This window comes from Achromobacter sp. JD-1 (genome assembly GCF_038594925.1).
GTDB classification, from domain to species: domain Bacteria; phylum Pseudomonadota; class Gammaproteobacteria; order Burkholderiales; family Burkholderiaceae_B; genus Achromobacter; species Achromobacter spanius_C.
The window spans coordinates 182,020-238,583 of sequence record NZ_JBCGCS010000003.1 but is presented as its reverse complement, the minus strand read 5'-3'; the positions used below and the strand labels follow the sequence as shown (position 1 = coordinate 238,583).

The 56,564-nt window shown below is 62.6% G+C and carries 57 protein-coding genes (2 of these 57 only partly in view); 40 read left to right on the top strand and 17 right to left on the bottom strand.

The window, feature by feature from the left end:
• The 3 genes in view from WBR68_RS06775 to WBR68_RS06765 are tightly spaced (at most 19 nt apart) and all read right to left on the bottom strand, a layout consistent with a single transcriptional unit that may run on beyond the window.
• Positions 1-351 carry the start of a metal ABC transporter substrate-binding protein gene (locus WBR68_RS06775; RefSeq protein WP_127186103.1) on the bottom strand. Its footprint begins 642 nt before the window's first position, so the window shows 351 of its 993 coding nt (coding positions 1-351); it begins with the start codon at positions 349-351; its stop codon lies off the left edge, out of view.
• A gap of 19 nt (positions 352-370) precedes the next feature.
• The gene (locus WBR68_RS06770) at positions 371-1,237 is read right to left on the bottom strand and encodes a metal ABC transporter permease (RefSeq protein ID WP_127186498.1); all 867 of its coding nucleotides are present in this window, start codon (positions 1,235-1,237) and stop codon (positions 371-373) included.
• A complete protein-coding gene (locus tag WBR68_RS06765; protein ID WP_127186104.1) occupies positions 1,234-1,956 on the bottom strand; it encodes a metal ABC transporter ATP-binding protein in 723 nt (240 codons plus the stop codon). Before WBR68_RS06765 ends, WBR68_RS06770 begins: the two co-directional genes overlap by 4 nt.
• A gap of 416 nt (positions 1,957-2,372) precedes the next feature.
• Here WBR68_RS06765 and WBR68_RS06760 point away from each other — a divergent pair, with 416 nt between their 5' ends.
• The 5 genes from WBR68_RS06760 to hslU all read left to right on the top strand — a co-directional run bounded on the left by WBR68_RS06760 (position 2,373) and on the right by hslU (position 7,006).
• Positions 2,373-2,876: a Fur family transcriptional regulator gene (locus WBR68_RS06760; protein WP_050446145.1), complete on the top strand. Its 504-nt coding sequence runs from the start codon at positions 2,373-2,375 to the stop codon at positions 2,874-2,876.
• Between the two features lie 323 nt (positions 2,877-3,199).
• Positions 3,200-4,324, top strand: coding sequence for a CobW family GTP-binding protein (locus WBR68_RS06755; protein ID WP_127186105.1), 1,125 nt, complete (start codon positions 3,200-3,202; stop codon positions 4,322-4,324).
• Between the two features lie 126 nt (positions 4,325-4,450).
• Positions 4,451-4,915 carry an RNA polymerase-binding protein DksA gene (dksA, locus tag WBR68_RS06750; protein ID WP_006216410.1) on the top strand — a complete coding sequence of 155 codons (465 nt, stop codon included), beginning with the start codon at positions 4,451-4,453 and terminating at the stop codon, positions 4,913-4,915.
• 132 nt (positions 4,916-5,047) lie between these two features.
• On the top strand, positions 5,048-5,587 hold the full coding sequence (hslV, locus tag WBR68_RS06745; protein ID WP_006216412.1) for an ATP-dependent protease subunit HslV: 540 nt from the start codon (positions 5,048-5,050) through the stop codon (positions 5,585-5,587).
• An 84-nt stretch (positions 5,588-5,671) separates the two neighbouring features.
• The gene (hslU, locus tag WBR68_RS06740; protein WP_127186106.1) at positions 5,672-7,006 is read left to right on the top strand and encodes an ATP-dependent protease ATPase subunit HslU; all 1,335 of its coding nucleotides are present in this window, start codon (positions 5,672-5,674) and stop codon (positions 7,004-7,006) included.
• Positions 7,007-7,113: 107 nt separating this feature from the next.
• Here hslU and WBR68_RS06735 read toward each other — a convergent pair whose 3' ends face one another.
• Complete coding sequence (locus WBR68_RS06735) at positions 7,114-7,419, bottom strand: copper-binding protein (RefSeq protein WP_006216414.1); 306 nt, start codon at positions 7,417-7,419, stop codon at positions 7,114-7,116.
• 206 nt (positions 7,420-7,625) lie between these two features.
• Between WBR68_RS06735 and WBR68_RS06730 the strand changes: the two genes are divergently transcribed.
• From WBR68_RS06730 to rfbC, 5 genes are read left to right on the top strand one after another with little or no spacing between them, the layout of a single operon-like run.
• The gene (locus tag WBR68_RS06730) at positions 7,626-8,180 is read left to right on the top strand and encodes a cob(I)yrinic acid a,c-diamide adenosyltransferase (protein WP_127186107.1); all 555 of its coding nucleotides are present in this window, start codon (positions 7,626-7,628) and stop codon (positions 8,178-8,180) included.
• A 48-nt stretch (positions 8,181-8,228) separates the two neighbouring features.
• Complete coding sequence (rfbB, locus tag WBR68_RS06725) at positions 8,229-9,293, top strand: dTDP-glucose 4,6-dehydratase (protein WP_127186108.1); 1,065 nt, start codon at positions 8,229-8,231, stop codon at positions 9,291-9,293.
• The gene (rfbD, locus tag WBR68_RS06720; RefSeq protein WP_127186109.1) at positions 9,290-10,198 is read left to right on the top strand and encodes a dTDP-4-dehydrorhamnose reductase; all 909 of its coding nucleotides are present in this window, start codon (positions 9,290-9,292) and stop codon (positions 10,196-10,198) included. The genes rfbB and rfbD overlap by 4 nt, the downstream gene beginning before the upstream one ends.
• A complete protein-coding gene (gene rfbA / locus WBR68_RS06715) occupies positions 10,195-11,076 on the top strand; it encodes a glucose-1-phosphate thymidylyltransferase RfbA (protein WP_127186110.1) in 882 nt (293 codons plus the stop codon). The genes rfbD and rfbA overlap by 4 nt, the downstream gene beginning before the upstream one ends.
• The gene (gene rfbC / locus WBR68_RS06710) at positions 11,076-11,618 is read left to right on the top strand and encodes a dTDP-4-dehydrorhamnose 3,5-epimerase (RefSeq protein WP_127186111.1); all 543 of its coding nucleotides are present in this window, start codon (positions 11,076-11,078) and stop codon (positions 11,616-11,618) included. Before rfbA ends, rfbC begins: the two co-directional genes overlap by 1 nt.
• Here rfbC and lipA read toward each other — a convergent pair whose 3' ends face one another.
• Positions 11,619-12,629: a lipoyl synthase gene (lipA, locus tag WBR68_RS06705; protein ID WP_127186112.1), complete on the bottom strand. Its 1,011-nt coding sequence runs from the start codon at positions 12,627-12,629 to the stop codon at positions 11,619-11,621.
• A 198-nt stretch (positions 12,630-12,827) separates the two neighbouring features.
• On the opposite strand from lipA, the gene WBR68_RS06700 reads away from it, so the two are divergent.
• Complete coding sequence (locus WBR68_RS06700; RefSeq protein WP_127186113.1) at positions 12,828-13,640, top strand: substrate-binding domain-containing protein; 813 nt, start codon at positions 12,828-12,830, stop codon at positions 13,638-13,640.
• Positions 13,641-13,917: 277 nt separating this feature from the next.
• Here the strand turns inward: WBR68_RS06700 and WBR68_RS06695 are convergent, their stop codons facing one another.
• The 10 genes from WBR68_RS06695 to WBR68_RS06650 all read right to left on the bottom strand — a co-directional run bounded on the left by WBR68_RS06695 (position 13,918) and on the right by WBR68_RS06650 (position 22,398).
• Positions 13,918-14,640 (bottom strand): tetratricopeptide repeat protein, encoded by a 723-nt coding sequence (locus WBR68_RS06695; RefSeq protein ID WP_050446246.1) that lies wholly within the window; start codon positions 14,638-14,640, stop codon positions 13,918-13,920.
• Positions 14,641-14,660: 20 nt separating this feature from the next.
• Positions 14,661-15,311, bottom strand: a complete 651-nt coding sequence (gene lipB / locus WBR68_RS06690; RefSeq protein WP_050446136.1) for a lipoyl(octanoyl) transferase LipB — start codon at positions 15,309-15,311, stop codon at positions 14,661-14,663.
• 12 nt (positions 15,312-15,323) lie between these two features.
• Positions 15,324-15,596, bottom strand: coding sequence for a YbeD family protein (locus tag WBR68_RS06685; protein ID WP_006216435.1), 273 nt, complete (start codon positions 15,594-15,596; stop codon positions 15,324-15,326).
• Positions 15,597-15,710: 114 nt separating this feature from the next.
• Complete coding sequence (locus WBR68_RS06680) at positions 15,711-16,577, bottom strand: D-amino acid aminotransferase (protein WP_164741320.1); 867 nt, start codon at positions 16,575-16,577, stop codon at positions 15,711-15,713.
• 129 nt (positions 16,578-16,706) lie between these two features.
• Positions 16,707-17,969: a D-alanyl-D-alanine carboxypeptidase family protein gene (locus WBR68_RS06675; protein WP_127186115.1), complete on the bottom strand. Its 1,263-nt coding sequence runs from the start codon at positions 17,967-17,969 to the stop codon at positions 16,707-16,709.
• 170 nt (positions 17,970-18,139) lie between these two features.
• Positions 18,140-18,793: an alpha/beta hydrolase gene (locus tag WBR68_RS06670; protein ID WP_050446133.1), complete on the bottom strand. Its 654-nt coding sequence runs from the start codon at positions 18,791-18,793 to the stop codon at positions 18,140-18,142.
• Positions 18,794-18,841: 48 nt separating this feature from the next.
• A complete protein-coding gene (locus WBR68_RS06665) occupies positions 18,842-19,489 on the bottom strand; it encodes an ABC-type transport auxiliary lipoprotein family protein (RefSeq protein WP_370641204.1) in 648 nt (215 codons plus the stop codon).
• Complete coding sequence (locus tag WBR68_RS06660) at positions 19,486-20,442, bottom strand: MlaD family protein (RefSeq protein ID WP_050446132.1); 957 nt, start codon at positions 20,440-20,442, stop codon at positions 19,486-19,488. The genes WBR68_RS06665 and WBR68_RS06660 overlap by 4 nt, the downstream gene beginning before the upstream one ends.
• Positions 20,429-21,268 carry an ABC transporter ATP-binding protein gene (locus WBR68_RS06655; protein ID WP_050446131.1) on the bottom strand — a complete coding sequence of 280 codons (840 nt, stop codon included), beginning with the start codon at positions 21,266-21,268 and terminating at the stop codon, positions 20,429-20,431. Before WBR68_RS06655 ends, WBR68_RS06660 begins: the two co-directional genes overlap by 14 nt.
• Positions 21,268-22,398 carry an MlaE family ABC transporter permease gene (locus WBR68_RS06650; RefSeq protein ID WP_050446130.1) on the bottom strand — a complete coding sequence of 377 codons (1,131 nt, stop codon included), beginning with the start codon at positions 22,396-22,398 and terminating at the stop codon, positions 21,268-21,270. Before WBR68_RS06650 ends, WBR68_RS06655 begins: the two co-directional genes overlap by 1 nt.
• Positions 22,399-22,493: 95 nt before the next feature.
• Between WBR68_RS06650 and WBR68_RS06645 the strand changes: the two genes are divergently transcribed.
• From WBR68_RS06645 to WBR68_RS06635, 3 genes are read left to right on the top strand one after another with little or no spacing between them, the layout of a single operon-like run.
• A complete protein-coding gene (locus tag WBR68_RS06645; RefSeq protein ID WP_127186116.1) occupies positions 22,494-23,345 on the top strand; it encodes a biotin--[acetyl-CoA-carboxylase] ligase in 852 nt (283 codons plus the stop codon).
• Positions 23,342-24,148: a type III pantothenate kinase gene (locus WBR68_RS06640; protein ID WP_050446128.1), complete on the top strand. Its 807-nt coding sequence runs from the start codon at positions 23,342-23,344 to the stop codon at positions 24,146-24,148. The genes WBR68_RS06645 and WBR68_RS06640 overlap by 4 nt, the downstream gene beginning before the upstream one ends.
• Positions 24,149-24,163: 15 nt before the next feature.
• Positions 24,164-24,337 carry a hypothetical protein gene (locus tag WBR68_RS06635; protein WP_164741321.1) on the top strand — a complete coding sequence of 58 codons (174 nt, stop codon included), beginning with the start codon at positions 24,164-24,166 and terminating at the stop codon, positions 24,335-24,337.
• 38 nt (positions 24,338-24,375) lie between these two features.
• Here the strand turns inward: WBR68_RS06635 and WBR68_RS06630 are convergent, their stop codons facing one another.
• Both WBR68_RS06630 and waaC read right to left on the bottom strand, forming a co-directional pair.
• Complete coding sequence (locus tag WBR68_RS06630; RefSeq protein ID WP_127186117.1) at positions 24,376-25,710, bottom strand: 3-deoxy-D-manno-octulosonic acid transferase; 1,335 nt, start codon at positions 25,708-25,710, stop codon at positions 24,376-24,378.
• Position 25,711: 1 nt separating this feature from the next.
• Positions 25,712-26,761, bottom strand: coding sequence for a lipopolysaccharide heptosyltransferase I (gene waaC, locus WBR68_RS06625; RefSeq protein ID WP_127186118.1), 1,050 nt, complete (start codon positions 26,759-26,761; stop codon positions 25,712-25,714).
• 126 nt (positions 26,762-26,887) lie between these two features.
• On the opposite strand from waaC, the gene WBR68_RS06620 reads away from it, so the two are divergent.
• From WBR68_RS06620 to WBR68_RS06495, 26 genes are all read left to right on the top strand, one after another.
• Entirely contained in the window at positions 26,888-27,940 is a 1,053-nt protein-coding gene (locus WBR68_RS06620; protein WP_127186119.1) for a Gfo/Idh/MocA family protein, read from the top strand.
• 5 nt (positions 27,941-27,945) lie between these two features.
• Complete coding sequence (locus WBR68_RS06615; protein WP_127186120.1) at positions 27,946-28,515, top strand: acyltransferase; 570 nt, start codon at positions 27,946-27,948, stop codon at positions 28,513-28,515.
• A 5-nt stretch (positions 28,516-28,520) separates the two neighbouring features.
• On the top strand, positions 28,521-29,612 hold the full coding sequence (locus WBR68_RS06610) for a DegT/DnrJ/EryC1/StrS family aminotransferase (protein WP_127186121.1): 1,092 nt from the start codon (positions 28,521-28,523) through the stop codon (positions 29,610-29,612).
• Between the two features lie 75 nt (positions 29,613-29,687).
• Positions 29,688-30,929 (top strand): glycosyltransferase family 4 protein, encoded by a 1,242-nt coding sequence (locus WBR68_RS06605; RefSeq protein ID WP_127186122.1) that lies wholly within the window; start codon positions 29,688-29,690, stop codon positions 30,927-30,929.
• A 170-nt stretch (positions 30,930-31,099) separates the two neighbouring features.
• Positions 31,100-32,272 carry a DegT/DnrJ/EryC1/StrS family aminotransferase gene (locus WBR68_RS06600; protein ID WP_127186123.1) on the top strand — a complete coding sequence of 391 codons (1,173 nt, stop codon included), beginning with the start codon at positions 31,100-31,102 and terminating at the stop codon, positions 32,270-32,272.
• An 8-nt stretch (positions 32,273-32,280) separates the two neighbouring features.
• A complete protein-coding gene (locus WBR68_RS06595) occupies positions 32,281-32,874 on the top strand; it encodes a sugar transferase (protein WP_127186124.1) in 594 nt (197 codons plus the stop codon).
• Between the two features lie 24 nt (positions 32,875-32,898).
• Positions 32,899-34,011, top strand: a complete 1,113-nt coding sequence (locus tag WBR68_RS06590) for a glycosyltransferase (protein ID WP_127186125.1) — start codon at positions 32,899-32,901, stop codon at positions 34,009-34,011.
• Positions 34,008-34,709, top strand: coding sequence for a lipid II flippase family protein (locus WBR68_RS06585; RefSeq protein ID WP_127186126.1), 702 nt, complete (start codon positions 34,008-34,010; stop codon positions 34,707-34,709). The genes WBR68_RS06590 and WBR68_RS06585 overlap by 4 nt, the downstream gene beginning before the upstream one ends.
• The gene (locus tag WBR68_RS06580; RefSeq protein WP_127186127.1) at positions 34,696-36,174 is read left to right on the top strand and encodes a hypothetical protein; all 1,479 of its coding nucleotides are present in this window, start codon (positions 34,696-34,698) and stop codon (positions 36,172-36,174) included. Before WBR68_RS06585 ends, WBR68_RS06580 begins: the two co-directional genes overlap by 14 nt.
• 44 nt (positions 36,175-36,218) lie before the next feature.
• Positions 36,219-38,093 (top strand): polysaccharide biosynthesis protein, encoded by a 1,875-nt coding sequence (locus tag WBR68_RS06575; protein WP_127186128.1) that lies wholly within the window; start codon positions 36,219-36,221, stop codon positions 38,091-38,093.
• A 352-nt stretch (positions 38,094-38,445) separates the two neighbouring features.
• Positions 38,446-39,441, top strand: coding sequence for an NAD-dependent 4,6-dehydratase LegB (locus tag WBR68_RS06570; RefSeq protein WP_205736945.1), 996 nt, complete (start codon positions 38,446-38,448; stop codon positions 39,439-39,441).
• A 10-nt stretch (positions 39,442-39,451) separates the two neighbouring features.
• Positions 39,452-40,639, top strand: a complete 1,188-nt coding sequence (locus WBR68_RS06565; RefSeq protein WP_127186130.1) for a LegC family aminotransferase — start codon at positions 39,452-39,454, stop codon at positions 40,637-40,639.
• A complete protein-coding gene (gene neuC / locus WBR68_RS06560) occupies positions 40,636-41,805 on the top strand; it encodes a UDP-N-acetylglucosamine 2-epimerase (protein WP_127186131.1) in 1,170 nt (389 codons plus the stop codon). The genes WBR68_RS06565 and neuC overlap by 4 nt, the downstream gene beginning before the upstream one ends.
• Before the next feature lies 1 nt (position 41,806).
• The gene (neuB, locus tag WBR68_RS06555; RefSeq protein WP_127186132.1) at positions 41,807-42,874 is read left to right on the top strand and encodes an N-acetylneuraminate synthase; all 1,068 of its coding nucleotides are present in this window, start codon (positions 41,807-41,809) and stop codon (positions 42,872-42,874) included.
• A complete protein-coding gene (locus WBR68_RS06550; RefSeq protein WP_127186133.1) occupies positions 42,867-43,511 on the top strand; it encodes an acetyltransferase in 645 nt (214 codons plus the stop codon). Before neuB ends, WBR68_RS06550 begins: the two co-directional genes overlap by 8 nt.
• Positions 43,508-44,557, top strand: coding sequence for a nucleotidyltransferase family protein (locus tag WBR68_RS06545; protein ID WP_100853827.1), 1,050 nt, complete (start codon positions 43,508-43,510; stop codon positions 44,555-44,557). Before WBR68_RS06550 ends, WBR68_RS06545 begins: the two co-directional genes overlap by 4 nt.
• A gap of 60 nt (positions 44,558-44,617) precedes the next feature.
• Positions 44,618-45,655, top strand: coding sequence for an N-acetylneuraminate synthase family protein (locus tag WBR68_RS06540; RefSeq protein WP_100853826.1), 1,038 nt, complete (start codon positions 44,618-44,620; stop codon positions 45,653-45,655).
• Positions 45,652-46,407, top strand: a complete 756-nt coding sequence (locus WBR68_RS06535) for a cytidylyltransferase domain-containing protein (RefSeq protein WP_100853825.1) — start codon at positions 45,652-45,654, stop codon at positions 46,405-46,407. The genes WBR68_RS06540 and WBR68_RS06535 overlap by 4 nt, the downstream gene beginning before the upstream one ends.
• 15 nt (positions 46,408-46,422) lie before the next feature.
• Positions 46,423-47,427: a Gfo/Idh/MocA family protein gene (locus WBR68_RS06530; protein WP_230693735.1), complete on the top strand. Its 1,005-nt coding sequence runs from the start codon at positions 46,423-46,425 to the stop codon at positions 47,425-47,427.
• Positions 47,428-47,447: 20 nt separating this feature from the next.
• Entirely contained in the window at positions 47,448-48,758 is a 1,311-nt protein-coding gene (locus tag WBR68_RS06525; RefSeq protein ID WP_127186135.1) for a glutamate-1-semialdehyde 2,1-aminomutase, read from the top strand.
• 199 nt (positions 48,759-48,957) lie between these two features.
• The gene (locus WBR68_RS06520) at positions 48,958-49,773 is read left to right on the top strand and encodes an SDR family oxidoreductase (protein ID WP_127186136.1); all 816 of its coding nucleotides are present in this window, start codon (positions 48,958-48,960) and stop codon (positions 49,771-49,773) included.
• A 53-nt stretch (positions 49,774-49,826) separates the two neighbouring features.
• Complete coding sequence (locus WBR68_RS06515; RefSeq protein WP_127186137.1) at positions 49,827-50,705, top strand: ABC transporter permease; 879 nt, start codon at positions 49,827-49,829, stop codon at positions 50,703-50,705.
• Between the two features lie 15 nt (positions 50,706-50,720).
• Positions 50,721-52,520, top strand: a complete 1,800-nt coding sequence (locus WBR68_RS06510) for an ABC transporter ATP-binding protein (protein ID WP_100853821.1) — start codon at positions 50,721-50,723, stop codon at positions 52,518-52,520.
• Entirely contained in the window at positions 52,520-54,481 is a 1,962-nt protein-coding gene (locus WBR68_RS06505; protein ID WP_127186138.1) for a hypothetical protein, read from the top strand. Before WBR68_RS06510 ends, WBR68_RS06505 begins: the two co-directional genes overlap by 1 nt.
• A 17-nt stretch (positions 54,482-54,498) precedes the next feature.
• On the top strand, positions 54,499-56,412 hold the full coding sequence (locus WBR68_RS06500) for a hypothetical protein (RefSeq protein ID WP_230693734.1): 1,914 nt from the start codon (positions 54,499-54,501) through the stop codon (positions 56,410-56,412).
• Positions 56,409-56,564, top strand: the start of a protein-coding gene (locus WBR68_RS06495; protein ID WP_127186141.1) for a hypothetical protein. The gene runs 1,098 nt beyond the window's last position; the window shows 156 of its 1,254 coding nt (coding positions 1-156); its start codon is at positions 56,409-56,411; its stop codon lies beyond the right edge, outside the window. Before WBR68_RS06500 ends, WBR68_RS06495 begins: the two co-directional genes overlap by 4 nt.

Here is a 56,564-nt window from a genome sequence, read left to right as displayed (position 1 = left end):
CGTCACGCCCTTGCTGGCCACCACCGTCTGGCCGGCAAAGCCGGACGCCTTCGTCAGCTTGGGCAACCAGGTCTCGAAGTCCAGGCCGTTCACGAACAGCACTTTCGCGGCGGACAGTTTCTTGGCGTCCCCCGGCGTGGGTTCATATTCGTGGGCGTCGCCGTCCGGCCCGACCAACGTCGTCAGGCTGACATCGTCGCCGCCCACTTCCCGCACGATGTCGCCCAGGATGGAGAAGCTGGCCACGGCCTTCAGCGGTTCGGCGGCATGCGACGCCCCGAACACGGCCGACAGGCACAGCCCGGTCATTGCCAACAAGGCGCGGCGACGCAGCGGCAGAATGGAACGCATAACGAATCTCCTTATGAAGTCAGGCTTGGCGCATGCGGCGCGGCGCCCGCAGCAACCCGCCTTGCGGGCCGCCGACGATGGAAAACAGGTAACAGGCGCCCGCCGCCAGAATGATCGAGGGCGACGCGGGTACGTTGAAGTGGTAGGACACCAGCAGGCCGCTCGCCGAAGCCAGCACGCCGAAGCCAGCCGCCAGCGGAATCTGCCTGGCGGCGGAGCGCACCCAGAAGCGCGCGGCGGCGGCGGGCAGCATCATGATCCCGACGACCATCAAGGTGCCCAGCACCTGGAAGCCCGCCACCAGGTTGACCACCACCAGCACCAGAAACCCCATGTGAACCCAGCCCCCGCCGCCGCCGCTGGCCCGCAGGAAACCCGGGTCCAGGCATTCGGCGACCAGCAAGCGGTAAATGGCGGCCAGCACCAACAAGGTCACGCTGGCCGTGATGGTCACCAGCAGTAGCGCCGCGTCATCCAGACCCAGCACCGTGCCGAACAGCACATGCAGCAGATCCATGTTCGAACCGCGCAAGGACACGAGCAGCACGCCCAGCCCCAGCGATATCAAATAGAAAGCGGCGAAGCTGGCGTCTTCACGCAGCGGCGTCAGCCGCGCCACCACCCCAGCCAGCAAGGCGACCGCCAAGCCGGTGGCGATACCACCCAGCATCATGGCGCCCAGCGACAGCCCGGACAGCAGGAACCCCGCCGCCACCCCGGGCAAGATCGCGTGCGACATCGCGTCGCCCATCAAGCTCATGCGCCGCAGCACCAGAAACACGCCCAACGGCGACGCGCCCAGCGACAAGGCGCAAGCTCCGGCCAGCGCGCGACGCATGAAGCCGTAGTCCAGGAAGGGCGAAACGAACCATTGCGCCAGCGTCATGCGTAGGCCCTCGCGTGCCATTGCCGCGCCACCTGCAGATGCGCGTCGCTCAAGGCGCTGGCGGTATCGCCCCACGCCACGACCGAGCCCGACAGCAGCAGGCATTCGGGAAAGTGGTCGCGCACCAGATCCAGGTCATGCAGCACAGCGATCACCGTGCGACCCTGACCGTGCAGCCCGCACAGCAACGCCATCAAATCATCAGCGGTATGGGTGTCGACCGCGGCAAAGGGCTCGTCCAGCAGCAGCACCGGCGCGTCTTGCACCAGCATCCGCGCAAACAAGGTCCGCTGCATCTGCCCGCCCGACAAGGTGTCCACACCCCGCCCGGCAGCGTCGGCCAGGCCCACGGTTTCCAGCGCATGCATGCAGCGTTCAAGTTCGTCGTTGCGAAAGCGGCGCCAGCCACCAATGCGGCGCCAGGCGCCCATGGCCACCAGGTCCAGCACCGTGACCGGAAACGAACGGTCCAGTTCGGCTGCCTGCGGCAGCCAGGCCAATTCGGAACGCCCCGCGCCGCTGATACGCACGCTGCCCGCCATGGGGCGCAGCACGCCCATGATGCCTTTGATCAAGGTCGACTTGCCCGCCCCATTCGGCCCAACCACTGCCGTCATGCCGCCGGCCGCAAAACGGCCCGACACGGACTTCAGCGCAGGGTGGCCATGCCAGCCAAAGGACGCGTCGGCCAACTCGATGGTGACGGGCGCCTTGCTCATCGCGGCCACCAGTCCAGCGCCCACCCCGTCAGCGCCCACAGCATGGCGGCCGCCACCAAGGCGACGGCCATGCGGCGCCAGGCGGAAACCAGAAAAGCAGAGCGGGGTATGGTGCCTTGCCGAAGCGCGGCGCCGGGCCGCGGGGGCAAAAGCGTGAAGTGAGACATGGAAAGCGGGCAGGCTGAAGACTAAGGATGTAAGGGCGGACGGGGGTGGAATCACGCACCGGCCAATGGCGCTGCAGCGATTCCGAATCACGGAAACCGCCCGAACGTGGCGTGATTGATTTTTACAATGTTATATCATAACTAAACTGACTTGAATCTGGCCGGAGGTGCCCGCATATCTGAGTTTTCTGCTACTTTCCTGGCATCTCGCGCGCGTCGCGCGCGTCTTTCATTCAGATAAAGCCCGCCATGCCCGTTCCGCCCCGTTCCCCCCGCAGCGACACCGTCGGCGCCCAGCTCAGCGTCGCCGAGACGCTGTGCGAACAGCGCGGCCGCCGCCTGACACCCATCCGCCGCAAGGTGCTGGAACTGCTGCTGCGCCACGGGCGTAGCCTGAAGGCGTATGAATTACTGGACGCCATGCGCGAAGTGCATCCCGGCGCAGCGCCCCCCACCGTGTACCGCGCGCTGGACTTCCTGATGGACGAAGGTCTCATCCATCGGCTGGACGCGGTCAACGCCTGGAGCGCCTGCCATGACGCCGGCGGCGCCCCGCATGATTTGTTGGTGGTCTGTACCGGCTGCGGCGCGGTAGCCGAAGTGTCCGACCCCGCCATGAGCCGCCAATTGGCCGAACGGGTCGCCCAAACGGGCTACGCCCTGGCCACGCACGAGACCGAGATCCGCGCGCTCTGTCCCCAATGCCAGAAAAAGCAGCCGGCTGATGCAGCGCATCACCACCACCATCACTGAAACGGCATGTGGCCGGACGCCCGTCATTTCCTGGCGAAAACCGGCCTCACTTGAAATCCGGCAAACCGCCCCAAAATAGTGATATCGCCGGATACCTGCCGGCCTACAGACGCGATCCGGACGGCTTCGGCCCCTGGGTTGATCCGGGGTTTGCCCCCTGCCCCCGACTGTGCTGTAATCCTGCGTCCGGCCGCTGTTGGCGGCCCACGCAGCCTGTGGCAAACATCATCCTGCACAGGGCAAAACACCCTGTCAGGGCCTTGTTGAATGCCAGGGCTTCAGCTTCGACTTCACAGTCTTGACTTCACGCTAGCAGCTTCGCCATGAACACCCCGCGCAGTTTGGACAAAATGGTTCCCGTCACCATCCTCACCGGCTTTCTCGGTGCGGGCAAGACCACCCTGCTCAAACGCATCCTGACTGAATTCCACGGCCGCCGCGTTGCGGTCATCGAAAATGAATTCGGACCGGAAAGCATCGACAACGACCTGCTCGTGCAAGACAGCGATGAAGAAATCATCGAACTGTCCAACGGCTGCGTCTGCTGCACGGTGCGTGGCGACCTCATGCGTACCCTGTCCGAGCTGCGCGCCAAGCGCGAAGCCGGCGAACTGACTTTCGAACGCGTCATCCTGGAAACCACGGGCATGGCCAACCCCGGCCCCGTCTGCCAGACGTTCTTCATGGATGACGACATCGCCGAATACTACCGCCTGGATGCGGTGGTGACCGTGGTCGATGCCAAGCACGGCATGTCCACGCTGGACGAACAACCCGAAGCCCAGAAGCAAGTCGGTTTCGCCGACCGCATCCTGATCTCCAAGCGCGACCTGGTCAATGAAGTTGACTACGAAGCGCTGCGCCACCGCCTGGTTCACATGAACCCGCGCGCGCCGATCACGCCGGTCAATTTTGGCGAAGTCGACCTGAAGTCCATCATCGACATCAGTGGCTTCAACCTGAATTCCATTCTGGACATCGACCCGGAGTTCCTGGCCGATGAGCACCCCGACGCCGCCCACAACCACGCCCACGACCATGGGCATGACCACGGGCACGATCATGGCCACGACCACGATCATGAGCACGAAGGCGAATGCGGGGCGCATTGTGATCACGCCCACCATCACCATCACCACCAGCACGACGACGAAATCGGTGCGTTCGTGTTCCGTTCCAACAAGCCGTTCGATCCCGCGCGCCTTGAAGAATTCCTGGGCGGTGTGGTGCAGGTTTATGGTCCCGACCTGATGCGCTACAAGGGCATCCTGTACATGAAGGGCATCAACCGCCGCATGTTGTTCCAGGGTGTGCACATGATGATGGGCGCCGAACCCGGCAAGCCGTGGACCGCGGCCGAGAAACCGTCCACCAAGATGGTATTCATCGGACGTAAGCTGCCCCAGGAAATTTTCACCCGGGGCTTGGAGCAGTGCCTGGCGGGGTAATCCCCCTTCCCGACGTGACGCAATGCGACGAAGGCAGTACTGTGAGGTACGAACAGCGTAGGCAGCAAGCAACACGAACCGGGAAAGGACGCCCGCGCCAGGATCGATTCATAGTGGAGTGTTTTCATGGCTACCAAGGCAGCAACTAAAAAATCAAGCAAGTCGACGAGCGATACGGCGATTGATCTGCCCAGCGAGAAGGAATTGCTGGCCATGCCCGAGTCCGACTATATGAATGAACGCCAACTGGCTTTCTTCAAGGAACGGCTCAAACAACTCGAACAGGACATCCTGGCCAACGCCGGCGAGACCACTGAGCACCTGCGCGAAACGCAGTTCGTGCCCGACCCCGCCGACCGCGCCACCATCGAGGAAGAACACGCCCTGGAGCTGCGCACCCGTGACCGCGAGCGCAAGCTGCTGAAAAAGGTGCAACAGTCCATCGCCCGCATCGACAGCGGCGAATACGGCTGGTGTGAAGAAACCGGCGAACCCATTGGCGTACCCCGCCTGTTGGCGCGCCCCACGGCCACCTTGTCGCTGGAAGCGCAAGAACGCCGTGAAATGCGCCAAAAGCTGTACGGCGACTGATCCGTCCCGTTTTCACGTCATCCCCTGAAAGGCTATGCTGGTTTCCAGCATGGCCTTTTTTATTGGCCGTCGCGCACCGCGCTTGATTTCCTTGGAACCGCCCCCAGCTAGTCCTTTCAAAGGAAGGAACGCATGGAACAATTTCACGCCACCACCATCGTGTGTGTGCGCCGCGGCAACCGCGTCGCGCTCGGCGGCGATGGCCAGGTCACCCTGGGCAACATCGTCGTCAAGGGCACGGCCCGCAAGATCCGCCGCCTGTACCACGACAAGATCCTCGCTGGCTTTGCCGGCGCCACTGCCGACGCGTTCACGCTGCAGGAACGCTTCGAGGCCAAGCTGGAAAAGCACCAGGGCAACCTGATGCGCGCCGCCGTCGAGCTTACCCGCGACTGGCGCACCGACCGCGTTCTGCGCCGTCTTGAAGCCATGCTGATCGTGGCCGACACCGAGCACACGCTGGTCTTGACCGGCAACGGCGACGTGCTTGAACCCGAGCACGGCCTGGCGGCCATCGGCTCGGGCGGCGCCTACGCGCAGTCCGCCGCGCTGGCCTTGCTGCGCAACACCGAGCTGTCGCCTGAAGCGGTCGTCAAGCAATCGCTGGAAATCGCCGGCGACCTCTGCATCTACACCAACCAGAACCACGTCATCGAAACGCTGGGTGACTGACATCCGCCACGCGGCGCACGGGAAACCTCCCTGCGCCGCGGCCGCTTCCCCAGCCCGCCGCTCTAGCTTTTAGGATTCGCCCTCATGTCCGCATCCAACATGACGCCCGGAGAGATCGTCTCCGAACTCGACAAATACATCGTTGGCCAGAACCGCGCCAAGCGCGCCGTGGCCGTCGCCCTGCGCAACCGCTGGCGCCGCCAGCAGGTTGCCGAGCCCCTGCGCCATGAAATCCACCCCAAGAACATCCTGATGATCGGCCCCACCGGCGTGGGCAAGACGGAAATCGCCCGCCGTCTGGCCAAGCTGGCCAACGCGCCCTTCATCAAGATCGAAGCCACCAAGTTCACGGAAGTGGGCTACGTTGGCCGCGACGTCGACACCATCATCCGCGACCTGACCGAATATTCGATCAAGCAAACCCGCGAACTGGAAATGCGCCGCGTGCGCACCCAGGCCGAAGACGCCGCCGAAGACCGCATCCTGGATGCCCTGGTGCCGCCCGCCCGCGGCGCCTCGGGCGAGCCGGAACGCGGTGAAGACAACAGCGCCCGCCAGACCTTCCGTAAGCGCCTGCGCGAAGGCAAGATCGACGATCTGGAAATCGAGATCGAAGTGTCGCAGGCCGCGCCGCAGATGGACGTCATGACGCCCCCCGGCATGGAAGAAATGGCCGAGCAACTGCGCGGCATGTTCGCCGGCATGGCTCGCGACAAAAAGAAGCCCAAGAAGATGAAGGTGCGCGAAGCCTTCAAGCTGATCGTCGACGAAGAAGCCGCCAAGCGCGTCAACGAAGAAGACCTGCGCACGGTTGCCATCAACAACGTTGAACAAAACGGCATCGTCTTCCTGGACGAAATCGACAAGATCGCCGCGCGCCAGGAATCCGGCGGCGCCGACGTCTCGCGCCAGGGCGTGCAGCGCGACCTGCTGCCGCTGGTGGAAGGCACCACGGTCAACACGCGCTATGGCATGGTCCGCACCGACCACATCCTGTTCATTGCATCAGGCGCATTCCACTTGGCGCGCCCGTCGGATCTGATCCCGGAACTGCAAGGCCGCTTCCCGATCCGTGTCGAACTGGAATCGCTGACCGCCGAAGACTTCGTACGCATTTTGTCCGACACGGACGCGTCCCTGACCAAGCAGTACACGGCACTGATGGCCACCGAAGACGTGCAGTTGGAGTTCACGGACGAAGGCGTGCGCCGCCTGGCCGAGTTGGCTTTCGAGGTCAATGAAACCACCGAGAACATCGGCGCACGCCGCCTGTACACGGTTATGGAGAAGCTGCTGGACGAACTGTCCTTTGACGCCACCTCCAGCCTGGACAAGCACGTGAAGATCGACGCCGCCTACGTCAATTCGCAACTGGCCGAAGCCGCAAGCAGCCAGGATCTGGCTCGCTACGTGCTGTAAGCCGGTGAGTGCAAGGGTGCGACAAGGTCGCGGCCCTTGCACCTGCTTGCACTGCAAAAAAGCCGCTTACCGCGTGATTGCGATAAGCGGCTTTTTCATGCGCGCGGTCAGTTCGTGATCGCCGTCACTACGTATTTGCCATCCTTGCGGGTCGCCGTGAAACGCACCTTGTCGCCCGCCTTGATCTTGGCCAGCAGCGCCGGATCCGCGTCATAGACCAGCGTCATCGCTGGCAAATCCAGCGCCTTGATCTCGTCATGCTTGATCGTCACCTTGCCGGCGGCCGGGTCGACACGACGCACTTCGCCGCTGGCATCGGCCTGCTGCGCAAACGCCAGGGGCGTGGCCAGCGACACAACGGCCATCGCGGTGGCGACGGCCATGGGCATTGCATACTTGCGGTCAAAAGCCATACAGGCATCCTCCATTGACACCGAAAGCCGCCCGGGCAGCACCGCCCGGTCTGCTTTCCACAGTGCTAGGATACCGCCGTTATGAAACAGTTCCTGCGGCAGAACGCAACAATCCTGACGGTTGATTGCGAGAGCACTCCTTCAACGGGGCGCTGGCTTACCGCAAGACGCAAACTATTCCCCTTTATCCCGACTCAGGACCGTCTATGGCCAACCGCTTATCTGTCATTGCCACTCGCACGGGGGACGACGGCACCACCGGCCTGGGGGACGGAACCCGTATCCCCAAGGACGCACCACGGATCGCCGCCCTGGGCGACGTGGATGAGTTGAACAGCGTGATTGGCGTGCTATTGAGCGAAGCATTGCCAGAGGACGTAGCGGCGGACCTCTTGGCAATCCAGCACGATCTTTTCGACATGGGCGCCGAACTCTGCATCCCGGGCCATACCGCGCTCACCGACGAACAAGTGGCACGCCTGGACGCGCAGGTAGCCCATTACAACGCGACGCTGACACCGCTGCGCGAGTTCATACTGCCTGGTGGAACACGCGCGGCGGCGCAAGCGCACGTGGCGCGAACGGTATGCCGAAGGGCCGAACGGGCTGTCGTGGCGCTGGCGGAAACGGAAGCCGTGAACGCTCCGGTCCGGCAGTACCTGAACCGCTTATCGGATTTGATGTTTGTGCTGGCGCGGTGTATCAATCAGCGTGCGGGACAGCAAGATACGTTTTGGGCGGGCGCCCAGGCTCGCCAGTAAGGCGCGGCCGGAACATGCCGGAGGCTAACAGCCGAGGGTGCTAAATACATGAGCATTATTGTGACCGGCGGCGCCGGGTTCATCGGATCGAATTTTGTGCTGGATTGGCTCGCCCAAAGCGATGAGTCGGTGATCACACTGGATAAACTGACCTACGCCGGCAATCTGGACAATCTGGCGCCGCTGGCCGGCGACGCCCGCCATCGGTTCGTACACGGCGATATCGCCGACCAGGCAACCGTGCTCGGCCTGCTTCGCGCGCATCGCCCCCGTGCCCTGGTCAATTTTGCCGCTGAAACCCATGTCGACCGGTCTATAGCCGATCCGGGCGCTTTCATACAGGCCAATGTGCTGGGCACTTACCAGTTGTTGGAAGCCGCTCGCAGCTATTGGGCCGAGCTCGACACGCAAGACAAGGCCGATTTCCGCTTCCTGCATGTGTCGACTGACGAAGTGTATGGGTCTCTGGACGATGGCGGCGCGCCCTTCACCGAGCGCACCCCCTACGCCCCCAACAGCCCCTATTCCGCCAGCAAGGCCGCCAGCGACCATTTTGTTCGCGCGTATCACCAGACCTACGGCCTGCCGGTGCTGACGTCCAACTGCTCCAACAACTACGGTCCTCGGCAGTTCCCGGAAAAACTGATTCCGCTGGTCATTCACCAGGCCTTCGCCGGCAAGCCGCTGCCACTATATGGCGATGGCCAACAGCGGCGCGATTGGTTGTACGTTTCCGACCATTGCGACGCCATCCGCAGGATGCTGGAGGCAGGCGCGCCGGGGGCTACCTACAACGTGGGCGGTTGGAACGAAATTTCCAATCTTTCGCTTGTACGTGGTCTTTGTCAGCAACTGGACCGCCTGCGACCCCGCGCGGATGGCAAATCGTATGCGGAGCAAATCGTCCACGTTCCCGACCGGGCGGGACACGACCGTCGTTATGCCGTCGACGCCTCTCGATTGCAGCGCGAGCTTGGGTGGGTTCCCGCCCATACATTCGAAACAGGCATGCTGAAGACGATTCAGTGGTACTTGCACGAGACCCAGTGGGTGGCAAACGTCGCCAGTGGCGCGTATCGCGTGAACCCAGAGATTCCGCCGGAGCGCGCGTGAAGATCCTCTTATTGGGCAAAACCGGGCAGATTGGCCGCGAATTGCAGCGGACCATGCCTGCCTTGGGCGACGTGATATCTCTTGGCCGCGCAGACGTCGACCTGGGCGATCAGTCCGCGCTATGCGCAGCGCTGTCGGCTCATCAACCCGACGTCATCGTCAATGCGGCGGGCTACACCGCCGTCGACCTGGCAGAATCGCATCCGAAAGCGGCCACCCTGATCAATACGCACGCCGTCGCCACCCTGGCGCGGTACGCCAAGCGGTCACAGGCCTTGCTCGTTCAGTACTCCACCGATTATGTCTTCGACGGGTCAAATCCGTCGCCCTACACTGAAACGGATACGCCAAACCCGCTAAACGTCTACGGCGTCACCAAACTGGCCGGAGAAGCCGCGGTCCTGGACAGCGGCTGCGATGCCTTGATTCTGCGCTGCAGCTGGGTCTACGCGACACATGGCAATAACTTTCCTGCCACCATCCTGCGCTTGGCGCGGACACGCGAGACCCTGAGCGTCGTGGCGGACCAAATCGGCGCGCCCACCGCTGCGGCGCTGATCGCCGATGTCACCATGCAGGCCGTTGCGAAGCGCCGCCAGCAGGACATGGCTGGTGGCATTTATCATGTGGCGGCCAGCGGCGCCACAAGCTGGCATGCCTACGCGCAATATCTGATCGCGGGCGCCGCCAAGCGTGGCATGCCGCTAAGGCTCACGCCTGAACGCATTCAATGCGTCACGTCGGAAGACCATGGTGCCGCCGCCATGCGTCCTAGCAATTCCAGGCTAGACACCTCGCGGCTCGCCGCTGCGCTGGGGATTCGCTTTGCTGACTGGACACGCGACGTCGACGCTCTGTTGGACCAACTTGTAGCGCGCGGCGATCACCGCGGAGACCAACCATGACGCGCAAAGGCATCGTACTGGCCGGCGGGTCCGGCGCCCGGCTGCATCCGGCCACGCTGGCGATCAGCAAGCAGTTGCTTCCCGTCTTCGACAAACCAATGATCTACTACCCGCTCACCACGTTGATGCTGGCCGGGATACGCGACATTCTGGTCATCTCCACGCCCCAGGACATTCCCCGTTTTCAACAGTTGCTACAGGACGGCTCGCAATGGGGGCTCAACCTGGAATACGCCATTCAACCTTCGCCCGACGGTTTGGCGCAGGCCTTTTTAATCGGCGCGCCATTCATTGGCCACAGTGCGACAGCATTGGTGTTGGGCGACAACATTTTCTATGGCCATGAGCTGCCCAGATTGCTGCAGAACGCCAACCAACGCACGGCCGGCGCCACGGTTTTCGCTTATCACGTACAGGACCCGCAACGCTACGGCGTGGCCCAGTTCGACCAGCGCGGGCAGGTGCTGTCGATTGAAGAAAAGCCAGCCGTACCGCTATCCAGCTACGCGGTGACCGGTTTGTACTTCTACGACAACAACGTCATTGAGATTGCCCGCGGTATCAAGCCATCCGCGCGCGGCGAGCTAGAAATTACCGACATCAACCAACGCTATCTTGAGCGGGGCAAGCTTGCCGTGGAAATCATGGGCCGCGGCTATGCCTGGCTGGACACTGGCACGCATGAATCACTATTGGAAGCCAGCCAGTTCATTGCCACGCTAGAGCACCGGCAAGGTCTGAAGGTGGCGTGCCCGGAAGAAATCGCCTACCGCCAGAAGTGGATCACCGCCGAGGAACTGGAAAAGCTGGCAATGCCGTTGTCAAAAAGCGGCTACGGCAAATATCTGCATCGCGTGCTATCGGACACGGTGTTCTGATGAAAGCGCTACCGCAAACTTTGCCCGACGTGTTGCTACTGGAGCCACGCGTGTTCAACGACGCGCGCGGATTTTTCTTCGAAAGCTTCAACGAACGCGTCTTCCAAGCGGTCACGGGGCTACAACGGCATTTTGTACAAGACAATCACTCGTGTTCGGCCAAAGGCGTGCTGCGCGGCCTGCACTATCAGCTTGAACGTCCGCAGGGGAAACTCGTGCGCGTATGCGCAGGCGAAATCTTCGACGTGGCGGTGGACGTGCGCCGCGACTCACCCACGTTCGGGCAGTGGGTGGGCACGCGCTTGAGTGCGGCGAACAAGCTTCAGCTGTGGATTCCCGAAGGGTACGCACATGGCTTTCTGGCGTTATCGGATTCGGCCGAGGTGCTGTATCGGACCACGGACTATTACGCGCCAGACCTTGAGCGATGCATCCGCTGGGACGATCCCGATCTGTCTATCGCATGGCCCTGCAGTCAGGCGCCGGTACTGTCCGAAAAGGACAGCCTGGGCGCCTTCCTGAAAGACGCCCAACTGGGTTGATCAATTCACCCCAGCCGCATGCGCCTGTTCATCCGCGTGATACGAAGACCGCACCATCGCGCCCACCGCCGCATGCGAAAAGCCCATCGCATACGCTTCACGCTCAAACATCGCGAACGTATCCGGGTGCACATAACGCAGCACGGGCAAGTGGTGTTCAGACGGCTGCAGATACTGACCAATCGTCAGCATATCCACGTTGTGCTCGCGCATGTCGCGCATCACTTGCAGGATTTCTTCATCCGTTTCGCCCAGACCCAGCATCAGTCCTGACTTGGTGGGCACTTCGGGGTGCAGCTTCTTGAATTCAGCCAGCAGCTTCAACGAGTGCATGTAGTCCGAACCCGGACGTGCCTGCTTGTACAAGCGCGGCACGGTTTCCAGGTTGTGGTTCATGACGTCCGGGGGGCCGGCGTTCAGGATAGTCAGCGCGCGGTCCAGACGGCCGCGGAAGTCGGGGACCAGCACTTCAATGCGGGTGGTGGGCGACAGTTCGCGGATGTGCGTGATGCAGTCCACGAAGTGGCCCGCGCCGCCGTCGCGCAAGTCATCGCGGTCCACCGAGGTGATGACCACGTAAGACAGCTTCAGCGCGGCAATGGTGCGCGCCAGGTTCTCGGGTTCTTTGGTGTCCAGCGGATCGGGGCGGCCATGGCCCACATCACAGAACGGGCAGCGGCGGGTGCACTTGTCACCCATGATCATGAACGTGGCCGTGCCCTTGCCGAAGCACTCGCCGATATTCGGGCAGGAGGCTTCTTCGCAGACCGTGTGCAAATTGTGTTCGCGCAGGATGCGCTTGATGTCGTAGAAGCGCGAGCCGGGCGCGGCGGCTTTCACGCGGATCCATTCGGGCTTTTTCAGGCGTTCGGCCGGGACGATCTTGATGGGGATGCGTGCCGTCTTGGCTTGCGACTTCTGTTTTTGCGTCGGATCGTAGACGGCTTCCACGGGAGCGGAAGCAGCAGCGGATTCGTTCGGGGGAACAGCGGACTCGGCGAGCGTAGACATTGGGCACCTTCGCAACCGGCGCGCAGAATGGCCCGGTTAGAGACAAAAAAGGCATTTTACCCTCCGCCGCCCCGGTGCGCCGCAGAGGCGCGGACGCCCGCCTGCCCCAACGAATGAGACAAGAGCCGCCGATGCCTGGCGAGCCCCATGGCCGGCTGGGTTATCGTCTTGCCTGATAAATTTGCTGACTTCCTTGTTATGTCCCTCCTTCCCCCGCCACGCCTTGTCGCTTTGATCGCCCCCCGCCTGGATAACGGGCCCGCAAGCCGTGCCATGCAAGCGTGTGCGGAACGCCTGGCGCCCCAGGGCTACTTTCTGACGGCGGGCCCATGGCACGACCCGGCCATGCTGCCGCAACTTGCCGCGCTGCATCCGGCCGCGGCGCTAGTCATCGGCCCGCTGGACGAACCCGCGTTGCGCGCCGGCTTGGCGGCGCTGGAAATACCGGTGGTGGAAACCTGGAGCGCATCGGCGCACCCGCTGGACACCGCCGTGGTCATCGACAATGAAGAGGCCGGCCGAGCGGCGGCGCGTCATCTTGCCGAGAAGCGCCATGCGCTGGTGGCCTGCATCAGCGCCGACAATCCGTGGGAACGCGCGCGCCGCCAAGGTTTCATCAGCGCCGCGGCGGCGTTGGGACTGGATCGGGTGGCGGATATCGTGCAGCCGGAAGTGCTGCGGATGAACGACGGCCGCATGGCATTCTTGCGCTTGCTGGCCACCAACACGATTTTTGATGCGGTATTTTGCACGTCCGACCTGCTGGCCGCGGCGGCGGTGTCGGAAGCCCACAATCGCGACCTGCATGTACCGCAGGATCTGGCGGTATTGGGGTTTACGGACGACGGCAGCGCCGCGCAATGGGCGCAAGGCCTGACCACGTTGGGGATAGATGCCGAAGATTTGGGCCGTCGGGCTGCGCAGGTATTGCTGGACCGCCTACAAGGTGAGCTGGCGGCCGGCCAGCATCAAACGCTGGACGTCACGTTCGAACCCCGCCTAAGCACGTAGGATGGGTGCAGCGCGAAAGATCGGTCAAAAGAACTTCACCGTAGATCGCGCGAAACCCATCAGACGAACGTGGCGCTGTAGCGGAACGTCCCACAACAAGGACGTTACTCAATGCCGCCGCAGCCGAACCTGGCAGCGATTCTGGATTGCTTGATTGCCTTGTGGCGAAACTGGCCAGGACGCTGGCGGTGCTTGATGGGTTGCGCGCGATCAGTGGTGGGGTTCTTGTAGCGGGTTTCTCGCGCTTCACCCATCCTACGGTCCTACGTCCCGCGCTTCATACCTCGTATAGCGCAGGAAAGCCGCTGTCTTGCAACAGCGTATTCGCTTCTTTCAGGAATGCCGGCGTGGCGGTTTCTGGTACCTGGACCAGCCATTGGACTGCTTCCTCTTTCTTGCCGCGCAGCAGCAAGAGTCGGCCCAGATGGAACATGCCGCGAAAATCGCCGCCCTCGGCGCAACGCTGGTAGCAGTCGAAGGCGCGTTCCAGGTCTTGTTCGACCACCTCGCCCGCTTCGTAAAACCGGCCAACCACGCCGATGGATTTCACATGCCCGGCCTGTGCCGCCTGCTGGTAAAGCGCCAGTGCCGCGGCCTTGTTCTGCGTCACACCGCCCCGGCCTGCGCGCAGCATGTGCGCGTAGTTGTACATGCCCCAATCCAGTCCGTGGTCTGCGGCCAGCCTGAACCAATACGCCGCAACGGTATCGTCGGCCGGCACGCCCCAGCCATTTTCGTAGCAGCGCCCCACCATATTGATGGCCATCGGATGATCGGCATTGGCGGCGCGTTTGAACCAGACCAGCGCGGCGTCGGGCTGGCGCGCCACGCCCACGCCGTCCAGCAGCATCTGGCCGTAGATGGTCTGCGCTTCGACCAGCCCAAGCTCAGCCGCCGCCCCGATCCAGGCGGCGTAGGGTTCCGGTGGGCCTTCACGCAATTGGGCCAGTTGTTCTGGCGTGGTCGCGGCGACATCGGCGGCGGTGTAAGCGGTCTTCAAAACGGTCTTCAAATCTGTTTTCAAAGCGTGCTTCTTGCGCGGCGCCAGGCGTCCGCCAGATTCCGCGCCAGCGCGTCGCCCACGTCGGTGGGCAAGCGGCGCACGCCGCAGGCCGCCATGTCGACGGTGCGCAGCCCTTCGTAGCCGCAGGGGTTGATGCCCAGGAAAGGAGCCAGGTCCATATCCACATTGAGCGACACGCCATGATAGGCGCGCCCGTTGCGGATCTTGATGCCCAGCGCCGCGATCTTGGCGAGTTCGCCGCTGCCGGGGCCCAGATCGGGGTCCGGCACGTACACGCCCGGCGCGCCGGGCTTGCGACAGGCGCCATCCACGCCGTGCTGCGTCAGCGTGTCGATAACGGCGCCTTCCAGCAGCGTGACGTATTCCTTCACGTACATATCCACGCGACGCAGGTCGAACAGCGCATACGCCATGACCTGCCCTGGCCCGTGATACGTCACCTGGCCGCCGCGGTCGCAATGCACGATGGGGATGTTGCCGGGGTTCAGCACATGTTGCGGCAGGCCAGCCTGGCCCAAGGTGTAGACCGGCGCATGTTCGCAAAGCCAGATCTCGTCGGGCGTATCGGCGCCGCGCAGCGCGGTATACGCCTGCATGTCCTGCCAGACCGGCAGATAGTCCGCCGGCCGCGCGAGCCACTTGATCACGGCAATTCCGGTTTACAGAACGATGGACACCATCGGATGGCCGTGCAAGGCCTTGTACAGGTTGTCCAATTGCTCGCGCGAGGTGGCGCGCACGATGAACGTCAAGCCCATGTAGTTGCCGCCCTTGCTGGGGCGCATCTCGACCGTGGCGGCGTCAAAGCCGGGGTCGAACTGCAACACGACGTCAGTCAGCGTCTGGGCGAATTCGGGATGCTGCTTGCCCATGACCTTGATGGGAAAGTCGCTGGGATATTCGATAAGCGATTCTTCGGGCGGAATATGCATGAGAGTGACCTAGAGAGGTGGTTGCCCCTGAATGTTTTTATATGGGGGCAAGCTGCGCGCAGGCAAGGCCGGCCGGAAGGTCGGGCGGCTGTGGCAGCCGCCCGGTACTGCGGCTTACAGCGCGGCGATGCGGGCATCATAACCCGCTCGCAACTGCTCAAAAACAGGGCCGGGCTTGCCCGAACCCACCGGCTTTCCGTCCAGCGAAACAATCGCCAGCACTTCCTTGGTAGCCGAAGACAGCATCAGTTCGTCGGCGGATTCCACCTCTTGCTGGCTGATACGGCGCGACTCGAAGGGGATGCCCGCGGCTTCGGCCAATTCGCCCATCAGGCCGTAGCGGATGCCTTCCAGGATCAGGTTGTTCTTGGGCGGCGCCAGCAGCTTGCCACCCGACACGACCCAGATGTTGGTGGACGAGCCTTCGGTCAGGTAGCCATCGCGAAACTGCACGACTTCGTCGGCGTTCGCATCCACCGCCTGCTGCTTGGCCAGCACGTTACCCAACAGCGACACCGACTTGATCTCGCAATGCAGCCAGCGTTCGTCGGGAATGCTGATGGCGGTCAAGCCCTGCGTGCGCTGCGCGGCGGGCGGCGGGGACCACGCCGAAATCATGCCGAACACGGTGGGCGTGACGGGGGTGGCCGGAAACTGGTGGTCGCGCTTGGCCACGCCGCGCGTGACCTGCAAGTAGACAATGCAGGTGTCCAGATTGGTACGCGCCAGCAACTGCTCGATCAGGTCGACCCAGCCCGCGCGGTCCAGCGGCGGCGCGATACGCAAGGCTGCCAGGCTGCGATCCAGGCGGTTAAGGTGCTCCGCCATGCGGAATGCCTTGCCCTGGTACACGGGAACGACTTCGTAAATGCCGTCGCCAAAAATAAAACCGCGGTCCAGGACAGAGACTTTCGCCTCGTCGACACGCAGGAACTCGCCGTTGAGATACACCTGGCTTTCGCCCGGCACGCCCGGAATCATGGGGTACTCCTGAAGGATCAAACGTCGCGGACAAACCCGGTGGGCTTGCCTGAAAATAGAAAACGGGCGTTTCGCACGAAACGCCCGCTGCTAGCTTACACCCGCGCCCGCGCCCGTGGCGCGACGCGCTTACTGGAACCAGCGCTTTACGGTGTCGGCCATGCGGCCGAAGAAGCCCGCGCGTTCAACGGCGTCTTGCACCACCAACGGTTCAGTGCGCAGCACCTTGCCGTCCAGCGTGAACTGCAGCGTGCCCACCTGTTGGCCCTTGGTCAGTGGGGCGATCAGCGGATCGGTGCGCTGAGCCACCGGCTTCAAGTCACCGGCCTTGCCGCGCGGCACCGCGATCGACACCGGGTTCGGCGGACCCAGCTTGACGTTGTCCGCCGTGCCTTCCCACACGCGGGCGTCGATTCCGGGTTGGCTCTTGTCGAACAGCTTCACGGTATCGAAGTTCTGGAAGCTCCAGTTCAAGAGCTTCAGGCTTTCTTCGGCGCGCGTGGCTTCGCTGTCCGTACCCACCACCACCGTCAGGATGCGGCGGTCGCCCCGCACCGCGGTCGACACCAGGCAGTAGCCGGCCGAGTCGGTGTGGCCGGTCTTCATGCCGTCCACCGAGGGGTCGGCCCACAGAAGGCGGTTGCGGTTCGGCTGCGTGATCTTGTTGTACGTGTAGCTTTTCTGCTTGTAGTAGTGAAAGTAGTCGGGGTGATCGGTGATCAGGTGCGACGACAACGTGGCCAGGTCGCGCGTGGAGGTCACGTGCTGCGGATCCGGCAGGCCGGTTGCGTTCATGAAGTGGGTGTTCTTCATGCCCAGGCGTTCGGCTTCCTGGTTCATCAGCGCGGCAAACGCCGATTCGCTGCCGCCCACGGCTTCGGCCAGCGCCACGGAGGCGTCGTTGCCGGACTGCACGATCATGCCTTGATTCAGTTCGTCGACCGTCACCGGTTTGCGCGGTTCGATGAACATGCGCGACCCGCCCGTGCGCCAGGCGTGCTCGGACACGGGCACCGTCTGCTCCAGCGTCAGGCGCTTTTCTTCCAGCGCGTTGAACACCACGTAGGCCGTCATGATCTTGGTCAGCGATGCCGGCTCGACCTTCATGTCGGGGTTGGACGCGGCCAAGGTCTGACCGCTGTTCACGTCGATCACGATCCATGCCTTGGCGGCGATGGTGGGCGCCGGAACTGCCGACACATCACCCACCGGCACCGCGCCCGTGGCCGCTGGCGCGGGCGCCGCGGTGCCGCTAGCCGCCGGTGTGGCGGCGGGCGCCGGTTGCGACCAGGCCGGCATCGAGGCCGCGAGCATCGCCGACAACACAGCGCCTGTGATCAGGCGGCGGGTAAAGACAACGGGGGAGTGAACGGAATAAGGCAATTTCTTCATCGGCAACGTGGGTCCCAGGAAAGACGCCCGCCGGCGCGGGGCTGATGGCTGACAATTATAGGCAGGCGATTGGACCGGTCCGCTTCGCAGGGGGTTCCCGGTGCGTTTAAAACATGCAACCTGATGCAACCTGACGCCTGGCTGATGCAAGCGGACGCATGGCGCCAGCGTCAGTCCAGCGCGACCTTCAAGCGCGCCTGCACCAACTGGCGCAGCACCAGCAGCTTGCCATGGAAGAAGTGCGATGCGCCCGGCACCACCACCACGGGAATCGAGCGCGGCCGCGCCCAGTCCATCGCTTCGGACAGCGGCACCACTTCGTCTTCTTCGCCGTGGACCATCAACGTGTCGTCCGGTACCTGCACTTCGTGCGACTGAAAGCGGTTGACCGCCGGCCCCATCAACATCAGCGCGGACGGCAAGGCAGCATCGCCCGCTTCAGCCAGCGCCGCGTAGGTTTGCGCGGCGACGGCGGTGCCAAATGAAAAGCCCGCCAGCACCCAGGGCGCATCGGCCAGTTCAGGATGCAGTTCGCGCATTTGCGCCACCACCGCCAGCATGTCCTGCGTTTCGCCCACCGACTTGTCGAACACGCCTTCCGACTGTCCCACGCCACGGAAGTTGGGGCGCACCGCCACCAGGCCATGCTGCACGCAGGCGCGCGACACGGTCGTGACGACCTTGTTTTCGCGCGCACCGCCTTGCAGGGGATGCGGATGCAGGACCAGGGCCCAGCCTCGCGGCGTGCCGGCAGGCCAATCGACGGCGCAATCGATGCGGCCGGCGGGGCCGGTGAAGGCGTGGGTATCAGTGCGTGCGGACATGGTTGAACTCAACGTGAAAAGCGGAAAAACGAAAAAACGAAAACGATGTTAACCGCCCGCTTTTGCCGCGGGCGTCATCGTGGCGGGGGCCATGGTGTTGGCCAGCCATTGCGCCAACTGGTCGGCCGCCTGGTCGGTGGCTTGCCGCAAGGCGGCCACGCCACCCGCGGCGTCCTGCGTGGGCGCGGGCGCCTGCACCAGGATGCGCGTTTGATCGACGACCGCGCGGCCATTGACCAAAACCGCTTGCAGCAAGATGCGCCCCTGGCTGGTCTGGCCGTCTTCAGAGAACACCTGTTCGAACTGCGACAGGGAAACCTGCAATTGCGGCGTCTGAAGATTGACGCGGTCAGCCAGAACGGGACCCTGACGCGACAGGCGGTCGGCAATACGCTGGCGCACCAGCTCGGACGGCGCCGACGCCCAGCGGTAGGTGGCATAGGCCTTGGGTGCGGCGCTGTCGCCCACCCGCCAGATCATGCCGGTATCCGACAACGTCGGCGAGGCCTGGAAGCTCAGCGCAATGGGCGCGCGTGCTGGCAAGGCGGGGGCTGGCTGGGCGTCCAGCCCCAGGTCAAAGACGGACGGCGGTGCGGGCACGCGGCCAATGCCGCAACCGGCAAGCGCCAGGGTCAAAGACAGGATCAACGTTCGGGTCGCCATCGAAACGGCACTACGCATCTTCAGCTTCTTCATTTGGACTGCCTCCCGAAACCGGCGAACCCGGCTTCGCCAGGCCCGGGCGCAATGGGCGCCGGGCCGAACAAGAACGATTGCGGCGTGCTGTCGACACGGCGCAGGGTCACGGCCGCCCCGCGCGCGGCCGCACTGACGTTGGTGGCCATATTGGTGACGGCAGGCAAGGTCTCGCCATCCAGCCGGGCGGCGGCCAGGGCAATATCGTTCAGGCTGCGCGTGGCCACCGACAAGGGGCCGTCGGGCGCATTCAGGCGTGCCACCGCCAGGCGAGCCTGCTGGGCCAGATCGGCAATTTCGCGCGCCGCGCGATCCGCCTGGCGCGAGGTATTGCCCAGCGAATCCAGCAGCGGGCCCAGCTTGGCCATGGTGGGCGCCAGGTCGCGGCTGGCTTGCCGCAATGATTGCGTGATGTCGGTGGCGTTCTGCAGGCTGGCCGTCAGCGCTTGCACGTTTTGTTCGCTAAGCACGCGGCGCAGTTGCTCGGTGGCTTCTTCCACATTGGAAATCAGCTTGCCGCCGCGCTGCTCGATGCGGTCAAGAAAGCCCGGGCGCAGCGGAATGGCGGCGGGATGTTCCGCCGTGGACGTCAGGCGCGTGAGCGACGAGCCGTCGTCGCGCAGCTCGACGTTGGCCATGCCCGTCACGCCCTGCACGCCCAGTTCGGCCCAGGTCGATTCGGTGATCGGCGTGTTCGGGGCCACGCCGATGCGGATGCGCACCTGCCCCGGCTTGTTGGGGTTCAGCGCCAGCGACTGCACCTTGCCCACCGGCACGCCCTGATAGCGCACGGCCGATTGCGGGTTCAGGCCGCTGACGGCCGTGGCCGAGATGATTTCGTATGTTTGCAGCTGGGTCCGGTCCCGACCGATCCAGACGGCCACCAGCACGGCGGCGGCCAGCAGGACCAGCGTGAAGATGCCGGCCATGAGCGCATGACTACGGTTTTCCATGATGCAATCCCTTCGGCGCCAGGTCCCCAAGCGCGCGCAAGCCGCGTTCGCCCAGGAAGAACGTGTGAATGAAGGGGTGATCGACCTTCAGTACTTCCGGCACCGTGTCGCACACGATCACCCGCTTGTCCGCCAGCACGGCCACACGGGTGGCCAACGCCAGCAGCGTGTCCAGATCGTGCGTCACCATGACGACGGTAAATCCCAACTGCCGATGCAGGCTGCGCACCAGATCCACGAATTCGTCCGAACGCAGCGGGTCCAGGCCGGCCGTGGGTTCGTCCAGGAACAGCAATTCCGGGTCCAGCGACAACGCACGCGCCAGCGCCACGCGCTTGACCATGCCGCCAGACAGGTCCGACGGCCGCTTGTCGGCATCATTGGCCGTCAACCCCACCATGGCCAGCCGGCACATGACGACGTCGCGCACCAGGTCTTCGGGCACCGTGCGCAGTTCGCGCAGCGGCAAGGCCACGTTGTCGAACACGGACAAGGCCGAGAACAGCGCCCCCGCCTGAAACAACATGCCCCATCGGTACGACAGCCGTCGGCGCTCGCCGGGCGACAGGTCGAACAGCGAATGCCCCAGCACCTTCACGCTGCCGGCGGTGGGCTGGTCCAGGCCGATGATCTGGCGCAGCAACACCGTCTTGCCCGTGCCCGAGCCGCCCACCAGCACCAGGATTTCGCCCGGGAAGACGGTCAGGTCAAGGTTGTCGTGAACCACATGGTCGCCAAAGGCCGTGCGCAGGCCGCGCACCGTGATGACGGGTTCAACCGTGATGCTGTCATCGGTGAACAGGCGGTGTTGCAGGACGCTGTTCATCAGATGCCCACCGAACTGAAAATAATGGCGTAAAGCGCATCCAGCAGAATCACGCCTGTAATCGACGTAACCACGGATGTGGTGGTACCGCGCCCCAGACTTTCCGTATTGGGCTGGATGCGCAGGCCGAAGTGGCAGGCGATCAACGCGATCAGAATGCCGAAGGTCACGCCCTTCAGGATGCCGATCCAGTAATTGGTCAATGAAATGGCGTCAGGCAGCGACGTCAAAAACCACTGCGCCGACACGCCCAACTGCACTTGCGCGGCCAGCATGCCGCCCAGGATCGCCATCGCACTCGTCCACAGGGTCAGCAGGGGCATGGTTACCGCCAACGCCAGCACGCGCGGCAGGATCAGCCTTTGGCCGTGCGAAATGCCCATGACGCGCATGGCGTCCAGTTCCTGGGTGACCCGCATCACGCCGATCTGGGCGGTGATGGCCGAGCCCGACCGGCCCGCCACCAGAATGGCGGCCAGCACCGGCCCAAGCTCGCGCACGATGGACACGCCCAGCAGCCGCACGATGAAGCGGTCGGCGCCGATCATCTGCAACTGTTGCGCCGACAGATACGACAGCACCACGCCAATCAGGAACCCCACCAGCGCCGTGATGCCCAGCGCCTGCGCGCCGGTTCGATACACCTGCGCCGAGATCTCGCGCCATGGGCCCAAACGCGGACGGCGCAGCATGCTGCCCAGGTCCAGCATCAATTGGCCCAGCATGATGAGCAGCGCCCGGCCGTTTTCGGCGGCCTGGAAGATGGCGCCGCCGAGCGCGCGGACCCAAGTCCAGGATTCGGGCTTGGACGGCGCCGCCTGGACCCCGCCCTTGTTCATGGCCAGCGCGTTGAACACATCCTGCTGGCCGGCCGACCAGCGCACGCGCTCGGGCAGCTTTTCACCCCAGGCCTGCCAGATGAGCAAGGCGCCGATGGTGTCCAGCCGGCTGATGCCATGCAGGTCCCAACGCACGCCATCTTCGGCGGCACGAGCCATTGCCGTGCGCCGGCGTTCGACTTCGCCGGTCTGGGCCAGGGCCAGGACGCTCCAGTCGCCCGCCACATGGCAAACTTTCCCGTCCTGACGGAAAGGCGCGGCGGCGGACGCGGATGAAGCGGAATGCGGCATGTAGGCGGGGCACCGATGCAAAATGTATCGCCAATGATAAACGCTTGAGGGCTGAATGGCCGCTAGGGCCGGCCGCGTGCCCTACAATCGCCGCCATGCCCGATCACGTCCGCCCAATCGACCTGCCCGCGCCGGAAGCCCTGGCCCGGGAGCTAGGCTCGCGCCTGCCCGCATTCCAAGACATCGCCTGGACCGGCGACACCGGGTCAACCAACGCCGACCTGCTGGCGCGCGCGCGCTCGGGCGCCGGGGCTGGTAAACCCTGGCTGCTGGGCAGCCACCTGCAGAACGCCGGCCGTGGCCGAGCGGGGCGCCCGTGGCAAAACCAGTCTGGCGCCACCTTGATGTTTTCCTGCGCTTACGACGTCCATCTGCCTGCCGCGCAATTGCCCGCGCTGTCTCCCTTGGCCGGCGTGGCCGCCTGCGAGGCACTGCGCGCGGTAGCCGGCCCGCGTGCGCGCGGCCTGTGCATGAAGTGGCCGAACGATGTGCAGTGGCACGACGCCAAGCTGGCGGGCGTGCTGGTGGAAACCACCCGCAACCCGGGCGGCCGCGAAGCCGGCTACACCGTCGTCATCGGCATGGGCGTCAATTTGACCGACGCGAGCGAACTGTCTCGCGCATTGGGCCGCGAGGTGGCCGACTGGACCCAGGTGCAGGCCGAAGCAGACCGCGTGGCCACCGCCGCCGACCTGGTCTGCGCCAGCGCCACCGCCTGGCTGGAAGCCGTCCAGACCCTGGAACGCGAAGGTTTCGCCGCGTTCCGCCAGCGTTTCAACCAGGTCGACGCCTTGGCGGGCAGGCCGGTGAACGTGCTGGAGAAAGGCGATATCCTACTTAGCGGCACCGCCTGTGGCGTAGACGAACACGGGCGCCTGCTGGTGCAAACGCCCGAGGGCGCCACCCCGATCTCGATCGGTGAAATTTCGATTCGACGCCAAGCATGATTATTCTCATCGACTCCGGCAACAGCCGTCTCAAGGTGGGTTGGCTGGACGCCAGCAACCCCGACATGCCCCGCGAACCGGCGGCTGTCGCCTTCGACGGCCTGGACCTGGATGCGCTGGACGGCTGGCTGGCCGCGCTGCCGCGCCCCCCCCTGCGCGCGCTGGGCGTGAACGTGGCGGGCGACGCACGCGGCACGGCCATCGCCGCGATCCTGCAAAAGCACGGCTGCGCGGTGACCTGGTCGCCGTCGCAGGCGGCCACGCTGGGGCTGGTCAACAATTACCGGGTGCCGACGCAATTGGGCGCCGACCGCTGGGCCTCGCTGCTGGGCGTGCTGTCGCGCCTGCCGGGCGCGCATCCGCCTTTCGTGCTGGCCAGCTTCGGCACCGCCACCACCATCGACACCGTCGGCCCTGACAACGTTTTCGCGGGCGGCCTGATCCTGCCGGGTCCGGCCATGATGCGCAACGCGCTGGCCCATGGCACCGCCAACCTGCCCATCGCCAACGGCCAGGTCGTGGCCTACCCCGTTGATACGCACGAAGCCATCGCCTCGGGCATCGCCGCGGCCCAAGCCGGCGCGGTGGTGCGCCAATGGCTGGCGGGCCGTCAGCGCTATGGCCAAACCCCGCAGATCTACGCAGCTGGCGGCGGCTGGCCCGAAGTGCATCAAGAGATAGAACGCCTGCTGGCGGATGCCGGCGGCGCGTTCGGCGCGGCCCCCGTGCCGGTGTACCTGGATCACCCCGTCCTGGATGGCCTGGCCGCGGTCGCGCGCGCCACCCTGGACACCCACGCCTGAGCAAGGTCCGCCGACATGCGAGTGCTCTTCATCCTGATAGTGCTGGCGAATTTATGGGTGCTGGCGCTGGGCCAGGGCTGGATCGGCGTGCGCCCGGAAGATGAGGGGCGGGAAACGCGAAAGTTCAGCCAGGAATTGAACGTGGATGCGGTAAAGCTGGTGGGGCGGGCGACGCAAACGTCGCGCTAAGCGTTTTATCGCCCTGGCGGCGTAATGCTGCTTGATGCTTACCCCAGCCAGGGCGCCAGCGCATCCATGGTCCGCCACGTTGCCCCCGCATGCAGCTCAAACCAGGCACGAGCGGCATGGCTCGCGTCTTGGCGCTGTGCGTCATCCTTCAGCATGGCCAACGCCGCATCGACAGCCTGAGCAGGGTCAGCCTTGCGCATCACCGCTCCGGCTGCAATGGCATCTTCCGCCGCCTGCTGAAAATTGAACGTGTGCGGTCCCACGATGACCGGCACACCCGCTGCACACGCCTCGATCAGGTTCTGACCGCCCAGCGGCGCAAAGCTGCCCGCCACAACGGCCACGTCCGAGGCGGCGTAATAGAAGGCCATTTCACCCAGGCTATCGCCAAGCAGCACCCGGGTTTCTGGCGCCGGATCGCCGCCAGCGCTGCGCCGGACATACGACACGCCCGCCTCGCTCAGCAGGCGCGCAGCGTCGTCAAAGCGTTGCGGGTGGCGCGGGATCAGCAGAAACAGCGGCGCGTCGATGGGGATGCCTGCGGCGTTGTTGGCGGAGCCACTGGCGGGATGGCTAGAACCCTTGCCGACACGCTTGATGGCGTCGATGAAAGGCGCGTCCTCGCCTTCGCGGGTGCTTGCGATGGCGATGACCTGGCGGCCGATACGCGCGCGCCATTCCCGGCCGGCCTGGACCTGCGCCGCCGGCAGCACCAAGTCGAATTTCAGGTTGCCCGTCACGATGGGTGCAGGAGCGCCCGCCTGCTCCAGTCGAGCGGCATCTTCAGCCGTCTGCGCCAGCACGAGATCCAGGCTGCCCAAGGCTTCGCGCATCACGCTGCCCATCCGAGTCGCCTGGCGCAGCGACGATGCCGAGTACCGCGCGCTGACCAGCGCCATCGGCACCCCTGCTTGCCGCGCGGCCGCCAGCAGGTTGGGCCAGATCTCGCGTTCAATCAGCAGGCCACAGCGAGGCCGGTAGCCGCGCATGAAGCGCCGGGTCGCCCCGGGAAAGTCATAAGGAAGCCAGGCTTGCCGCAACTGGCCCCGGGAAAGGGCATCGGCAAACAGCCGCTGGCCTTCGGCGCGGCCGGTCGCGGTCATGTGCGTCAACAGCACCGGCAGACCACGGTCCAGCAAGGCCTGCACCAACGGTTGCGCGGCACGGGTCTCGCCCAGGCTGACGGCGTGCATCCACACCGGCGCCGTCCAACTGAAATCGTGGGGGGCTACCGCCGGCCCAATCGCATGGCCGAAACGCTCGCGGGAAAACACCTGCCATTGGCCGCCAGCGCGTTTGGCGCGCCGGGCCATCCACAACCAGAGCAGCGGAGCGAGCGCCCGCAGTGCCAGCGTGTAGACGCAGCGGTTCATGTCACTGCGCGGCCAGCGCCTGTTCAACCGAAGCCATCACCGCTTCGCGCGACGGCGAAGCGCCCCGGTCACCCAGGCTGGCGGTGTAGTTGGACCCGACCAGCGGGGTGCGAACCGGTGTGGAGGCACGGTAAATGCCGATGGTCGGCCGGCCCAAGGCGGCGGACAGGTGCGTCAGGCCGCTGTCCAGACCGACCATCAGGCGCGAGCCGGCCAGCAGGCGCGCCACGTCCGTCAAGTCCATGCGGGGCATCACTTCCGCCCCGTCCATGCCTGCCACCAGCAGGCTGGCGCGTTCAGCTTCCTGGTCGTTGCCCGCCAGCAACTTGAGCGCACAACCGGCATCGCGCAGGCGACGGAACACCGCGCGCCAATCGTCCTCGGGCCAAAGTTTGTCGTCGCGGCTGGCCGAGGGCATGATCACGGCATAGCCGCGGTCGGTATCCAGGTGATGCAGGCGCGGTAGTTCCTTGGCATCCAAGCCGGCGCTGGAGACTTCGTGAACCGGGTCGGCACCGCCCTCCCGGCCCTGCGCCGCCTGGCGCAAAAACGTCTGCAGGCCGAAATCGGGCAAGCCGCCGTGCTGGTAACCAAATGTCAACGCCGCGAGCTTGCGCTGGCGAATGACGGCCGGTTGCCAGAATTCCACCCGATGCCGTACGTCATAGAACAGTGATGCGAGAGGCTCGCGCGCCGAACGCCAGTCCAGCCCGTGACGCACGCCGCGCGCCTGCCGCACCAGCCACGCGGACTTCAGCAGGGCCTGCATATCCAGCACAATGTCGTACTGCTTGGACCGCAAGCGCTCGCGCAACGCCCTGCGTTCGGCTCTCACTTGCGCCGACCACCAAGCCTTGCGCCAGCGGCGGTGGGCCACCTTGATGACCTCATTGACCGCTGGATGCCACATGGGAATTTCGGCGAAAGCCTCTTCGGCGATCCAGTCGATTTCGGCGTCCGGCACATGGCGGGCGATGTCGGAAATGGCGGGCAGCATATGCACCAGATCGCCGAGTGACGACGTGCGGACAATGAGAATGCGAGTTGGCATCAAGTCTTAGTCTAGAGGTTTCCCAACGCAACCCCGGCAGGCGCCAGGGACGTTCACGGTATCATTCCCGACTGTGCCGGGGCGCACATTCGAAGAATCCCGGCAATTTACAACAAACTCATCACAATGAATCTTCCTCCGATTAGTGATCGAAAGATCCGTTTTGCCCTGGTCGGCTGCGGGCGCATCTCCAAGAATCACATTGCCGCCCTTGCCCAGCATTCCGACCGCGCAGAACTGGTTGAGGTCTGCGACACGAATCCTGAATCGTTGCGCAATGCAGTACAGGCGACAGGCGCCAGGGGCTTTGCCTCGCTGACGGAACTGCTGCAGCAGGGCAATGCCGACGCGGTGGTGCTGGCCACCCCCTCCGGACTGCATCCATGGCAGGCGGTGGAAGCCGCGCAAGCCGGGCGCCACGTGGTGAGCGAAAAACCCATGGCAACCCGCTGGGAAGACGGCAAGCGCATGGTCAAGGCATGCGATGAAGCCGGGGTGCGTTTGTTCATCGTCAAGCAGAATCGCCGCAACGCGACGCTGCAGTTGGTCAAGAAAGCGATCGATAGTGGCCGTTTCGGTCGCATTTTCATGGTGACGGTCAACGTATTCTGGACCCGCCCGCAAGAGTATTATGATGCGGCTCGCTGGCGCGGAAAATGGGAATGGGACGGCGGCGCCTTCATGAACCAAGCCAGCCATTATGTCGATCTGCTGGATTGGTTGATCGGTCCGGTGGAAAGTGTCTACGCCTATACCGCCACGCTTGCCCGCCGTATCGAGGCGGAAGATACTGGTGTCGCGGCAGTGCGCTGGCGCCACGGCGCCATGGGCTCCATCAATGTCACCATGCTGACCTATCCGCAAAACCTGGAAGGTTCCATCACCATCCTGGGCGAAAAGGGCACGGTGCGCGTGGGCGGCGTGGCGGTCAATCGGATCGACGAGTGGAAATTCGCCGACGAGCAGGCCGACGACGCCAAGATCCGCGAAGCCAACTATGAAACCACTTCGGTCTACGGCTTCGGCCATCCTCTCTATTACGACAACGTCATCAAAACGTTGTGCGGAGAATGCGAGCCTGAGACCGACGGTCGCGAAGGTCTCCAGTCGCTGGCTCTATTGACGGCCATCTACCGTTCAGCCCGCGACGGTATTCGTGTCCCCCTGCCACTGGACTGAACTTCATGAGCATCCACCCCACCGCTATCGTCGACGCGGGCGCCCGCGTCGGGGCCGGAACGCGAATCTGGCATTGGGTCCATGTCAGCGCCGGCGCCGTGATCGGCGCCGGTTGCTCGCTGGGCCAGAATGTCTACGTCGGCAATCAGGTCCGTATCGGTGACCGCGTCAAGATTCAGAACAACGTGTCGGTCTATGACAACGTCACCCTGGAGGACGATGTCTTCTGCGGGCCGAGCATGGTGTTCACCAATGTCTACAACCCCCGCGCGGCCATCGAACGCAAGAACGAATACCGCGATACGCTGGTCCGCCAGGGGGCGACGCTGGGCGCCAATTGCACCATCGTGTGCGGTGTGACGGTTGGTCGCCACGCCTTCGTGGGCGCCGGCGCGGTGGTGAACAAATCGATTCCGGATTTCGCTCTGGTGGTTGGCGTGCCCGCCCGCCAGATCGGCTGGATGAGCCGTTACGGCGAACAATTGGACCTGCCCCTCAGCGGAAACGCCCAGGCCATCTGTCCCGCGACCGGTGAGCGGTACGTGTTGAACAACGGCGTTTGCGAACTAGCGTGAGCCCCATGCAATTCATCGATCTCAAGAAGCAATATCAAGTCCTGCGTGATCCCATCAACACCCGCATCCAGCAGGTGCTGGACCACGGTCAGTACATCATGGGTCCGGAGGTCAAGGAGCTTGAGGCCGCGTTGCAGGCCTATACGGGTGCCAAACACTGCGTCACCGTCGCCTCCGGCACGGAAGCCCTGCTGATGTCGCTGATGGCGCTGGGCATCGGGGCAGGCGATGAGGTGATCACCACTTCGTTCACCTTCGTCGCCACGGCCGAAGTCATCGTGCTGCTGGGCGCCACCCCCATTTTTGTCGACGTCGAACCCGACACTTGCAATATCAAGGTCGCCGATATCGAAGCCAGGATCAGCTCGCGCACCAAGGCGATCATCCCGGTGTCCCTTTATGGGCAATGCGGTGACATGGACGAAGTCAACGCCATCGCGGCCCGGCACGGCATTGCCGTAATCGAGGACGCCGCCCAGAGCTTCGGCGCCACGTACAAGGGCAGGAAAAGCGGCAACCTGTCGACGATTGGCTGCACCAGCTTCTTTCCCAGCAAGCCGCTAGGCTGCTATGGCGACGGCGGCGCGATTTTCACCAATGACGACGCGCTGGCGCAGGCATGCCGGGAGATTCGCGTCCACGGGCAATCAGCCCGCTACTACCATACCCGGGTCGGGGTGGGCGGCCGCATGGATACCCTGCAGTGCGCTGTCGTGCTCGCCAAGCTGGAGCGCTTTGGCTGGGAAGTGGAACAACGGATCCGGATCGGCGCGCGCTATCAGGCCCTGTTCGCTGATGTGCCCAACGTGCGGACCGTCACCGTCCGGCCCGACCGCGACAGCGTCTGGGCCCAGTTCACGATCATGGTGCAGGATCGCGATGGCATCATTGCCGCGCTGAAGGCGGCGGACATCCCTACCGCCATCCACTATCCGCGTCCGATCCACACACAGCCGGCTTACAGCCGGTACGCGGATGGGTCCACCCCGGTCTCTGAAATGCTGGCGAGCCAAGTGCTCAGCCTGCCCATGCATCCCGACCTGGACGCGGAGACGCAGAACCATATCGTCCAAACGGTCATGCAGGCCGCTCGCTGACACCATGGCGCCTTCGTACTCCCCGGTTTGCCCTATGGCAGGAAACAGCGGAGCGGCGGCGCCACACGCCACCCAATGAATATTCTCCTGATCAATCACTATGCCGGGTCGCCGCGCCATGGCATGGAATTCCGGCCCTACTACCTGGCTCGGGAATGGATCGCGCAAGGTCACCGTGTCACGATCGTGGCAAGCAGCGTGTCCCATATCAGACAGCGTAGCCCGGAGTTCAACGGTCCAACGCATGCCGAGACCCTCGACGGCGTGGACTATCTCTGGCTGCGCACACGTCCCTATCGGGGCAATGGCGCGGCTCGCTTGCTGAACATGCTGCAGTTCACCGGCTTGCTCTACCGACACGCCAAGGCCTTGGCGGCCGAGCGGCCGGACGTCGTGATCGCCTCTTCGACCTATCCCTACGACATCTGGCCCGCTCGCCATATCGCCCGGCGTGCCGGCGCCAAGCTCGTGTACGAATTGCACGATGTCTGGCCGCTGACCCCGCAGATGCTCGGCGGCTTCTCGAAATGGCATCCAATGATTTTCTCGATGCAATGCGCCGAGAACTACGCCTACGCCCATGCAGATAAAGCGGTCTCGTTACTGCCGGGCACCGAAGCCCATATGCGCGACCATGGCTTGCGCGGCGACAAGTTCGTCTACATCCCCAATGGCATTGACCCAGGCGCTGCTCCCACGCCAGTACCCGATGCAATCCGCACGCAAATTGCACAGTTCCGCGAGAAATTTGAAACTCTTTGCATCTACGCGGGCGGACATGCGGTCTCAAACGCGCTGGATCCCTTTATTGAAGCGGCCGGCCGCCCTAGTGCGCAAAATATAGGACTGGTACTAGTGGGAAATGGGGCCGAAAAGGATAGACTGCAACGCAAAGCGCGCCAGCTGGGATTGGCCAATGTGCAATTCCTGGATCCCATCCCCAAGACGGCAGTGCCGTCCCTGCTGGCCCTGGGAGACATGGCGTACATTGGCTGGCGTGACAGTCCGCTGTACGCCCAGGGGATGAGTCCCAACAAGTTGTTCGATTACATGATGGCGGGATTGCCGGTGGTCCACTCCACCAGCTCACCTTACGATATCGTGCAGGACGCAGGCTGCGGTATCAGTGTCCCGGCCGAAGACGTGGACGGAATCGCCAACGCGCTTGGCAGGCTCGCAGGCATGACTGCGGATCAACGACGCCAGCTGGGCGAAAATGGCCGTGGCTTCGTCCAATCGCACCACGCCTACCCAACCCTGGCTGCCAGATTCTTGCAAGCGCTGGGGCCCGCGCCGCGTCAGCAGAAAGAGGTCTGAATTCCTAAACCGCGTACTATCTGCCCCTGGGCTGAGATGCACATGAGAAAATTCCTTGGTTTTTCGCCCCTGTTCCCAAGACAGATGCGTGACTCATCAAAAATCAATAAGCTGGCTTGCGTTCGTGAATACGCGCCGGCATCACATCGCAGTATTGTGTCTGGCCAGCCATGAATCCATTTATCCCTTTCGCCCTGCCCGATATCGGGGACGAAGAAATCGAAGCCGTCACCAAAGCCATGCAATCCGGCTGGTTGACCACCGGCCCGAACGCGCGTGAATTCGAAATCGAATTCGCGCGCTATCTCGGTGGCGACGTGGAAGCAGTGGCCGTCAACTCCGCAACAGCGGGCCTGCATCTCGCTCTGGAAGCCATCGGTGTCGGCGAAGGGCATGAAGTCATCACGCCGTCACATACCTTCACCGCGACGGCCGAGGTCGCGCGCTATCTGGGCGCCGAGCCCGTGTTGGTCGATATCGACCCCGAAACGTTGTGCATTTCGCCCGCGGCCATCGAGCGCGCGATCACGCCCAAAACCCGGGCGATCATTCCGGTCCACTACGGCGGCCTGTCCTGTGACATGGACAGCATCCTGGCAATCGCGCGCAAGCATAATCTTCGCGTCATCGAAGACGCCGCGCATGCTCTGCCCACCACTTGGCAAGGCGACAAGATCGGCACGCTGGCCAGTGACCTGACCGTCTACAGTTTCTACGCCACCAAAACGCTGGCCACTGGCGAAGGTGGCATGGTGATCACGCGCGACCCGGCACTGGCCAAGCGCTGTCGCGTCATGCGCTTGCACGGTATCGACCGCGACGCCTTTGATCGCTACACGTCCAACCAGCCCAGTTGGTACTACGAAATCGTTGCGCCCGGCTTCAAGTACAACTTGCCGGACACCGCCGCGGCCATGGGACGGGTGCAACTGCGCAGGCTGCACGAGATGCAGGCCCGGCGCGCGAATATCGCCGACGCCTACAACACGGCGTTCGCTGATTTGCCGCTGACATTGCCCCCGCGTCCGGGCAATGCGGACATGCCGCATGCCGCTACCGACCTGCATGCCTGGCACCTGTATGTCGTGCGCCTGCACGACCAGAATCCAGCCCATCGCGACCAGTTCATCGCCAAGATGGCCGAAATAGGCATTGGCTGCAGCGTCCACTACGTGCCGTTGCACCTGCAACCCTACTGGCGCGACCGCTACGACCTGACCCCCGAGATGTACCCGCAATCGCAAGCGGCGTTCAACTCCATGGTCAGCCTGCCGATCTACTCGAAGATGACCGACGCCGATGTGGCGCGCGTTATTGAATCGGTGAAAGCCCTATTGTTCTAGGACGCTGGATGCTAAAGCGTCTTTTCGATATCTGCTGTTCGGCGTTGGGCCTGCTGGTGCTGCTGCCCTTCCTGGCCGTGCTCGCCATCGCGATCAAGCTGGACAGCCCCGGCCCGGTCTTCTTCCGGCAGGAACGCGTGGGACGCCGTGGTGTTCCGTTCCAGATCCACAAGCTGCGCAGCATGCAGGTACGGCAATCCGGCATCGACCGCCAGATCACCGTTGGCGCCGACGACCGCATCACCCGCGTAGGGAAGCTGATCCGCCAATGGAAACTCGATGAACTGGTGCAACTGATCGACGTACTCAGAGGCGACATGAGCCTGGTCGGGCCCCGGCCGGAAGTCCCGCGCTATGTCGCGATGTATCCAGTCGAGACGCGCGATGAGATCCTGTCGGTCAGGCCAGGCATCACTGACTTGGCCTCGATCCACTTCCGCAACGAAAGCAAAATCCTCGCCCAGTCGACAGATCCCGAGCGTGCCTACCTGGAAGTCATCCTGCCGGAAAAACTCAAACTGCAACAGCAATACGTGCGAACCCGCAGCTTCACGGGTGATCTTGGAATTCTCCTCAAGACCGCTGCCGCAATCTTCCATTGAGCCAATACCTCGAGCATACGCAACATGAAAATCGCGCTCCTGGGACCCGCGCACAGCATCCACACGATTCGGTGGGCCAATGGCCTGGCGAACCGAGGCGTGGACACGCACGTTCTGTCGCTCACCAGCCAGGATGACGCCTACAATCCGCGCGTGTCGTTGCACCGTCTGCCCTGGGGTCCGCCGCAGGGCTATCTGCTGGCGGCTCCTGCGTTGCGTCGCACGCTGCGCGAGATTGGCCCCGATCTGCTGAATACCCACTATGCCACGGGCTACGGCACCCTTGCTCGGCTGGCCGGTTTCACGCCCTCGCTGCTGTCCGCCTGGGGTAGCGATATCTACGCCTTTCCGTACAAGAGCGGCCTGCATCGCCGTGTCTTGCGCGGCAATCTGGACCGGGCCACCGCGGTAGCGGTCACCGGGCAGGCAATGGCCCGGCAGGTGCGTCAATTCACCGACCGGCCCGTGCATATCACCCCGTTCGGAATCGATACCGAGTGCTTTTCGCCAGCGCCGACGCCCCGGCCCGACAACGCCGGCCCCATCGTCATCGGCACGGTGAAGGGCCTGGAAACCACGTACGGCATCGATATCCTGCTGCAAGCGTTCGCTCAACTCCTCTCCACCCTCGAAGCCGATGCCTCTGCGGCCGCTAGCCGGCTGCTCCTCAAGATTTACGGTTCTGGCTCCCAGGCGCAGGCACTGCAGGCCATGGCCACCGAACTCGGCATCGCCGATCGCACCCAATTCCTCGGTCATATCGCCCACAGTGACGTCCCAGCCGCCCTGCGGGATCTGGACGTCTACGTGGCGTTGAGCCGGATGGACAGCTTTGGCGTGGCGATTCTCGAAGCATGCGCCTGTAGCATCCCGGTGCTGGTCTCGGATGCCGATGGCCCCGCCGAGATCGTGGTCGACGGCGTGACGGGCTATGTCGTACCCCGGCTGGATGCCGGCGCCGCCGCGACGCGGCTCCGGCAACTGGTGGCGGATCCGGCGCTGCGCCGGCAGTTAGGCGAGGCCGGCCGCGCACATGTCCAAATGCACTATTCTTGGCAGGCCAGTCTCGACAGCATGCTCGGCGCCTATCAAAACACGTTGCGGCAATACCGCAATACCGACGCAGGCACGCCATGACCTTCCTTCCCTATCTGGTCATTGCTAGCTACGCCAGCATCCACTTGCTGGAATATCTCAGTTATTACGCCCGCGTGGCGGGTCGCGTCGCCGGCAAACCCGTGACCGGCTATGCCATCCAGAACGCCACCACCACCGTTACCCGCTTCTTTTATCTAGCACTCCTACCCCTGCTGGGATTCATGGTGGACCGGCAGGTGCCTATATCGCTGTACATCAAGATGTGCCTAGGCGCGCTGATCTGCGCCTCCCTGCTGTCCTTGGCGGCGCGTTCCATGCGTTATGCATGGATTCGCCTACTTGCCAATTTCGTGCTACGCCGCGCTGGCCAGCCCCTCCTGAGCGCCGCGCAGATCCGCGCGCAACTGGACGTTCCATCCAATCTGAAACTGCGCAAGATCGTTGTGCTGGCCGCTGCGGTGTTCCTCTGCTACAGCCTGGGCGTACTGCTTTCGTACTTCTTCGCACTGGTTTTCCACGATTACCGGAGCACCATTTCACAACTATCCGGCATCATCAATGGCGCCGCCACGGTGCTGCTGACCTTCATCCTGGAGCCGAGGGTGGCGCGCATTGTCGACGACCATGCCACCGCCGATGTCTACCACGCCGTCCAGGCGATGCTGACGGGCCGGCTGATCGCAATCGGGCTGATCGCCCCGGTGCTTTTCCTCGGAATCAGCTATGGCTTCGCCTGACACTGAGCCCATACGCGTTTTCCGGCATCCTGCCACCATCGCCACATTTTCCTTCCTGCTGGCCTTCGCCGGCTCGTCCATACACCTGCTCGAGCCGCTGCGCCCGTTCCACTGGGGAGCCGGGCTGATCGTGGTGCTGTTCGCGATCAATCCCGAGTGGCGGCGCACGCTGGCGCAGACCCGCTCACGCATGGTGGTTGCCGTAGGAGGCGGCTTGATCCTGGCGTCATCCCTCTGGATGGTCGATTCGGGTCGCTACCTCAATTACGCTCTTTTCTTCACCATCGGCGCACTCTATATGGTGCTCGCGGAGACCATGGTTCGGCGGGGCATAGCTTTCGAACGCTGGTTTGTACCATTAGCGATCTACTGGTTCGTGACCGCCCTCTTCCCGATTTTCGATACATGGACCAACTCCACCCTGTTCCGGGACAGTCTGCCCATTACCGGTGGCGTCTGGTACAACATCAACGACATGGCGACGGCGCTGGTATTTGCGTGCGTGATCTGGATGCTGAGCCGGCGCCGCCTGCCCTGGTTCCTGTTTGCCGCGGCCTGGGTTTACGCCCTCGGCCTTAATCGACGCGCCGATGTGCTGGCGCTGGCCATTCTGGGATTGGGCTACTTGCTAATGGGGCTGAAAAACGTCATACCGCGGCTGCGCTTCGTGCTCGCCTGGGTGGCGGCCAGCGCGGCTGGCATGGCGCTGCACGGCGGCACCTTCTATATCGGGGCACTGCCCTCTCTGGTCCAGGAACCGCCCTTCCATCAATGCACCAACGTGCCGGCGGACGCCGTTCCTCTGGGCATGATCGCCGCGCAGTGCGTGCGCCCGCCTCCTGGAGTCGGCTCGGCCGATTGGCCGCCGCCGGTACCGCACGCGCCGCCGCTTCCGGCTACGCCAACCCCGGCCCCCTCCGCTGCGGCAGTACCGGGTGTGCCCGCCGGGCCAGCAGCCGCCGCGCCGGTCGCGCCCATCATCCCCTCCCCGCCCGCCACAGGCGCCACGGCATCGGCTGAGTCCATGGCCGCGCCGCCGATGCCACCCGCGGCAACGCCCACTACAACGGATGTCGTAGCCCATGGCGGTGACGTGTCGTCCGCCATCCGCAGCAAGATCCTGTATGAGATGTACGAGACGGCGCAGCACATGTCCTGGTGGAAATGGTTCACCGGCCTGGGTGTGGGGCAACTGAATGTGACCTGGCCGCTCGACAACCGCGCTTGGGCGTCGCCGCATTTCTTTTGGCTGGAAATGTTCTTTTTCTTCGGCTTGCCTTGGATCTTTTTCATCGGCTGGCTGTTATGGCGCGCCGACCGCTTTGGCCGTCTGGCGCTGATCGTGGTGTGCGCGGCCGGCATCGCGCCGAGTTCACTGGTATATTTCCAGCCCTTTTGGTTCCTTCTGGGCGTAGTACTGGCCACTCTTCCCAAGCGTCCGGATGACCTGGACAACCACGCCTGATCGCCAAAGGCGGAGCCGACCTCTTTTCAGCAACACGACATAACATGGTGCTTCCCTACGCGTTCAGGCGGATTTTCGTGAATCTGCCGCGGCCCGCGAAACAATTGCTGTCCGTGGCAGTTGACGCCGCCATCCTGTTGGCCGCGTTCCACCTGGCATTGTGGTTGCGCTTCGAATTGTTCTTCCTCACGCCACAATATCTGCTGCTGTCGGTCGTTGCCTGTGGCGGGGGCATAGTGGCAATGGCGGCGCTGGGCGTCTACTACTACATCCTGCGCTACATGAGCGAGCGCGTGATTCTGTCGATAGTCGGCGGCGTACTTGTATCGGTGATGGTCGTCACGGCGGCCAATACCTTCTTGCACATTTCCTCGGGCCTGTCGCGCGGTGTACTCGTCATATACGCCTCGCTAGCACTGGCTGGCTTGCTGGCCACCCGCTATGCCGCGCGCCGAGCGCTTTTCCCGAATGACGCCCGCGTCACCGCGGAACGTGAGCCCGTGCTGATCTACGGCGCGGGTGGCGCGGGGTCGCAACTCGCGGTCACATTGCGGGCGGGACCACATTACTATCCAGTCGCAATGCTGGACGACAATCCCAAAAAGCACCGGCTGATGGTGGCAGGTCTTCGGGTACACGCACCGTCGCAGTTGGAACGCCTCGTCACCAAACATAACGCAAGGCAGTTGCTGATCGCGATGCCGTCGGCCTCGCGGCCGCGGATCCGCTCCATTGTGGAGATGGCCGAACCCTACCATCTACGCATCCGCCTCGTCCCCAGCATGAAGGAACTGATCGAACCATCCAACGGCGTACGTCTGCGCGACGTCCAGGTGGAGGATCTACTCGGCCGCGACCCCGTGGCGCCCATCGGACAATTGCTGGGGCGATGCGTCACTGACCGTATCGTTATGGTCACGGGAGCTGGCGGCTCCATAGGTTCGGAACTGTGCCGCCAGATTGTGGCGCTGCAGCCACGTAAACTGATTCTTTTCGAAGTTTCTGAAGCGGCGCTATATAACATCGAGCAGGATATTTCTCGCCTGGTCAAAAAAGAGGAATGCGAAATAATCGCAACGCTGGGCTCAGTACGTGACAGGGAATACTGCCTGGACTTAATGCGGCGCCATTCGGTGGAAACCATCTACCATGCTGCCGCATACAAACATGTTCCGATCGTCGAAACTAATATCTCCGAAGGATTGCGCACCAACACTTTCGGCACATTGATGCTTACCCAGGCTGCGATTGCAGCAGGAGTAAAGGATTTCGTGCTGATTTCCACCGACAAGGCCGTACGACCGACCAATGTCATGGGTGCCTCCAAACGCATGGCAGAACTGGTCCTGCAGGCCCAGGCGCAGATTCAGGACGCCACGCGCTTTTCGATGGTCCGGTTCGGCAATGTGCTGGGCAGCTCGGGCAGCGTGGTGCCCCTATTCCGCAAGCAGATCCTAGCCGGCGGGCCCATCACTCTGACCCATCCCGACATCACCCGCTATTTCATGACGATTCCTGAGGCGGCCCAATTGGTGCTGCAAGCGGGCGCCATGGGGGGATCAGGCACGGTGATGGTGTTGGATATGGGCGCTCCTGTACGCATCCAGGAACTGGCCGAGCGGATGATCCGTCTCTATGGCCTCACGGTAAAGAGTCCAGAACAACCCGACGGGGACATCGAAATCCGCATTACCGGTCTGCGCCCTGGCGAGAAGCTCTACGAAGAGCTACTTATCGGCGACAACGTTCAGGAAACGCCACATCCCCGCATCATGAAGGCAACCGAGTCGTGTTTTTCCCATACCGAGCTCATGACGCAACTGACCGCCCTGGACGCCGCGTTGACGGCGTGCGACCACGCTCGGATTCTTCAGCTTTTGCGCCAAATCGTCAGCGAATATTCGCCGGCGCAACACTGACAGCGTGAACCACGCGCAGTTAGTGCGAAAATCGCCTGTCAAGCGATGTTTTGACTCTACTGGCAACAGAACTCAGCACCTTCATCAGTGCCCGGCGGTGGCAAAGCCGGTAAACTAATGCCAGTGAAAATCCGGTAGAAATTTCGCATAGCGTGGTTGCCGCTCGAGCCCCAGGCTATGAGAATTTTCTATAAATAGCTTGATTCTATTGGTCTCTCGAAATCCGCATCGTATTAATGAGAATTATTAACGATACGTTTAACGAGAAACTTCGTTCGGGTTCTGGCTGGTTTCAACCCGCGGAATCCATTAATCATTTGTCAGTCTGAAATAAAGACATCAGGGAGTTATCTTGAAAGTACTCGTCACGGGCGCGGACGGTTTTATCGGCTCTCATCTTACTGAAACCCTAATCGCTCGGGGCTACGACGTCCGTGCTTTCACGCTGTATAACTCATTCAATTCCTGGGGTTGGCTGGACCAGAGTCCGAAACACATTCGCGAGAAACTCGACGTTTTTTCAGGCGATATCCGCGATCCCCACGGCGTTAAGGCAGCGATGCAAGGCTGTGACGCGGTATTGCATCTGGCGGCCTTGATTGCCATTCCATTTTCTTACCATTCGCCGGACACGTACGTCGATACCAACGTCAAGGGCACGCTGAACGTGCTGCAGGCCGCACGCGAACTCGGTATTAAACGGGTCATCCACACATCGACCAGTGAAGTGTATGGCACGGCACGTTTCGTTCCTATTACTGAAGAACATCCTCTACAAGGACAATCGCCCTATTCGGCCTCAAAGATCGGCGCGGACCAACTGGCCTACTCGTTCCATGCCTCGTTCGACCTGCCGGTCGTGATCGCCCGGCCGTTCAATACTTACGGTCCGCGCCAGTCCGCCCGCGCCGTGATTCCGACGATCATTACGCAGATTGCCAACGGGCAACGCCAGATCAAACTGGGCGCGGTATCGCCGACCCGCGATTTCAACTTCGTTAAAGATACGGTTTCCGGCTTTATCGCCGCACTGGAAGGCACTGGTGGCCTGGGCGAGGTGGTCAACTTCGGCAGCAATTTCGAAATCTCCATCGGTGATACCGCGAAGCTGATCGCCGAAGTCATGGGCAAGGAAATCGAAATCGTCACCGACGAAGCGCGCCTGCGCCCCGAGAACTCCGAGGTGGAGCGACTCTGGGCCGCCAACGCCAAGGCCAAGGCGCTGTTCAACTGGGAACCATCCTATGGCGGCCGCGACGGCTTCAAGCGCGGCCTGGAAGAAACCGCCGAATGGTTCCGAAACCCGGCCAACCTGGCTGCATACAAAGCTGACCGCTACAACATCTAAGCAGCACGCCATGTCCGAAAAACACTATTCGCTTGAACAGCAACTGCTTGCCGGCCTGCACCAGGTTCTCGGCAAGCCCGAATCGCTTGTTGCGTTGCACGAGCCCGAATTCCGCGGCAATGAGTGGTCGTACGTCAAAGAGTGCATCGATACCGGCTGGGTGTCTTCGGTCGGCAAATACGTTGATGAATTCGAACGCCGCTTGGCGGAGGTCACAGGCGCCAAGCACGCCGTAGCCATTGTCAACGGCACGGCCGCGCTGCAAATCGCCTTGAACCTGGCTGGCGTCAAACCAGGCGACGAAGTGATCATCCCGGCGCTGTCTTTCGTCGGCACCGCCAATTCGGTCTCGCACTGCCAGGCCATCCCGCATTTCGTCGACAGCAACATGGACAGTCTCGGGCTTGATCCCGAGCTACTGGAGGCGCATTTTGAACGCATCGGCGAACACACACCCGGCGGCCTGCTCAATCGGCTGACGGGCCGCCGCATCGCAGCGATTGTGCCGATGCACGCTTTCGGCTTCGCCGTCGATCTGGACCGGCTGATGGCCGTGGCACGCCGCTTCGGCGTGCCCATCGTGGAAGACGCGGCCGAATCGCTCGGGACGACCTACAAGGGCCGTCATACGGGCACCTTTGGCGACCTGGGCATCCTGAGCTTCAATGGCAACAAGGTGATCACCACGGGCGGCGGCGGCGCCATCATTACCAATGATTCCGAACTGGCACGGCGCGCCAAGTACCTGACCACGACCGCCAAACGTCCGCATCGCTGGGAATTCTTCCATGACGAGGTCGCCTACAACTACCGCCTCCCCAACTTGAACGCCGCGTTGGGCTGCGCCCAACTGGAATTGCTGCCCGAATTCTTGCAGCGCAAACGTGTCCTGGCAGACAACTATCGTCAAAGCTTCGAAGCCACACCTGACATCGCATTCGTCTCCGAGCAGGCGGATTGCCACAGTAACTACTGGCTGAACGTAGTGCGCTTGAGAACGCCGGATATCGAAGCCCGCAATCGCTTGCTGGACGTTTCGAATGAAGCCGGTTTCCAGTGCCGCCCCGCCTGGACGCTTCTGCACAAGCTGCCCATGTACACCGAATGCCCACGTGCCGAACTGCCGGTTGCGCTGGCGCTCGAAGCCAGCCTGATCAATATTCCCAGCAGCCCCAAGCTCTCCGGAAAGCGCGCATGACGCACGCACGCACCGTCTGCGTTGTCACCGGCTCGCGGGCCGAGTACGGTCTGCTCAGCAGCACCCTGCGGGCGATTGACGCTGATCCCGCTCTGGCATTGCAGATCATCGCCACCGGCATGCACCTGTCGCCCGAATTCGGGCAAACCGTCCGGCAAATCGAAGCGGACGGTTTCACCGTGGATGCGAGAGTCGACATGCTGATCTCGGCCGATACGGAAGTCGCGGTCACGAAATCGCTCGGCCTTGGCGTGATTGGCTTTGCCGATGCGTACGAGCGGTTGGCGCCGGACATCGTGCTCGTACTTGGAGACCGTTTCGAGATCTTGGCCGCAGCGCAGGCCGCTCTGTTGGCTCGGATTCCGCTGGCCCATATACATGGCGGGGAAATCTCCGAAGGCGCCTTCGACGAGGCGATTCGGCATGCGATCACCAAAATGGCGCAATGGCATTTCGTGGCTGCCGAACCGTATCGCAAACGTGTGGTACAGCTCGGTGAAGCACCCGAACGCGTCTTCAATGTGGGGGCGCCTGGGCTGGACTATTTGTCGCAGCAGACGTGGATGTCGCCTCCAGAGCTGGCCGAATCGCTCGAGTTCCCCCTGAGGTCGCCGTTATTCCTCATTACCTACCATCCGGTGACGCTGTCCGGCAAATCCCCCGTGGGTCCCATGCAGGAACTGCTGGGGGCGCTGGAGGAATTTCCCCAGGCCACGCTGATCTTCACTTATCCGAATGCTGATACCGGTGGCCGCGCGTTGATCCAGTGCATCGACGACTTCGTTGCCAGGCACGCTGAACGCGCCAAGGCATTCGTGTCCCTGGGACAAAAACGCTACTTGAACCTGATGCGGCTGGCGGATCTTGTACTTGGCAATTCCTCAAGCGGATTGACCGAAGCCCCCGCCCTGCGCAGGCCGACGGTAAACATCGGTGATCGGCAAAATGGCCGCCTTAAGGCGGCCTCCGTGATTGACGTGCCCGAAAGCCGGGGCGATATCGTCGCCGCCATCCGACAAGCGTTATCACCAGTCTTCCAGGAAACCCTGCGCACCACCGAGTCGCTGTATGGCTCCGGCAATGCTGCGGCGGCGATTGTGGCTCAACTCAAACAGTCGCTGCCCGACATCCGGAAGCGTTTTTTCGATATAACGCACGGAAACTGACATGAAGACATTTATCATTGCCGAAGCGGGAGTGAACCACAATGGTTCGCTCGATATGGCAATACAGCTAATCGACGCCGCCGCGTCGGCCGGCGCCGACGCAGTCAAGTTCCAAACCTTCCGCGCCGCGCAACTGGCCTCGAAGGTGGCTCCCAAGGCGCACTATCAGACACGCACCACATCCAGCGCGGAAAGCCAGTTCGACATGCTTAAGAAGCTCGAACTTGACGAAGCCGCACACCTGAAACTGATTGCCCACGCCAAAACCCGCGGCATCGAGTTCCTCTCGACGCCGTTCGACAGCACCACCCTTGATCTCCTGACCGGTCGCTTAGGCCTGACCACCATTAAGGTTTCGTCCGGCGATATCACCAACGCGCCCTTCCTTCTGGAAATCGCCCGCGCCTCGCAACGCGTCATCCTCTCGACGGGTATGTGCGCCTTGTCCGAGGTCGAAGCCGCGTTGGGCGTGCTGGCGTTCGGCTTCGTCGCAGCAGTCGATGCCCCGCCCGGACCGGCGGCTTTCGACGCGGCATACGCCTCCGACGCCGGCCAAGCCGCCCTAAAGGCACGCGTCGCGGTCCTGCATTGCACCACCGAATATCCCGCGCCCATTGCCGAAGTGAATCTGCGCGCCGTCGAAACACTCAGGGCTGCATTCGGCCTGGAAACCGGCTATTCCGACCACACCGTCGGCATCCACATCCCGATCGCCGCCGTGGCGCGTGGGTCGACCATCATAGAAAAACACTTCACACTCAATCGCGAGTTGCCGGGCCCCGACCACAAGGCGTCGCTAGAACCCACTGAGCTGACCGCGATGGTTTCGGCCATCCGGGATATCGAAGTCTGTCTGGGCGACGGCATCAAGCGCCCAACGGCTTCCGAATCCCGCAATAAGATCGTTGCACGCAAGAGCTTGGTGCTGGCCCGGAACGTGGCAGCTGGAGAACCGCTGGCGCTGGCCTGCAAGCGCCCCGGCAACGGAGTGTCGCCGTATCTCTACTGGCAGTTGTCCGGTACTCCTGCTAACCGCCAATATGCCGCGGACGAGATCCTGGATGCGTGAGTTGCCCATCATCATTGTTGGCGCAGGTGGACACGGACGCGTGGTCGCGGACGCGCTGCAGGCTGCGGGACGACCGGTGCTCGGCTTCACCGACAACGATCCTGCCGCCTGGGGCACGACGCGCTGCGGCGCTCCGGTTCTAGGCAATGATGACGTGCTGAAAAGGCATGAACCGCAATCCGTGCTGCTGGCAAACGGCCTGGGCACGACCCGCGTCTCGACGCTGCGGCGCGACGTATTCCTGAAATTCAAGGCGCAAGGCTATCGCTTCGCCACTATCGTGCACCCCAGCGCCACCGTCTCCGAACACGCCTCGATCGGTGAAGGCTGCCAGGTCATGGCACGCGCGGTGGTCCAGGTGGGCGCGACCGTCGCCGCCAATACGATTATCAATACGGGCACGATTGTCGACCATGACTGCACGATCGGCGTACATAGCCACCTGGCGACCGGCGCGACTCTCTCGGGCGGCGTTACAGTCGGCGAAAACTGCCATATCGGCGCTGGTGCCACCATCATTCAAGGTGTGTCCCTGGGCGATCATTGCCTGGTCGCCGCGGGCGCCGTGGTTGTGCGCGATGCCGCTACGCGGTCCCGGCTAGCTGGCGTGCCCGCAAGACCAATGGAAAAGACATGAAAAACTGGAAGACCCTGCTGGTGCAACCCAGCACCCCGATCCGCGAAGCAATGTTAAAGATCGACGCGGCTGGCGCCCAACTTGCCATTGTCGTGGACGACGACGGCAAGTTGCTGGGCACCCTTTCGGACGGCGACATCCGCCGCGGTTTTCTCAAGGGTCTGTCCCTGCCCGACACGGTCGACAAGTGCATGAACCGCACCCCCCACGCTGTCAGCGCCGCTGACAGCCGGGACGTCAGCGTGGCGCTCATGCGCCGGCTGAAGCTGCACCAGATGCCCATCGTCGACAACGCCCAACGTGTTGTCGGCCTGGAGGTGCTGGACGACTATCTGCTGCCTGCCTGCCGCGAGAACTGGGTGGTATTGATGGCCGGCGGCCTGGGAACGCGATTGGGCGAACTGACCAAATCCACCCCCAAGCCGATGCTGAAGGTGGGCGATAAGCCGTTACTGGAAACCATCGTCCGCAACTTTCTGGACCAGGGCTTCAAGAACTTCTATTTCGCGGTAAATTACATGGCCGAAGTCATTGAAGACCACTTCGGCGATGGCGAGAAGTTCGGTGCGCAGATTCGCTACCTGCGCGAGAACAAGCGCCTGGGTACCGCCGGCGCGCTCAGCCTGATCCCCGAGATGCCCACCGAACCGCTGATCGTGGCCAACGGTGACCTGTTGGCCGATATCGATTATTCGCACATGCTCGATATGCATGTGGACACCGAAGCGGTAGCGACCATGGGCGTCAGCGAATATGAATTCCAGATTCCCTATGGCGTAGTGCACGAGCAGGGTGGTGATATTTCGCATATCGAGGAAAAGCCGGCCCACAAGTCGCTGATCAGCGCTGGCATCTACGTCCTGTCGCCGGCCGCACTCGAATTGGTGCCGAAAGACCAGTTCTTCGACATGCCCACGCTGTTCGAACAAATGATCGACCACAAGATGCGGTCGCGCGTATATCAAGTCCATGGTTATTGGCTTGATATCGGGCGGCTGCCTGACTACCAAAAGGCGAACTCGGATATCAGCCGGGTTTTTCAGTAACACCGAGCTTTATTTTCCCGACTAGACATCGGAAGCACTTTTCCCCCTGGATATTGAATCATGGCAAACCAACACACTCTCATCGTTGCGGAAATGGCCTGGGCTCACGACGGCTCGATCGATAAGGCCATCGGCATCATGAAGGCCGCCAAGGACGCGGGCGCGGACGCTATCGGCATCCACATCACCGACCTGCCCACGTACATGGTTCCGCACTATGGCAGCGGCGAGGGCCGTGTGTCGGCTGGCAAGGAACACATGCAGGTCTACAAGTACCTGCAGGATATCAATCCGTCGAACGACGATTGGGTCCGCTTCGCCAAGGAAGCGCGCGCCGCGGGCATCGCGCTGTGCGTCATGGCGAATGACCAGGCCAGCCTGGCATTCTGTGAAGCTCAACTGCAGCCCGAGTATTACGTGCTGACGGCCGCCGCCTTTGTGGAAGAGGAGTTCATCCACGCGCTGGCCAAGACCGGTCGCCCTACGCTGTTCCGCGCCGGTGGTGCCACCATTGGCGAAGTCGAAAATGCGCTCAACATCTTCAAGGCCAATGGCGGCGGCGAAGTGACCGTGCTGCACGGCTTCCAGAACTATCCGACCAAGCTCGAAGACACCAACGTCCAGCAAATGCAGACGATGGGCAAGCTGTTCGGCGTGAAGGTCGGTCTGGCCGACCACATCGACGGCGCAGACCCCATCGCCAAGGCCATCCCCATGCTGGCGTTGGCGCTGGGCGCAAGCTGCCTGGAAAAGCACATCACCTGGGATCGTGCGGAAAAGGGCGAGGATTTCGAGGCTGCCCTGAACCCGAGCGATTTCAAGGAATTCGTCGCCTACGTGCGCGCCGGTGAAATCGCCCTGGGCCAGGAAAACTGGACGGCCCTGTCGCCTGCCGCCGAGCGCTACCGCTCGGTATCGCGCAAGCGCATGGTAGCGGCGCGTCCGATCGCCTCGGGCACGGTGCTGACCCGCGCCGACATCACCTTCAAGCGCGGCGACGTCGGCATGAGCCCGGCCCAATTAAATGCCGTCATCGGTCGCACTACCAAGTCTAGCCTGGTCGAGAATGACGGCATCGCGCTGGAGGATTTGGTGTGAAGATCGGCTGCCTACTTTCCGTACGGGAAAAGGCTACCCGCCTGCCCAAGAAGGTCTTGCTGGACGTGGCTGGCAAGCCGCTGACGGCGCGCCTGCTGGAGCGGTTGGCGATGGCCAAGGGAATTGACGCCGTCATCCTGTCAACGTCGACACACAAAGACGATGCCGTGCTGGCGGACTTGGCCAAGAAGGAAGGCTTTGCGGCCTTCCGTGGCAGCGAAGAAGATAAGCTCGACCGCTACTACCAGACCGCCAAGCAATACGGTCTGGACGCGGTTGTGGTGGTGGATGGTGACGATCCTTTCTGCTTCCCCGAGGCCATCACAATGGTCGCCGAAGCGCTGCGTCAGGGCGACGCAGACTGCGTCTACCTGTCCGGCCTGCCGCTAGGCGCCGCTTCGACTGGCCTGACCACCACCGCGCTGGCACGCGTGCTGGAACTCAAAGATGAACTGGACACGGAAGTCTGGGGCGGCTATTTCATCGGCTCGGGCAAGTTCCGCGCCAAGGAAATAGCCGTCAAGGACGCCGCGCTGAATCATCCCGGCATCCGACTGACGCTCGACTACGAGGAAGACTATGCGCTGGTGTGCGAAGTCGTCAAAGCCTTCGACAACCGCACGGACTTCTCCAGCTTCGAGTTGATGGACCTACTGGTCAACCGCAGGCCCGACCTCGCCACTCTCAACGCCAGTGCCCAAGTGAAGTACGAGAACCACCTGCAAAAGGCAGCTCCCGTAAAGTTCAAGTAATCGCGAGATAGATCAATGAAGCTTCTAGTTGTAGGTCTTGGATCCATGGGCAAGCGCCGGGTGCGCAACCTGCTCGCCAATGGCATTTCGCCCAGCGATATCATTGGCGTGGACAAGCGCGAGGATCGCGCGGAAGAGGCGCGCACCAAATACGGCATCACGGCCCACACGACGCTGCGGGATGAAGACGTCGCCGCCACCAATGCCTTCGTGATCTCGACGCCGCCTGACCACCATCTGCCCTATGCGCAGAAGGCTGCCGCGCAGGGCAAGCACATGTTCATCGAAGCCAGCGTGCTGGCCGAGGGCCTGGAAGAGCTGGCGCAGGAAGTCGACAGCAAGAAGCTGGTCGCATTTCCATCGTGCACCATGCGCTTTTTCGCCGGCCCGCGTCGCGTACGTGAGTTGGTCCAGTCCGACGCCATCGGCAAGGTGCTCGCCTGGCAGTACCAGAGCGGCCAGTATCTGCCTGATTGGCACCCTTGGGAGCCGATCACCGACTTCTACGTCTCGAACCCGGAAACTGGCGGTTGCCGCGAAATCGTCCCGTTCGAGATGGTCTGGCTGGAACCCCTATTCAGCGCCGTGACCGACATCGACGGGCGCCACGCCAAGCGTTCGGACATGCCGGCCGCCATCGATGACATCTACATGCTGCAAACCCGGCATGAGTCTGGCGCGCTGGGCCAGTTGATCGTCGATGTGCTCAGTCGCTCGGCGGTACGCCACCTGCGTATCACTGGCTCAGAAGGCACGCTGGAGTGGGACGACAGCGCTAAACGCATCCGCGTCTACAGCGCCGCCACTGGCCAATGGACGGAAGAATCGGTGGGCCTGGGCACCGTGGAATCAAAGTACATCAATCCCGAAGAACCGTACATTGAGGAAATCCGTACCTATCTGTCTTGTATCCAGTCCAAGACGGCACCGACGTACACCCTCCGGGACGACATCAAGATTCTGGATTTGCTGTATCGCGCCGAGGAATCGGCAAAGACAGGCCGGCGAGTCGCCGCCTAGGCTCCAGCGAGGAAAACTCCATGCAATTCGAAAAGAGCAAAGCTTATGGGAAGATCGCGAACCAGCTGATTCCCGGCGGCGGTCATACCTACAGCAAAGGCGACGACCAGTTCCCTGAACTGTCGCCCGGCTTCATCACGCGCGGCAAGGGATCCCAAGCATGGGACCTAGATGGCAACCAGTTCCTTGACTGGGGCATGGGCCTGCGCTCGGTCTGCCTGGGCCACGCCTACGAGCCGGTGCTCGACAGCGTGCGGACGCAGCTCGAGAACGGGGTCAATTTCACGCGGCCCGCGCCGCTGGAAGCCGAACTCGCCCAACTGCTGGTGGACTTGGTACCCTGCGCCGAGATGGTCAAGTTCGCCAAGAACGGCTCCGACGTCACCACCGCCGCAGTCCGCCTGGCGCGCGCCTTCACCGGCCGCGACATGATCATCCGCTGCCTCGACCACCCGTTCTTCAGCGTGGATGACTGGTTCATCGGCGATACCGCCATGGACGCCGGCATCCCCCAGAGTTCGAAGGACCTGACGCGCCATTTCCCGTTCAATGACGCCAAGGCTTTGGAGCGCCTGCTTGAAGAGAACAATGGCAAGGTCGCGTGCATCATCCTGGAGGCAGCAGCCACGTCCGCGCCGGTGCCGGGTTTCTTGGAGCGTGTGCGCGAGCTGGCTACCCAGCATGGCGCAGTGCTGGTGTTCGACGAAATCATCAGTGGCTTCCGCTGGAATGTGCGTGGCGCCCAGCATTTCTATGGCGTGACGCCCGACCTTGCCACGTTCGGCAAGGCCATGGCCAACGGCTTCTCGCTGTCGGCCTTGGTGGGACGGCGCGACATCATGGAACGCGGCGGCCTGGATCACCCACATCCCCGCGTATTCCTGTTGTCGACCACCAACGGTGCGGAAACGCATTCGCTGGCCGCATCATTGACCACCATCAAGCTGCTGCGTGACACGTCGATCATCGAAGAGAACTGGAATGTCGGCAAACAGCTGACTGCTGGCTTCAACCGTTCGGCCCAGCAATACGGCATTGGCGAACGCGCCAAGATGGCCGGAGTGGAAATCAGCCCCTGGTACGCGTTCTACGATGCGTCCGGTAAGGTGGACATGGCCCTGCGTACGCTGTTCCTGCAGGAGACCATCCGTCAGGGTGTGCTGATCCCTTACATCGCCATCTCGGCCTCGCATCGCCAGGCAGAAGTGGACCGCACGCTGGAAGCGATGGATGCAGCATTGAAGGTCGTCGCCAACGCCATCGACAAAGGCAGCGTCGAAGGCCTGCTGACCGGCCCCGTAGTCAAGCCAGTCTTCCGCAAGTACAACTAGTACCGCAAGCCATCGAACGGCATCCCCACGTGCCCGCCAACTCCAAATAGGGGTTGGCGATCACGAACCGTCGGCCCAAGACCGCGAATCCGCGCCCACAAGGCGCCCGGGCCGTCGCCCGACGCATCTGTATTGACACCCCGGCAGTGGCCCAGCTCGGACCCTGCCGTCTTTTCCTTTGCCAGATCGAACTTTCGACATGACTACCGCCACTGAACTGTTCAAATTGAACGACAAGATCGCCGTGATTACCGGCGGCGTCGGCATTCTCGGCCGTGGCTATTGCCGCGCCATGGCCGAACTGGGTGCTACGGTCATCATCGCCGACCGCAGCCAGGAAGACTGCGACAAGCTGGCAACGACGCTTGCCGCCGAAACCGGCTCGCGGGTCGTCGGCATGGCCGTGGACCTGAGCTCAGAAGCCTCGATCAAGGATTGGGCCAAGCGTATCCTGGATACTTTTGGCCATGTCGACGTGCTGATGAATAATGCGGCGGCCAAGGCCGATGGCTTCTTCGCACCTCTAGAGTCCTATTCGCTGGAGACCTGGAACGCGGTAATGGCGGTGAACGTCAATGCACTGTTTCTGACAGTTCGCGAACTGGGACCGTCGATGGCCGCACGGGGTTCGGGCAGCATTATCAATGTCTCTTCCATCTATGGGCTCGTCGGCCCCGACCAGCGCATCTACGAAGGTTCTTGGTATGCCGACCTGGGCGGCGCCATCAATACCCCGATGATCTACTCGACCACCAAAGGCGCCATCGTCTCAATGACGAAATACCTGGCGACATACTGGGGCCCCAAGGGCGTGCGTGTGAACTGCATCACTCCTGGCGGCGTGTCGTCGGGCCAGAACGAGGAATTCGACACGCGCTACTCCGCCCGTGTCCCGATGGGCCGTATGGCACAGGCTAACGAAATGATCGGCGCCGTCATGTACCTGGCCGCCGACGCCTCCAGTTACGTCAACGGACAGAACCTAGTCGTCGACGGTGGCTGGACGGCCTGGTAGACGCAGCTCTGCTTAGCCTGCTTCCACTATGAGCATCAACAGGATTTACAGCAATGATCAATAAGCAATGGCGCGCGCTGAGTCCCCAGCCCGCACCTGACAGTTTCGTACTCAAGGTAACGCCGCAAGGTATCGTCGAGCGCAAGCCCGCATGGAAGGAACGCCTTCACCAACTCGGCATCGATCTGCAACGGATCCGCTTCATCGTGGGTTCCGAGGCTCGCACCCGTATCTTCGACAAGGCGTTGGGCCAGGCTTGGTTGCTGCTCGAGCCCATTGTCATGGCCGTGCTTTACTTCTTCATCACCACGGTTATCTTCACGTACAGCGGAGAACAGCGTCAGTTCCTTTTTATCCTGACTTCAGTGGTGTTCTGGCGGTGGTTCTCGCGCACCATTGACGGCGCGCCGCTCAGTATCATCGGCTATGGCGCGGTGCTCAAGCAGACACGCTTCCCGGTCATCATGGTGGTGCTGGGCTTTATGGCCACCGAGACATTCTTCTTCCTGATGTCCTTCATCGTGCTGGCGGTGTTCCTCGGATGGCATGGAGCGTTCCCGACTACTGCGTATGTCTACCTGCCATTGGTGGTCGCGGCGCAATTCTCGCTAATGCTCTTCCTGACGGTCGTATTCGCCGTGATTGGCACCTTCATCAAGGACCTGAGCGGTGTGCTGTACGCCGTGACCGGCATCTGGTGGTACCTGTCTCCCGGTATCTATCCGGTATCCAAGATTCCCGAGCAGTATCTCTGGATCTACATGCTCAATCCGTTCGCCCACATCCTGCCCGCCTATCGCGACATCTTAATAGACGGTATTGCGCCGGCCACCGGCCCACTGTGGTTGATCCTCGGCGTGTCCTCGGTGCTCTGTGTGCTGGCAATCCGCGTTTTTAACTGGGCGCGCTACTATTTCTTCGCGTTCCTGTAAGGCGCTAGGCGAATCATGAGTCTCGAATCGAAAATTCTTCCTGCGTCGCTGCACGCCATCTTGGAAACGGCGGACAACGGCTTTTTCACAACCGCCGCACAAGCCTGCGCGAATGTGGCGCACGGCGAGGCGCTGCCCGCCGACCTGTTCCGCGCGCTTGGCGATTTCGACACTTCGCCTGCCCTGCTGGACGCCTATCTGGAGGCGCAAGCTACACAGACTGGCGCCAGCCGCATCTTCAGAACTTGGGCGATGTCTCGCGGGCAGGAATGGCTGGAGCATTTCACCCAGGAAGGTAACGGCACGGCGCGGCCAGGGCCGGGGGTCGAACTCGTCACGCTCGGCGCACAGAGGATTTCGCTCGAGTATTCGAACCTGCCGGCCGGCGGCAGCTATGCTGTTCACTTCCTGGCCAGCTTCCCGAGCAACATCGGCGACAATTTCTACCTCGCGCTGGAAGGTGCCAATGGGAGCGAGAGCATCCGCTTCAGTAACTCCAACGTCTCCCTCATCCACGATGGCGTGGTGTTTGCCTGCAATGCGCGGGTACTAAAGCTGTACTCCCTGGTAGTTAACGACACCTCGGCGCGTCTGTACGTCAATGGCGTGCTCGAAAAGAGCAAGCAACGCGCGGGACACCGCGATTTCGACCGCTTGGCCATACGGCTGCTGGGCGACCCGGGTCCCGATCTGGGTGGCTATATCCATGGCATCGAGATCCAGCATACGCCCTCCGCGGTCCTGCAGCCGTTCGGAGAAGACCGACCCCTGTTCGCCACCCGCGCCGTCGAACTGATTGACAGCGGCGATACCAGCAAGGTGTATCACCTGCTCAAAGGTGTGGATGAGAAGTGGCTGTCCGGCATCGAAGACAAGATCCTGGCGCTGCTCGAAACGCAGTTGACCAAGCACGGCGTACAGGAATGGATTTATGACACGCTGCTGAACTGGGTGTCGCCCGACCGGGCGGCGCAATGGACCAAGGAACACGAAGGCTCGCTGCCCACGCCCATTCTTTCCGTCAATCACCTCACGGCACAGTTCATGCTGACGCCGAACAAGCGCTTTGCACTGAGTTCGCTGATCAAGCGATCGGGAAGGGAGCGGTTCCTGGTGCTTGATGACGTCAATTTCGACGTCTTTCCCGGCGACATCGTCGGTATCGTTGGTGCCAACGGCGCCGGCAAAAGTACCCTGCTGAAAGCGGTGGCAGGCCTGCTGCCTATCCACAAAGGCGAGATCATCCTGCGTGCCCACCACCTGCTGTTGAGCGCAGGACTGGGTGCGCGCAACGAACTCACCGGCCGCGAGAACATCTATCTAGCCGGCACCTTCATGGGCTTGTCCAAGGCGCAGTTGGACAAGCTGTTCGATGAAATCTGGGAATTCTCCGAGCTGGGTCCCGCCATCGACAAGCCCTTCAAGTACTACTCGGACGGCATGAAGGGGCGTCTGGTGTTCTCCCTGGCGACCAGCGTGTCGCCAGACTTGCTGATGCTGGATGAATTGCTCAGCGCGGGCGACATCAAGTTTCAGAAAAAGGCCGCCGACCGCATGAGTCAGTTGATCGACCGCGCCAAGGCCGTGATCATCGTCACCCACAGCATGCCGTTCGTTGCCCAGCGCTGCAACAAGGCGGTGCTGATCTCGGGTGGCAAGATGAAGGCTTACGGGGACCCCCAGGAAGTCATCTCGCATTACCTCAATGTGTTGCACATGGGCGATGCCAGCCCCGGTACGGATTTCAATCCCCTGGACATGGCCATCCAGCAACAAATGCAGACCAGCGGGTTTGCAGACACGGCGCGCCACTAATGAACGCACCGACGGTCCAGCCAGAATCGCCCCTGTCCCCTGGCAGCGGCCCCAAGCCATTGGTTTTTGTACAGGGCGTACTTTCCGCCACGCAGATCCGCGAGGCCTGCGAGGGTTTCGTAAACGCGCCAATCTGCGTCGAGGCAAGGTCGATGGGGGGGTTTCATGGCGATCCCGACGTCCGGCACATCTCCGAGTTCGGTCCGACCGATCCCGCCGATTCAGCACGAGCCAAGGCGCGCGACTGGGTAGCAGAGTTGTCCGCAACGGTGTTGAAGACCACCGGCAAGCCGATATATCAATCTTTCACGTACCAAGGCATCAGCGCATGGTGGTTCCTGGAGATCGCCTTCCAGGAACCAGCCTACCTTGCCATACGCCGCCAGGAAGCATTGCGCAAGGCCGCAGCCGCCCACGGCGACCAAGGCTGGGTGTCCCTGGGTGGCAGCCTGTACAGCCGGCTACCGGTCATGGCGGCGCCCATCAAGGGCCTGAATAAATCCGAACGCGCCCGCCTACGTTTCGACATCAAGACGGCCCGCTCGATCGCGAATCGGCAGTCGCTGAAGGATTTCCGAGACTGGATGCAGCGCACGGCGCGTGACCTCTACCGTGGCCTCTGGTTGGCGCAGCAACGGCGCGCGGATGTACTCAGCGTCATAGAGCTCGAAAACCTGCGGCGCCATGTGGATATAGGTGACGACGGCGTTACCGCGGTGCTGCCGTATGCAGAAGACGTCATCGAACAGACTCACGAGGCTCTGGGTGACCGCTATTCAGTGCATGCCAAGCGGGATGTCGACGTACCGACCGAGGGCTGGGACTTCCTACGCTCAGCGCTGCCTCCGCTCACTCTTAAGTCGCTGCCGCCCCCCTTCCTGCGGGCGCTGCACGAAGTATTCGAGATCAGCCGGCCTGTAATCGGCGGCTATCTGACGCTGCCCGTGCTGGTGGAAATTCTGACCGTGCGCCTGGCGGAGTTCGACGCCTATCTGCGGGTGCTGCGCAAGATAAAGCCGAAGGCCTTGTTCATGTATAACTGGGAAGGTGTGTTCCGCCCCTTGACCACCGCCGCCTTGCTCTCAGGATGCCGCGTCGTGGGCGTGCAGCAGGCGCTTGGGCCCTACCTGCATGCGCTGGATCACAAGCGCTTCGGCTACTACAGCGTCACCAACCCCCTAGGCTTCGCCACCCCGCACAAGATTGCACTGTGGGGTGACATGCATAAGGAACAGTTCCTGGATTTCGGCTACCGCGAAGACCAATTGGTCGTAACCGGGTACGCTCGCGTCGACAAGCACGCACGACTGCGCGCGCACAGCGAGGAAAGCCGTAACGCGAGGCTCAAGCGACTCAAGCTCCCAACCGATTGCCGCTATCTGATGTTCACCGGCCAGTCGAAGGTGCTCGATACCTTGCTGCTACGCGATGACCACTTCATCGACACGATCTCGACCCTGTGCCGCCTCGGCCAGGAATTTAACTTCCGCATCATTATGAAGCCCTGGACCAGCGACGATATGCCGCTGATCGAGAAAATTGCCACACTGAACCGCGACCGCATCTGGATCGCACCCCAGGATGTAGTGTTGGGCAATGCCGACCTGTTGGCGGTGACCGACTGGATTGTCGGTACCTTCTCGTCGATCCTTGGCGAGGCCACGGTAGCCGGCAATGCGTGCGTGCTTCTGAATTACCCCGAGTCCCGCTATTACTTCGACCTTCCCCATGTCGAGAACTATCGCGGCATGATGCCCTTTGTCGACCAGCCACAGGATTTAGAGGCCGCCCTTCGGCCTTTGCTCGAGCACGAGGCGGTGCGGCGTGAGTCGGTCGAGGCGGCGCGCAAGCTCGCGCAGCGTATTTTCGGCCCCTGCGACGGACAAGCGGCATCGCGGATCACCGCACTCATCCTGCAGGAAGCGGGCGTCCGCCAGGGTACGGCCAGCGCGGATCTATAGTCCGCAAGATCTGACGCATGATGACCACCCCTTCTATTACCTTCGTCCTCGATCCTGCACCGTGGCGAGACGCCCGCGACGGCTTCGCTGACACGTCGTGCTTCTACACGGATTCCATCGAGACAGAGGCGGCGCTGGCCCAGGCCGGCTTGACGTCCCGGTATCTATATCGCGATTGCGACGTCATCTTCGACAGCGCAGCCACCGCCGCGCTGTCGTGGCTGGCCACACTGCCTGAGCGTGCACGCGCCAGCGCCAGCGGATTCACCACGCTGTTCGACGCAGACACGCCATCCCTCTGGAACCTGTGCCACGACTCGCTGTTTGAAATTCGCGGCGGCATTTTCGAGTCAATTCTGCACCTGTTCCTGGTGCGGCAGATAAGCCGGAATCATCCCGGCGCCACGATCAATATTCTCGCGCCACAGGGGCATGCGATCGCCGCCGCACTCGCGCAGCTACCCGGCGTCCGGCTCAATCCGGTCTGGACCTCGCACGAGGCTGCGCCGCAACCATTGCGGCCACCCGGCAAGTTGGCAGGGATCTGGCGCCGCTTGGACACCCTAGTCATCGCCAAAGGCCTGATGACATTGCGCCGAATAATCGAAGGCCGCCGCTCGAACAAAAGACGGCTAGCGCTATTCTGCTCGCTTGGTGACATGACCAAGACGTTCATTGGCAAGGACGGAAAGCAGTTCATCAGCGATGTCTATTACGATCATATCGAAGCGGAGATCCGTGCCGAGTTTCCCGACTACGTAAAGACGGGCCTGCACCCGGCGCGCGCTGGCGGCGGTGCGCTGGCTCAGCAGTTGCATGCCTGGCGCGCCATCCTGACAGGCCAATACCGTCCCTGGTATACGTACGCCCGCTTCGCCGACATGCGAGCCATCTGGCGAGCCCGGCGCGACTTCCAGGCCCGCTTTGCCACCTGGGACACCGAGCCCGCGTTCCAGGCGTTGTTCTCGGCCGACGGCATGGAGTTCTATCCCCTGGTACGCGCAGCGCTGGCCGAACTGATGCCGTCATTGCTGGCCGCGGGTGCGCTGCATTCCGCGATCGCACAGCGCTTCGTTGCGCACGAGCGCATCGGCCGCGTCCTCGCCGTGGAATCCTTTTCCAACCTGGGCCGTTCGCTGGCGTTGGCGGTACACCAGGCCGGCGGAGAGCTCTGGGGCGTACAAGGCGGCATCATTACCCCGCAACGCGTCACCAATGCCGGCTTTTACCTGCCCGCCCTGGAATCCGATACACGCTTGATCCCGGATCGCTTCTTTGTGTGGGGCCCCGGGTACCGCGATACGCTGTTGCGCTACGCGCTGCCCGCACAACGCTTGGATATCATGGGATTTAACCGGTCGGCCGACCTGCCGCAGACGGACAGAGCCTCCCCCCCGCGCATTCTGTATTTGACCGGCGCCAATGCGCTGGTCTGTCCGTACCTGATGACCGTGGAGGAGGAAGCCTTCACACTTCGCGCCCTCGCCCGACATCTACCGCGGGGGGCTGATCTGGTGGTGCGAACCCACCCGCGCCATGTTCCCGAAGACTACGAGCGCATGCTTGAGGGCTTACCGAACGTCCGCGTGGTTTCGGGCACGCAAACGGAACTGGCTACTGAGCTGGCCCAGGCCGCCGTGATTGTGGGCAAGGCCAGCACCGTACTTCTGGAAGCGGCTAACGCCAACCGGCCTGTCCTGCTCATCAATCTGGCGGGCACCCCAGAGTTCACTGGTTTCTCGATCGCCACGCCGCCATTGCCTTACGTGACCCGCCCCGATCAGATAGAGCGAGCATTACAGGCCCTGCTAGACGCCCCCCCTGATCAATTTCACTCCGCAAGCCGTGAGTTTTCGAATCAATGGTGCGCCGGCGACGGCCCATCTGCGGCACGTTATCTTGTGCAGCAAATGAAAGCGCGGCCGCTATGAAACCGCTTCCCCATATCCTCTTTGCCTGTAGCAGTGCGCTGCACGTCAAACTGTTCACGCCGACCTTGCGCACCTTGCTGGAACAGGGAAAATTGCAGCCGGTCATGGTGTCGCTGGACAGTTTCTATCGCGGCATTCACGGAAACGTCGCC

Excerpts from the sequence above, each read along its gene's own strand:
- WBR68_RS06770 (WP_127186498.1), bottom strand. The coding sequence starts at position 1,237 with ATGACGCTGGCGCAATGGTTCGTTTCGCCCTTCCTGGACTACGGCTTC.
- WBR68_RS06765 (WP_127186104.1), bottom strand. The coding sequence starts at position 1,956 with ATGAGCAAGGCGCCCGTCACCATCGAGTTGGCCGACGCGTCCTTTGGC.
- WBR68_RS06760 (WP_050446145.1), top strand. The coding sequence starts at position 2,373 with ATGCCCGTTCCGCCCCGTTCCCCCCGCAGCGACACCGTCGGCGCCCAG.
- WBR68_RS06755 (WP_127186105.1), top strand. The coding sequence starts at position 3,200 with ATGAACACCCCGCGCAGTTTGGACAAAATGGTTCCCGTCACCATCCTC.
- dksA (WP_006216410.1), top strand. The coding sequence starts at position 4,451 with ATGGCTACCAAGGCAGCAACTAAAAAATCAAGCAAGTCGACGAGCGAT.
- hslV (WP_006216412.1), top strand. The coding sequence starts at position 5,048 with ATGGAACAATTTCACGCCACCACCATCGTGTGTGTGCGCCGCGGCAAC.
- hslU (WP_127186106.1), top strand. The coding sequence starts at position 5,672 with ATGTCCGCATCCAACATGACGCCCGGAGAGATCGTCTCCGAACTCGAC.
- WBR68_RS06735 (WP_006216414.1), bottom strand. The coding sequence starts at position 7,419 with ATGGCTTTTGACCGCAAGTATGCAATGCCCATGGCCGTCGCCACCGCG.
- WBR68_RS06730 (WP_127186107.1), top strand. The coding sequence starts at position 7,626 with ATGGCCAACCGCTTATCTGTCATTGCCACTCGCACGGGGGACGACGGC.
- rfbB (WP_127186108.1), top strand. The coding sequence starts at position 8,229 with ATGAGCATTATTGTGACCGGCGGCGCCGGGTTCATCGGATCGAATTTT.
- rfbA (WP_127186110.1), top strand. The coding sequence starts at position 10,195 with ATGACGCGCAAAGGCATCGTACTGGCCGGCGGGTCCGGCGCCCGGCTG.
- rfbC (WP_127186111.1), top strand. The coding sequence starts at position 11,076 with ATGAAAGCGCTACCGCAAACTTTGCCCGACGTGTTGCTACTGGAGCCA.
- lipA (WP_127186112.1), bottom strand. The coding sequence starts at position 12,629 with ATGTCTACGCTCGCCGAGTCCGCTGTTCCCCCGAACGAATCCGCTGCT.
- WBR68_RS06700 (WP_127186113.1), top strand. The coding sequence starts at position 12,828 with ATGTCCCTCCTTCCCCCGCCACGCCTTGTCGCTTTGATCGCCCCCCGC.
- WBR68_RS06685 (WP_006216435.1), bottom strand. The coding sequence starts at position 15,596 with ATGCATATTCCGCCCGAAGAATCGCTTATCGAATATCCCAGCGACTTT.
- WBR68_RS06680 (WP_164741320.1), bottom strand. The coding sequence starts at position 16,577 with ATGATTCCGGGCGTGCCGGGCGAAAGCCAGGTGTATCTCAACGGCGAG.
- WBR68_RS06675 (WP_127186115.1), bottom strand. The coding sequence starts at position 17,969 with ATGAAGAAATTGCCTTATTCCGTTCACTCCCCCGTTGTCTTTACCCGC.
- WBR68_RS06670 (WP_050446133.1), bottom strand. The coding sequence starts at position 18,793 with ATGTCCGCACGCACTGATACCCACGCCTTCACCGGCCCCGCCGGCCGC.
- WBR68_RS06665 (WP_370641204.1), bottom strand. The coding sequence starts at position 19,489 with ATGAAGAAGCTGAAGATGCGTAGTGCCGTTTCGATGGCGACCCGAACG.
- WBR68_RS06660 (WP_050446132.1), bottom strand. The coding sequence starts at position 20,442 with ATGGAAAACCGTAGTCATGCGCTCATGGCCGGCATCTTCACGCTGGTC.
- WBR68_RS06655 (WP_050446131.1), bottom strand. The coding sequence starts at position 21,268 with ATGAACAGCGTCCTGCAACACCGCCTGTTCACCGATGACAGCATCACG.
- WBR68_RS06650 (WP_050446130.1), bottom strand. The coding sequence starts at position 22,398 with ATGCCGCATTCCGCTTCATCCGCGTCCGCCGCCGCGCCTTTCCGTCAG.
- WBR68_RS06645 (WP_127186116.1), top strand. The coding sequence starts at position 22,494 with ATGCCCGATCACGTCCGCCCAATCGACCTGCCCGCGCCGGAAGCCCTG.
- WBR68_RS06640 (WP_050446128.1), top strand. The coding sequence starts at position 23,342 with ATGATTATTCTCATCGACTCCGGCAACAGCCGTCTCAAGGTGGGTTGG.
- WBR68_RS06635 (WP_164741321.1), top strand. The coding sequence starts at position 24,164 with ATGCGAGTGCTCTTCATCCTGATAGTGCTGGCGAATTTATGGGTGCTG.
- WBR68_RS06630 (WP_127186117.1), bottom strand. The coding sequence starts at position 25,710 with ATGAACCGCTGCGTCTACACGCTGGCACTGCGGGCGCTCGCTCCGCTG.
- waaC (WP_127186118.1), bottom strand. The coding sequence starts at position 26,761 with ATGCCAACTCGCATTCTCATTGTCCGCACGTCGTCACTCGGCGATCTG.
- WBR68_RS06620 (WP_127186119.1), top strand. The coding sequence starts at position 26,888 with ATGAATCTTCCTCCGATTAGTGATCGAAAGATCCGTTTTGCCCTGGTC.
- WBR68_RS06615 (WP_127186120.1), top strand. The coding sequence starts at position 27,946 with ATGAGCATCCACCCCACCGCTATCGTCGACGCGGGCGCCCGCGTCGGG.
- WBR68_RS06610 (WP_127186121.1), top strand. The coding sequence starts at position 28,521 with ATGCAATTCATCGATCTCAAGAAGCAATATCAAGTCCTGCGTGATCCC.
- WBR68_RS06605 (WP_127186122.1), top strand. The coding sequence starts at position 29,688 with ATGAATATTCTCCTGATCAATCACTATGCCGGGTCGCCGCGCCATGGC.
- WBR68_RS06600 (WP_127186123.1), top strand. The coding sequence starts at position 31,100 with ATGAATCCATTTATCCCTTTCGCCCTGCCCGATATCGGGGACGAAGAA.
- WBR68_RS06595 (WP_127186124.1), top strand. The coding sequence starts at position 32,281 with ATGCTAAAGCGTCTTTTCGATATCTGCTGTTCGGCGTTGGGCCTGCTG.
- WBR68_RS06590 (WP_127186125.1), top strand. The coding sequence starts at position 32,899 with ATGAAAATCGCGCTCCTGGGACCCGCGCACAGCATCCACACGATTCGG.
- WBR68_RS06585 (WP_127186126.1), top strand. The coding sequence starts at position 34,008 with ATGACCTTCCTTCCCTATCTGGTCATTGCTAGCTACGCCAGCATCCAC.
- WBR68_RS06580 (WP_127186127.1), top strand. The coding sequence starts at position 34,696 with ATGGCTTCGCCTGACACTGAGCCCATACGCGTTTTCCGGCATCCTGCC.
- WBR68_RS06575 (WP_127186128.1), top strand. The coding sequence starts at position 36,219 with ATGGTGCTTCCCTACGCGTTCAGGCGGATTTTCGTGAATCTGCCGCGG.
- WBR68_RS06565 (WP_127186130.1), top strand. The coding sequence starts at position 39,452 with ATGTCCGAAAAACACTATTCGCTTGAACAGCAACTGCTTGCCGGCCTG.
- neuC (WP_127186131.1), top strand. The coding sequence starts at position 40,636 with ATGACGCACGCACGCACCGTCTGCGTTGTCACCGGCTCGCGGGCCGAG.
- neuB (WP_127186132.1), top strand. The coding sequence starts at position 41,807 with ATGAAGACATTTATCATTGCCGAAGCGGGAGTGAACCACAATGGTTCG.
- WBR68_RS06550 (WP_127186133.1), top strand. The coding sequence starts at position 42,867 with ATGCGTGAGTTGCCCATCATCATTGTTGGCGCAGGTGGACACGGACGC.
- WBR68_RS06545 (WP_100853827.1), top strand. The coding sequence starts at position 43,508 with ATGAAAAACTGGAAGACCCTGCTGGTGCAACCCAGCACCCCGATCCGC.
- WBR68_RS06540 (WP_100853826.1), top strand. The coding sequence starts at position 44,618 with ATGGCAAACCAACACACTCTCATCGTTGCGGAAATGGCCTGGGCTCAC.
- WBR68_RS06530 (WP_230693735.1), top strand. The coding sequence starts at position 46,423 with ATGAAGCTTCTAGTTGTAGGTCTTGGATCCATGGGCAAGCGCCGGGTG.
- WBR68_RS06525 (WP_127186135.1), top strand. The coding sequence starts at position 47,448 with ATGCAATTCGAAAAGAGCAAAGCTTATGGGAAGATCGCGAACCAGCTG.
- WBR68_RS06520 (WP_127186136.1), top strand. The coding sequence starts at position 48,958 with ATGACTACCGCCACTGAACTGTTCAAATTGAACGACAAGATCGCCGTG.
- WBR68_RS06515 (WP_127186137.1), top strand. The coding sequence starts at position 49,827 with ATGATCAATAAGCAATGGCGCGCGCTGAGTCCCCAGCCCGCACCTGAC.
- WBR68_RS06510 (WP_100853821.1), top strand. The coding sequence starts at position 50,721 with ATGAGTCTCGAATCGAAAATTCTTCCTGCGTCGCTGCACGCCATCTTG.
- WBR68_RS06505 (WP_127186138.1), top strand. The coding sequence starts at position 52,520 with ATGAACGCACCGACGGTCCAGCCAGAATCGCCCCTGTCCCCTGGCAGC.
- WBR68_RS06500 (WP_230693734.1), top strand. The coding sequence starts at position 54,499 with ATGATGACCACCCCTTCTATTACCTTCGTCCTCGATCCTGCACCGTGG.